Source organism: Methylobacterium sp. WL7, assembly GCF_008040085.1.
In the GTDB taxonomy this organism is placed as follows: Bacteria; Pseudomonadota; Alphaproteobacteria; order Rhizobiales; family Beijerinckiaceae; genus Methylobacterium; species Methylobacterium mesophilicum.
Genome location: NZ_VRVG01000005.1, coordinates 56,362 through 111,770, shown reverse-complemented (window position 1 = coordinate 111,770; position 55,409 = coordinate 56,362). Strand labels below are relative to the sequence as shown.

Annotated in this window: 58 protein-coding genes and 1 pseudogene (2 of these 59 only partly in view); 43 read left to right on the top strand and 16 right to left on the bottom strand. The window is 69.5% G+C overall.

Translation table 11 applies throughout. The features are described from left to right. The 23 genes from FV233_RS02845 to dprA all read left to right on the top strand — a co-directional run. Positions 1-271 carry part of the coding region annotated (locus tag FV233_RS02845; protein ID WP_187278041.1) for a hypothetical protein on the top strand (this coding region is incomplete at its 5' end). Its footprint begins 116 nt before the window's first position, so 271 of the 387 annotated nt are shown. A gap of 189 nt (positions 272-460) precedes the next feature. After that, positions 461-1,762 carry an SLC13 family permease gene (locus FV233_RS02840; RefSeq protein WP_147896548.1) on the top strand — a complete coding sequence of 434 codons (1,302 nt, stop codon included), beginning with the start codon at positions 461-463 and terminating at the stop codon, positions 1,760-1,762. A gap of 132 nt (positions 1,763-1,894) precedes the next feature. After that, positions 1,895-2,296 (top strand): succinate dehydrogenase, cytochrome b556 subunit, encoded by a 402-nt coding sequence (gene sdhC, locus FV233_RS02835; protein WP_147896547.1) that lies wholly within the window; start codon positions 1,895-1,897, stop codon positions 2,294-2,296. A 12-nt stretch (positions 2,297-2,308) separates the two neighbouring features. Beyond that, a complete protein-coding gene (gene sdhD, locus FV233_RS02830) occupies positions 2,309-2,728 on the top strand; it encodes a succinate dehydrogenase, hydrophobic membrane anchor protein (protein WP_147896546.1) in 420 nt (139 codons plus the stop codon). 32 nt (positions 2,729-2,760) lie between these two features. Next, complete coding sequence (sdhA, locus tag FV233_RS02825; protein ID WP_147855796.1) at positions 2,761-4,578, top strand: succinate dehydrogenase flavoprotein subunit; 1,818 nt, start codon at positions 2,761-2,763, stop codon at positions 4,576-4,578. Positions 4,579-4,629: 51 nt separating this feature from the next. Beyond that, positions 4,630-4,875, top strand: a complete 246-nt coding sequence (locus FV233_RS02820) for a DUF433 domain-containing protein (RefSeq protein WP_147855795.1) — start codon at positions 4,630-4,632, stop codon at positions 4,873-4,875. Beyond that, positions 4,872-5,246: a DUF5615 family PIN-like protein gene (locus FV233_RS02815; protein WP_147855794.1), complete on the top strand. Its 375-nt coding sequence runs from the start codon at positions 4,872-4,874 to the stop codon at positions 5,244-5,246. The genes FV233_RS02820 and FV233_RS02815 overlap by 4 nt, the downstream gene beginning before the upstream one ends. An 11-nt stretch (positions 5,247-5,257) precedes the next feature. Further along, the gene (locus FV233_RS02810; protein ID WP_147855793.1) at positions 5,258-6,082 is read left to right on the top strand and encodes a succinate dehydrogenase iron-sulfur subunit; all 825 of its coding nucleotides are present in this window, start codon (positions 5,258-5,260) and stop codon (positions 6,080-6,082) included. Between the two features lie 166 nt (positions 6,083-6,248). Continuing rightward, positions 6,249-6,830 (top strand): AprI/Inh family metalloprotease inhibitor, encoded by a 582-nt coding sequence (locus FV233_RS02805; protein ID WP_147896545.1) that lies wholly within the window; start codon positions 6,249-6,251, stop codon positions 6,828-6,830. 153 nt (positions 6,831-6,983) lie between these two features. Then, entirely contained in the window at positions 6,984-8,849 is a 1,866-nt protein-coding gene (locus FV233_RS02800) for an ABC transporter ATP-binding protein (protein WP_147896544.1), read from the top strand. 203 nt (positions 8,850-9,052) lie between these two features. Then, entirely contained in the window at positions 9,053-9,631 is a 579-nt protein-coding gene (gene petA / locus FV233_RS02795; protein WP_147896543.1) for a ubiquinol-cytochrome c reductase iron-sulfur subunit, read from the top strand. A gap of 13 nt (positions 9,632-9,644) precedes the next feature. Continuing rightward, positions 9,645-10,931, top strand: a complete 1,287-nt coding sequence (locus tag FV233_RS02790) for a cytochrome b N-terminal domain-containing protein (protein ID WP_147855555.1) — start codon at positions 9,645-9,647, stop codon at positions 10,929-10,931. An 18-nt stretch (positions 10,932-10,949) separates the two neighbouring features. Then, on the top strand, positions 10,950-11,861 hold the full coding sequence (locus FV233_RS02785) for a cytochrome c1 (RefSeq protein WP_147855554.1): 912 nt from the start codon (positions 10,950-10,952) through the stop codon (positions 11,859-11,861). A 274-nt stretch (positions 11,862-12,135) separates the two neighbouring features. Next, positions 12,136-13,011: an S-methyl-5'-thioadenosine phosphorylase gene (locus FV233_RS02780; RefSeq protein ID WP_147855553.1), complete on the top strand. Its 876-nt coding sequence runs from the start codon at positions 12,136-12,138 to the stop codon at positions 13,009-13,011. An 85-nt stretch (positions 13,012-13,096) separates the two neighbouring features. Then, entirely contained in the window at positions 13,097-13,684 is a 588-nt protein-coding gene (gene hisB, locus FV233_RS02775; RefSeq protein ID WP_147896542.1) for an imidazoleglycerol-phosphate dehydratase HisB, read from the top strand. A gap of 75 nt (positions 13,685-13,759) precedes the next feature. Further along, entirely contained in the window at positions 13,760-14,245 is a 486-nt protein-coding gene (locus FV233_RS02770) for a DUF2628 domain-containing protein (RefSeq protein ID WP_147896541.1), read from the top strand. Between the two features lie 19 nt (positions 14,246-14,264). Beyond that, complete coding sequence (hisH, locus tag FV233_RS02765) at positions 14,265-14,924, top strand: imidazole glycerol phosphate synthase subunit HisH (RefSeq protein ID WP_147896540.1); 660 nt, start codon at positions 14,265-14,267, stop codon at positions 14,922-14,924. Between the two features lie 37 nt (positions 14,925-14,961). Beyond that, positions 14,962-15,705 (top strand): 1-(5-phosphoribosyl)-5-[(5-phosphoribosylamino)methylideneamino]imidazole-4-carboxamide isomerase, encoded by a 744-nt coding sequence (gene hisA / locus FV233_RS02760; RefSeq protein ID WP_147896539.1) that lies wholly within the window; start codon positions 14,962-14,964, stop codon positions 15,703-15,705. A gap of 49 nt (positions 15,706-15,754) precedes the next feature. Then, entirely contained in the window at positions 15,755-16,240 is a 486-nt protein-coding gene (locus FV233_RS02755; RefSeq protein ID WP_147857169.1) for a DUF29 domain-containing protein, read from the top strand. A 12-nt stretch (positions 16,241-16,252) separates the two neighbouring features. Then, positions 16,253-17,056: an imidazole glycerol phosphate synthase subunit HisF gene (gene hisF / locus FV233_RS02750; RefSeq protein WP_147896538.1), complete on the top strand. Its 804-nt coding sequence runs from the start codon at positions 16,253-16,255 to the stop codon at positions 17,054-17,056. Further along, entirely contained in the window at positions 17,053-18,357 is a 1,305-nt protein-coding gene (locus FV233_RS02745; protein WP_147896537.1) for a dihydroorotase, read from the top strand. Before hisF ends, FV233_RS02745 begins: the two co-directional genes overlap by 4 nt. After that, a complete protein-coding gene (plsY, locus tag FV233_RS02740) occupies positions 18,354-18,959 on the top strand; it encodes a glycerol-3-phosphate 1-O-acyltransferase PlsY (protein ID WP_147896536.1) in 606 nt (201 codons plus the stop codon). Before FV233_RS02745 ends, plsY begins: the two co-directional genes overlap by 4 nt. 37 nt (positions 18,960-18,996) lie before the next feature. Continuing rightward, on the top strand, positions 18,997-20,199 hold the full coding sequence (gene dprA, locus FV233_RS02735) for a DNA-processing protein DprA (RefSeq protein ID WP_147896535.1): 1,203 nt from the start codon (positions 18,997-18,999) through the stop codon (positions 20,197-20,199). On the opposite strand, the gene ruvX is transcribed toward dprA, so the two are convergent. Together ruvX and FV233_RS02725 are read right to left on the bottom strand one after the other, a co-directional pair. Then, positions 20,189-20,683 carry a Holliday junction resolvase RuvX gene (ruvX, locus tag FV233_RS02730; RefSeq protein WP_147896534.1) on the bottom strand — a complete coding sequence of 165 codons (495 nt, stop codon included), beginning with the start codon at positions 20,681-20,683 and terminating at the stop codon, positions 20,189-20,191. The two genes, dprA and ruvX, sit on opposite strands and share 11 nt — an antisense overlap. 9 nt (positions 20,684-20,692) lie before the next feature. Continuing rightward, a complete protein-coding gene (locus tag FV233_RS02725; RefSeq protein ID WP_147896533.1) occupies positions 20,693-21,259 on the bottom strand; it encodes an SMI1/KNR4 family protein in 567 nt (188 codons plus the stop codon). Positions 21,260-21,376: 117 nt separating this feature from the next. Here FV233_RS02725 and FV233_RS02720 point away from each other — a divergent pair, with 117 nt between their 5' ends. The 5 genes from FV233_RS02720 to gatB all read left to right on the top strand — a co-directional run bounded on the left by FV233_RS02720 (position 21,377) and on the right by gatB (position 25,538). Continuing rightward, positions 21,377-21,571, top strand: coding sequence for a hypothetical protein (locus FV233_RS02720; RefSeq protein WP_147896532.1), 195 nt, complete (start codon positions 21,377-21,379; stop codon positions 21,569-21,571). Between the two features lie 128 nt (positions 21,572-21,699). Beyond that, complete coding sequence (gene gatC / locus FV233_RS02715) at positions 21,700-21,987, top strand: Asp-tRNA(Asn)/Glu-tRNA(Gln) amidotransferase subunit GatC (RefSeq protein WP_147856906.1); 288 nt, start codon at positions 21,700-21,702, stop codon at positions 21,985-21,987. Positions 21,988-22,060: 73 nt separating this feature from the next. After that, complete coding sequence (gatA, locus tag FV233_RS02710; protein ID WP_246689888.1) at positions 22,061-23,539, top strand: Asp-tRNA(Asn)/Glu-tRNA(Gln) amidotransferase subunit GatA; 1,479 nt, start codon at positions 22,061-22,063, stop codon at positions 23,537-23,539. Beyond that, complete coding sequence (locus tag FV233_RS02705) at positions 23,536-23,835, top strand: hypothetical protein (RefSeq protein ID WP_147855119.1); 300 nt, start codon at positions 23,536-23,538, stop codon at positions 23,833-23,835. Before gatA ends, FV233_RS02705 begins: the two co-directional genes overlap by 4 nt. A gap of 230 nt (positions 23,836-24,065) precedes the next feature. Next, entirely contained in the window at positions 24,066-25,538 is a 1,473-nt protein-coding gene (gene gatB, locus FV233_RS02700) for an Asp-tRNA(Asn)/Glu-tRNA(Gln) amidotransferase subunit GatB (protein WP_147855125.1), read from the top strand. A 650-nt stretch (positions 25,539-26,188) separates the two neighbouring features. On the opposite strand, the gene FV233_RS02695 is transcribed toward gatB, so the two are convergent. Next, entirely contained in the window at positions 26,189-26,674 is a 486-nt protein-coding gene (locus FV233_RS02695; RefSeq protein WP_147855120.1) for a DUF3280 domain-containing protein, read from the bottom strand. A gap of 139 nt (positions 26,675-26,813) precedes the next feature. Here FV233_RS02695 and FV233_RS02690 point away from each other — a divergent pair, with 139 nt between their 5' ends. Beyond that, entirely contained in the window at positions 26,814-27,446 is a 633-nt protein-coding gene (locus FV233_RS02690; RefSeq protein WP_147896530.1) for a LysE family translocator, read from the top strand. 58 nt (positions 27,447-27,504) lie between these two features. On the opposite strand, the gene FV233_RS02685 is transcribed toward FV233_RS02690, so the two are convergent. The 4 genes from FV233_RS02685 to FV233_RS02670 all read right to left on the bottom strand — a co-directional run bounded on the left by FV233_RS02685 (position 27,505) and on the right by FV233_RS02670 (position 31,303). Beyond that, the gene (locus FV233_RS02685; RefSeq protein WP_147855122.1) at positions 27,505-28,554 is read right to left on the bottom strand and encodes an HlyD family secretion protein; all 1,050 of its coding nucleotides are present in this window, start codon (positions 28,552-28,554) and stop codon (positions 27,505-27,507) included. Then, positions 28,554-28,748, bottom strand: a complete 195-nt coding sequence (locus tag FV233_RS02680; protein ID WP_147855123.1) for a DUF1656 domain-containing protein — start codon at positions 28,746-28,748, stop codon at positions 28,554-28,556. Before FV233_RS02680 ends, FV233_RS02685 begins: the two co-directional genes overlap by 1 nt. 24 nt (positions 28,749-28,772) lie before the next feature. Beyond that, complete coding sequence (locus tag FV233_RS02675; RefSeq protein ID WP_147896529.1) at positions 28,773-30,812, bottom strand: FUSC family protein; 2,040 nt, start codon at positions 30,810-30,812, stop codon at positions 28,773-28,775. Positions 30,813-31,015: 203 nt separating this feature from the next. Continuing rightward, positions 31,016-31,303, bottom strand: a complete 288-nt coding sequence (locus tag FV233_RS02670) for a hypothetical protein (protein ID WP_147896528.1) — start codon at positions 31,301-31,303, stop codon at positions 31,016-31,018. 235 nt (positions 31,304-31,538) lie between these two features. Between FV233_RS02670 and FV233_RS02665 the strand changes: the two genes are divergently transcribed. Then, positions 31,539-32,174 (top strand): glutathione S-transferase N-terminal domain-containing protein, encoded by a 636-nt coding sequence (locus FV233_RS02665; RefSeq protein ID WP_147856470.1) that lies wholly within the window; start codon positions 31,539-31,541, stop codon positions 32,172-32,174. A 3-nt stretch (positions 32,175-32,177) separates the two neighbouring features. Here FV233_RS02665 and FV233_RS02660 read toward each other — a convergent pair whose 3' ends face one another. Next, the gene (locus tag FV233_RS02660) at positions 32,178-32,642 is read right to left on the bottom strand and encodes a DUF2147 domain-containing protein (protein WP_147896527.1); all 465 of its coding nucleotides are present in this window, start codon (positions 32,640-32,642) and stop codon (positions 32,178-32,180) included. 330 nt (positions 32,643-32,972) lie between these two features. Between FV233_RS02660 and FV233_RS02655 the strand changes: the two are divergent. The 4 genes and pseudogenes from FV233_RS02655 to FV233_RS02640 all read left to right on the top strand — a co-directional run. Continuing rightward, positions 32,973-33,260: pseudogene (locus tag FV233_RS02655) on the top strand (type II toxin-antitoxin system RelE/ParE family toxin); the annotation flags it as partial. Between the two features lie 26 nt (positions 33,261-33,286). After that, positions 33,287-33,649: a helix-turn-helix transcriptional regulator gene (locus FV233_RS02650; RefSeq protein WP_187278040.1), complete on the top strand. Its 363-nt coding sequence runs from the start codon at positions 33,287-33,289 to the stop codon at positions 33,647-33,649. Between the two features lie 139 nt (positions 33,650-33,788). Further along, entirely contained in the window at positions 33,789-34,211 is a 423-nt protein-coding gene (ndk, locus tag FV233_RS02645; protein ID WP_147856474.1) for a nucleoside-diphosphate kinase, read from the top strand. 170 nt (positions 34,212-34,381) lie between these two features. Further along, the gene (locus FV233_RS02640; RefSeq protein ID WP_147856475.1) at positions 34,382-34,747 is read left to right on the top strand and encodes a hypothetical protein; all 366 of its coding nucleotides are present in this window, start codon (positions 34,382-34,384) and stop codon (positions 34,745-34,747) included. A 58-nt stretch (positions 34,748-34,805) separates the two neighbouring features. On the opposite strand, the gene purN is transcribed toward FV233_RS02640, so the two are convergent. Together purN and purM are read right to left on the bottom strand one after the other, a co-directional pair. After that, positions 34,806-35,456, bottom strand: coding sequence for a phosphoribosylglycinamide formyltransferase (gene purN, locus FV233_RS02635; protein WP_147856476.1), 651 nt, complete (start codon positions 35,454-35,456; stop codon positions 34,806-34,808). Then, on the bottom strand, positions 35,456-36,523 hold the full coding sequence (gene purM, locus FV233_RS02630) for a phosphoribosylformylglycinamidine cyclo-ligase (protein ID WP_147896524.1): 1,068 nt from the start codon (positions 36,521-36,523) through the stop codon (positions 35,456-35,458). Before purM ends, purN begins: the two co-directional genes overlap by 1 nt. A gap of 143 nt (positions 36,524-36,666) precedes the next feature. On the opposite strand from purM, the gene FV233_RS02625 reads away from it, so the two are divergent. The 5 genes from FV233_RS02625 to FV233_RS02605 all read left to right on the top strand — a co-directional run bounded on the left by FV233_RS02625 (position 36,667) and on the right by FV233_RS02605 (position 45,511). Beyond that, positions 36,667-37,797 carry an AI-2E family transporter gene (locus tag FV233_RS02625; protein WP_147856978.1) on the top strand — a complete coding sequence of 377 codons (1,131 nt, stop codon included), beginning with the start codon at positions 36,667-36,669 and terminating at the stop codon, positions 37,795-37,797. Positions 37,798-37,817: 20 nt separating this feature from the next. Next, positions 37,818-38,528 (top strand): DnaA/Hda family protein, encoded by a 711-nt coding sequence (locus FV233_RS02620; RefSeq protein WP_147896523.1) that lies wholly within the window; start codon positions 37,818-37,820, stop codon positions 38,526-38,528. Between the two features lie 91 nt (positions 38,529-38,619). Continuing rightward, positions 38,620-41,175 carry an RNA degradosome polyphosphate kinase gene (locus FV233_RS02615; protein ID WP_147896522.1) on the top strand — a complete coding sequence of 852 codons (2,556 nt, stop codon included), beginning with the start codon at positions 38,620-38,622 and terminating at the stop codon, positions 41,173-41,175. Positions 41,176-41,445: 270 nt separating this feature from the next. Next, complete coding sequence (ppx, locus tag FV233_RS02610) at positions 41,446-42,996, top strand: exopolyphosphatase (protein ID WP_147854833.1); 1,551 nt, start codon at positions 41,446-41,448, stop codon at positions 42,994-42,996. Between the two features lie 418 nt (positions 42,997-43,414). After that, positions 43,415-45,511, top strand: a complete 2,097-nt coding sequence (locus FV233_RS02605; RefSeq protein ID WP_147896521.1) for a HAMP domain-containing methyl-accepting chemotaxis protein — start codon at positions 43,415-43,417, stop codon at positions 45,509-45,511. A 55-nt stretch (positions 45,512-45,566) separates the two neighbouring features. On the opposite strand, the gene FV233_RS02600 is transcribed toward FV233_RS02605, so the two are convergent. Then, the gene (locus tag FV233_RS02600; RefSeq protein WP_147896520.1) at positions 45,567-47,894 is read right to left on the bottom strand and encodes an NADP-dependent malic enzyme; all 2,328 of its coding nucleotides are present in this window, start codon (positions 47,892-47,894) and stop codon (positions 45,567-45,569) included. 78 nt (positions 47,895-47,972) lie between these two features. On the opposite strand from FV233_RS02600, the gene FV233_RS02595 reads away from it, so the two are divergent. Both FV233_RS02595 and FV233_RS02590 read left to right on the top strand, forming a co-directional pair. Continuing rightward, on the top strand, positions 47,973-48,650 hold the full coding sequence (locus tag FV233_RS02595; protein ID WP_147896552.1) for a CatB-related O-acetyltransferase: 678 nt from the start codon (positions 47,973-47,975) through the stop codon (positions 48,648-48,650). Then, on the top strand, positions 48,647-48,904 hold the full coding sequence (locus tag FV233_RS02590) for a DUF3297 family protein (RefSeq protein ID WP_147853288.1): 258 nt from the start codon (positions 48,647-48,649) through the stop codon (positions 48,902-48,904). Before FV233_RS02595 ends, FV233_RS02590 begins: the two co-directional genes overlap by 4 nt. On the opposite strand, the gene FV233_RS02585 is transcribed toward FV233_RS02590, so the two are convergent. Genes FV233_RS02585 through aspS form a run of 4 tightly spaced genes read right to left on the bottom strand, consistent with a single transcriptional unit; the run spans position 48,868 to position 53,006 of the window. Next, positions 48,868-49,197 (bottom strand): hypothetical protein, encoded by a 330-nt coding sequence (locus tag FV233_RS02585; protein ID WP_147853289.1) that lies wholly within the window; start codon positions 49,195-49,197, stop codon positions 48,868-48,870. The genes FV233_RS02590 and FV233_RS02585 overlap by 37 nt on opposite strands. Next, the gene (locus FV233_RS02580) at positions 49,194-50,270 is read right to left on the bottom strand and encodes an acyltransferase (protein ID WP_147853290.1); all 1,077 of its coding nucleotides are present in this window, start codon (positions 50,268-50,270) and stop codon (positions 49,194-49,196) included. Before FV233_RS02580 ends, FV233_RS02585 begins: the two co-directional genes overlap by 4 nt. Next, positions 50,270-51,139, bottom strand: a complete 870-nt coding sequence (locus tag FV233_RS02575; RefSeq protein WP_147853291.1) for a glycosyltransferase family 2 protein — start codon at positions 51,137-51,139, stop codon at positions 50,270-50,272. Before FV233_RS02575 ends, FV233_RS02580 begins: the two co-directional genes overlap by 1 nt. Before the next feature lie 22 nt (positions 51,140-51,161). Further along, the gene (aspS, locus tag FV233_RS02570) at positions 51,162-53,006 is read right to left on the bottom strand and encodes an aspartate--tRNA ligase (RefSeq protein ID WP_147853292.1); all 1,845 of its coding nucleotides are present in this window, start codon (positions 53,004-53,006) and stop codon (positions 51,162-51,164) included. A gap of 133 nt (positions 53,007-53,139) precedes the next feature. Between aspS and FV233_RS02565 the strand changes: the two genes are divergently transcribed. Continuing rightward, complete coding sequence (locus FV233_RS02565) at positions 53,140-53,556, top strand: hypothetical protein (RefSeq protein ID WP_187277613.1); 417 nt, start codon at positions 53,140-53,142, stop codon at positions 53,554-53,556. Positions 53,557-53,618: 62 nt separating this feature from the next. Next, the gene (rnd, locus tag FV233_RS02560) at positions 53,619-54,806 is read left to right on the top strand and encodes a ribonuclease D (protein ID WP_147853293.1); all 1,188 of its coding nucleotides are present in this window, start codon (positions 53,619-53,621) and stop codon (positions 54,804-54,806) included. A 338-nt stretch (positions 54,807-55,144) separates the two neighbouring features. Here the strand turns inward: rnd and FV233_RS02555 are convergent, their stop codons facing one another. After that, positions 55,145-55,409, bottom strand: partial view of a DUF2490 domain-containing protein gene (locus tag FV233_RS02555; protein WP_147853294.1) — the 3' end only. Its footprint extends 422 nt past the window's final position; 265 of the gene's 687 nt are visible here — the last part of the coding sequence; its start codon lies off the right edge, out of view; the stop codon is at positions 55,145-55,147.

Sequence of the window (55,409 nt, the reverse complement as noted above, 5' to 3'; positions counted from 1 at the left end):
CAATGCCGGACGCGGCGGTCGGATCGGCCATCGCGGCGTCGTCGGCCGTGGCTTTGCCAACCGCGGCTATTATGGCCGGGGTTATGGAGGCGGCTACGGCCGCGGCCTGGGCTATGGCCTTGCCGGTGTCGGCCTCGGATTGGGGGTCGGCTACGGTCTCGGCGGTGTCGGATACGGCTTGGCCGGCGACGGCTACGGCGACAGCTGCACCGGCGCCTTCGGCTACGGTTACGATCCGGCCTATTGCGGCACCTACGGCTACGGCTACTGAACGCCGTCCGCAGGCCCCGTCGCTGTCATGAAGGCCCGGCCGGAAACGGTCGGGCTTTTTTTACGCGCGAGGACGGTTTCTGGACCCGGCAGCCTTCGCGGTTCGCGAAGGCTGCGTCGCGGACTGCCGAATTGCGAACGGTTCCAGACCGGCCCATGCAGGCTCGTGCACGCAGCGCGGGAGGGGCGGATGAGCGGAGGAGCGGTCGTTCCGGCGACAGCCGCCCTGCTGGTGCTGTGCATGGGCCTCTGGGCCACGGCGCTGCTGCCGGAGATCGTCACCGCGCTCGCCTTCTTCGGGCTGGCGATGCTGCTGCACCTCGGAAGCGCCGCGACCGTGTTCTCGGGCTTCTCGGCGTCGGCGTTCTGGCTGGTCCTGTCCGGCATGGTCGTGGGCCAGGGCATGACCCGCACGGGCCTCGGCGCCCGCATGGCCGGCGCGCTGGCCGGACGCCTGTCCGGCTCCTACGCGCACTTCATCGCCGGCCTGGTGACCCTCAGCTTCCTGATCGCCTTCGTGATGCCGTCCAACCTAGGCCGGATCGCCCTGATGATCCCGGTGACGCTCGCGCTCTGCGACGGCTTCGGTCTGGCGCCGGGCCGGCCAGGGCGGACCGGCGCGGTCCTGGCGGTCGGCGTCGCGACGCCGATCCTGTCGGCGGCGATCCTGCCCGCCAACGTTCCGAATCTCGTCATGGCCGGCTCCGCCGAGCAGGTGCTCGGCCTGCACCTCTCCTACCTGTCCTACTTCGTCCTGCACGCGCCTGTCCTGGCCGTGGTGAAGGGCGCCATGCTGGTGGCGCTGATCGTGCGCCTGTTCCCCGACCGGCTCAGCCCCGACGCGCGGGCCCTCCCGGCGCTGCCGCCGGTCTCTGGGGCGGAGCGGCGCCTGGCGTTGATCCTCGCCTGCACCCTGGCGCTCTGGATGACCGACAGCCTGCACGGCCTCGCCCCGGCCTGGGTGGGGCTCGCGGCCGCGGTGATCTGCCTGCTGCCGCGGGTCGGGGTGCTGCCGCCCGAGTCGTTCCAGCAGGTGAACCTGCGGACCTGCTTCTACATCGCGGCCTTGCTGGGCCTTGTCGCCCTGGTGAACGAGACCGGCCTCGGGGCACGGCTCGGCCATGCGCTGCTGGCCGTGGCGCCGCTCACCCCGGACGCGCCGACACAGAACTTCGCGGTGCTGAGCGGCATCAGTACGGTCCTGACGCTGCTCGTCACCGCCAACGGGGCGCCGGCCCTCTACACGGCGCTGGCGGGGGAGATGTCCCAGGCCAGCGGCCTGTCGGCGCTCGCCGTCGTGTCGGTGCAGGTGATCGGCTATTCGACGCTGTTCTTCCCTTACCAGGCGCCCCCGATCGTGTTCGCCAGCGAACTCGGCGGCGTGCGCCTGCGGGACGCCACGCGACTCACCCTGGCCTTCGGCCTGGCCTCGCTCGTGATCGCATCACCCCTCGATTACGCCTGGTGGCGCCTGCTGGGCCAACTCAAGTGACAGATCCGCCGCGCTATCAACACGCCCCCCGCATTGCGCCGCAGCATGACACATTGCGGCTTGGGCCCGGAGGCACTAGCGCTACCACCAGATTAGAGACGGTCCAGTTCGCAGCTGCGAGGCTTCAACCCAATGGCACCCACCGCCCGCCCGACAGTGGCACAGCCGCTTTCACCGCATCTCCAGATCTATCGCTGGACCTGGACGATGGCGATGTCGGTGTTTCACCGTATTACCGGCACCGCGCTCTACGGCGGGACTGCGCTGGTCGCGATCTGGCTGGTGTCGCTTGCATCCGGGCCGGCCGCCTATTCCTACGTCGCGTGGTTCTTCGGCTCGTTGATCGGCCGGCTGGTCTTGTTCGCCTACACCTGGGTGCTGATGCACCACATGCTCGGCGGCCTGCGCCACCTGGTCTGGGACACCGGCGTCGGCTTCGACCGGGAGAAGCGCCTGAGCATGGCCCGCCTGACGCTGGTCGGGTCCATCGCGCTCACCATCGTCATCTGGGCGGTCGCCCTTCTGGTCCGTTGAGGGGAGGCCGGCATGGCTAAGGAAGAGATCCGCCAGGACACCCGCGTCTCCATCCGCACCCCGCGCGCCCGCGTCCGCGGCCTCGGGATCGCCCATCACGGCGCCGGCCACTGGTGGCAACAGCGGGTGACCGCGGCGGCGAACGCCGTCCTGATGCTGGCCTTCGTGGTGATCGTCGCCAGCATGGCCGGTAGGGGCTACGTCGAAGCGACGCAGCTGATCGCCAAACCCCTGGTCTCGATCATTCTCATCCTGGCGCTCCTGTCGGTGACGATCCACATGCGGATCGGCATGCAGGTGGTGATCGAGGACTACGTTCACGGACAGGGCACGAAGATCGCCGCCGTGTTCGCCAACAATATCTACGCGGTCCTGGTGGCCGTGGCCTGCCTCTACGCGGTCCTGCGCATCGGCTTCGGACAGCCGGCCTGAACCCCGCCATCACGCATTTCGAGGAGCCGATCATGGCCGCCAACGGCACCAACGGCAGCGGGCCTGCCTACACCATCCACGATCACGCCTTCGACGTGGTGATCGTCGGGGCCGGCGGCGCGGGCCTGCGCGCCACCGTCGGCTGCTCGGAGGCCGGCCTGCGCACCGCCTGCATCACCAAGGTGTTCCCGACCCGCTCGCACACCGTGGCGGCGCAGGGCGGCATCTCGGCCTCGCTCGGCAACATGGGGCCGGACGATTGGCGCTGGCACATGTACGACACCGTGAAGGGGTCGGACTGGCTCGGCGACCAGGACGCGATCGAGTACCTCGTGCGCAACGCGCCGGCCGCCGTCTACGAGCTGGAGCATTGGGGCGTGCCCTTCTCTCGCACGGACGAAGGCAAGATCTACCAACGCCCGTTCGGCGGCATGACCACCGATTACGGCAAGGGCACCGCCCAGCGGACCTGCGCGGCGGCCGACCGCACCGGCCACGCCATGCTGCACACGCTCTACGGGCAGGCGGTGAAGAACCAGACCGACTTCTTCATCGAGTATTTCGCCCTCGACCTGATCATGGACGAGGACGGCCGCTGCCGGGGCGTCATCGCCCTCGACCAGGCCACCGGCGAGATCCACCGGTTCCGCGCCCAGACCACGATCCTGGCCACCGGCGGCTACGGCCGCGCCTACTTCTCGGCGACCTCGGCCCATACCTGCACGGGCGACGGCAACGCCATGGTGCTGCGGGCCGGCCTGCCGCTCCAGGACATGGAGTTCGTGCAGTTCCACCCCACCGGCATCTACGGCGCCGGCTGCCTGATCACCGAGGGCTCGCGCGGCGAGGGCGGCTACCTGACCAATTCCGAGGGCGAGCGCTTCATGGAGCGCTACGCCCCCTCGGCCAAGGACCTCGCCTCGCGCGACGTCGTCTCGCGCTCCATGACCATGGAGATCCGCGACGGCCGCGGCGTCGGCAAGAACAAGGACCACATCTACCTGCACCTCGACCACCTCGACCCGAAGATCCTGCACGAGCGCCTGCCTGGCATCTCCGAATCCGCCAAGATCTTCGCGGGCGTCGACGTGACCAAGGAACCGATCCCGGTCATCCCGACCGTGCACTACAACATGGGCGGCATCCCCACGAACTATCACGGCGAGGTGCTGACCCTGCGGGACGGCAACCCCGACACGGTGGTGCCGGGCCTCATGGCGATCGGCGAGGCGGCCTGCGTCTCGGTCCACGGCGCCAACCGCCTCGGCTCCAACTCGCTGATCGACCTCGTGGTGTTCGGCCGCGCCGCCGGCAAGCGTTGCGCGGAGATCGTCGAGCCGAACGGCCGGGCCCAGGAACTACCGAAGGGCGCCACCGACAAGGCGCTCGACCGCCTCGACCGCTTCCGCCACGCCAACGGCTCGACGCCGACCGCGGAGCTGCGCGCCGAGATGCAGAAGACTATGCAGAACAACTGCGCGGTGTTCCGCACCGGCGAAGTGCTGGAAGAGGGCAAGGGCCTGATCCACAAGGTCTGGAGCGCCGCCTCCGACGTGAAGATCACCGACCGGTCGCTGGTCTGGAACACCGACTTGCTCGAGACCCTGGAGTTCGACAACCTGATCGGCCAGGCGGTGGTGACCATGGAATCGGCCGCCAACCGCAAGGAATCTCGCGGCGCCCACGCCCGCGAGGACTTCCCGGACCGCGACGACAAGGAGTGGATGAAGCACACCCTCTCCTGGCTCGACGAGGGCCGCCACCAGGTCAACATCGATTACCGGCCGGTGCACACCTATACGATGTCGAACGAGATCCAGTACATCGAGCCGAAGGCGCGGGTGTACTGATAGAGCTAAGCCGGCAGGTCCTGGCCTGCCGGTCATCTGGAGGATGACTTGATGACCCGGACCTTCAAGGGTCTCCCGCGTATCACGGTCAATCCCGCGGTGATGGGCGGCAAGCCCTGCATCCGGGGGATGCGTGTGACGGTGGGCATGATCCTCGGCAACCTCGGCGCTGGCGTCAGCATCGAGGAGTTGCTGCAGGGCTATCCCTATCTCGAACACGAGGATGTGCTGGAAGCCATGCGGTACGGCGCTTGGCTCGCGCAAGCGCGCGACGTCGAGCTCGAGCCTGCGGCATGAGGTTCGTGATCGACATGAATCTTTCGACCGATTGGGTGGACTACCTCGGAAAGCTCGGACACGACGCCGTTCATTGGGCGAGCGTCGGACCGGAAGATTCCCCGGACGAGGACATCGTGGACTGGGCGCGATCGGAAGACCGCACAATCCTCACCAATGATCTCGACTTCGGAACCTTGCTGGTGAGCACGGGCGCCACGAAGCCGAGCGTCGTGCAACTCCGGACGGACATCACCCTGTCCGCCCATGTCGGCCCCCTCGTCGAGCAGGCGATCAATCGCATGGGCGACGGTCTCGCGTCCGGCGCGCTCGTCACGGTCGAACCCGGCCGCCTCCGCTTTCGCTCGCTGATCATAGCCTCTCAGGATTAAGGCTCGCCGCAATGGCTCAGTTCAACCTTCCCAAAAACTCCCAGATCACGCCGGGACGCTCCTGGGCGCCGCCGGCGGGGTCCAAGAACCTGCAGACCTTCAAGATCTACCGCTGGAACCCGGATGACGGGGCCAACCCGCGGATCGACACCTATCAGGTCGACCGCGACGATTGCGGGCCGATGGTGCTCGACGCGCTGCTGTGGATCAAGAACAAGGTCGACTCGACCCTGGTGTTCCGCCGGTCCTGCCGCGAGGGCATCTGCGGCTCCTGCGCCATGAACATCGAGGGTCAGAACGCGCTCGCCTGCACGATGGGCATCGCGGAGTGCAAGAGCCCCGACAACGCCCTGCCGATGATGTCCCGGAAGGACAAGGACGGGGCGATCCGGATCTACCCGCTGCCGCACATGCCGGTGCTGAAGGATTTGGTCCCCGACCTGACCAACTTCTACGCCCAGCACGCCGCGATCGAGCCCTGGCTCCAGACCGAGACGCCCGCCCCCGAGAAGGAGTGGCGCCAGACCCCCGAGGACCGGTCGAAGCTCGACGGCCTGTACGAATGCATCCTGTGCGCCTGCTGCAGCACGTCGTGCCCGAGCTACTGGTGGAACGGCGACAAGTTCCTCGGCCCGGCGGCCCTGCTCCAGGCCTATCGCTGGCTGATCGATTCGCGCGACGAGAACACCGGCGACCGGCTCGATGCCCTGCACGACCCGTTCCGGCTCTACCGCTGCCACACGATCATGAACTGCGCCAACACCTGCCCGAAGAACCTGAACCCGGCCAAGGCCATCGCCGAGATCAAGAAGATGATGGTCGAGCGGGTGGTCTGACCGCCGGAGCTGAGGCGCCCCGGCCACACCGGGGCGAAAAGGTCCGCCGTCCGCAGCGGACTCGGGTGCGGCCGGGGCGGTCGCCTTGCCGTCAGCGCATTTGCCATCGAGTCAGGGGCCAAGGCGCCGCCGTGCGCTTTTCCCAAGCCTGATCCGAAGTGGTCCGATGCTGCGCCCGAGCCTGCCGACCTTCGCCGCCCTGTGCCTGAGCGCCACCCTCGGCGCCTGCGCCTCCACCCGCCTGGAAAGCCCGCGGGCCCGGGCTCCGTCGCAGGCGCCCCTCGATTCCGTCCAGGCGGTCCCGTCGGGCACGGTGACGGCGGCGCCACTCGCACCCCCGCCGGGCGCGAGCGCAAGCCCCGACGCGCCGCCGCCGCCCGGCGCCCAGGCCAACGCGGCGCCCAACACTCCCACGGTCATCGCCGAGCCGGTCGCACCGCCGCCGCCCCCGCCGCCCGTCGTCACCAGCGGCCGCGCCTCGGTGGTCGGCAGCTGGGATGCGCGGGACGCGACCGGCGGGAGCTGCAAGGTGACCCTGTCCAGCGCCCCGGCGCTGGACCTCTACAAGGCCTCGGCCTCCGGCTGCCCCAACAAGGACCTCGCCCGGGTCTCGGCCTGGGATTTCCGCGATGGCGAGGTCTACCTGTACCAGCCGGGCGGCACCGTCGCGGCGCGGCTGCGCCAGGGCGGCGGCGCGCTCGAAGGCGCGCTGACCAAGTCGGGTGCGACGCTCGCCCTGGCGCGCTGAGCCTCACCCGCGCGAACGGGACCGGCCGAGCCCGGCCGGTCCTGGCGAGGGGCACCGTTGCGAGAAGCCCGGCCGCCGCGACGACCGCGCGCGCTTGGCGCTCGCCGGCCGGCGCTTACATGATGGGCTCCCCCAGCATTACGCCCGGAAGACATGTTCCTGAATTGGCTTGAGCGCCGGGTCGATCCGTTCGCGCCCTTCGACGAGACGCGGACCCCGCCGCAGACGGTTCTGGGATTTGCCGGCTTCTACCTGCGTCCGATCCGGGCCGCCCTGGTGGCGCTGTTCATCATCGCGGTGGTGGCCGGGACCGTCGAGGCCTCGCTCTACCTGGTCATGCGCTGGTTCATCGACCTGTTGGCCACGGCCGACCGGGCCAGCGTCCTGTCGGACCATGCGGTCGGCCTTGGGCTGGTGTTCCTGCTGATCGCCCTGGTGCGGCCGATCTCGATCTGGCTGCACGAGGTGCTGTCCAACCAGCTGATCGTGCCGCAATCGACCAGCCAGATCCGCTGGCGGGCGCATCTCTACACCCTCGGGCATTCGCTCTCGTACTTCCAGGGCGACTTCTCCGGCCGCCTCGCCAACCGCGTCGTGCAGGTGGGCCCGGCGGTGCGTGAGCTCGCCGTCGTGTTCATCGACACGCTGCTCTACGTGGCGATCTACGCGGTCACCGCGGTCGGGCTGTTCGGGTCGATCTCGCCCTGGCTCGCTTTGCCGGTTCTGGTCTGGATCGGCGCCTATGCCGCGCTCACGACGTGGTTCGTGCCCCGTGCCCGGACCCGTTCGCACAAGACCGCTGACACCCGCTCGGTCCTGATCGGGCGCATCGTCGACAGCTACACCAACATCCTCACCGTCAAGCTGTTCGCCCGCGACCGTGAGGAGCGCGCGACGGTGCGCGACGCGGTGGAGGTCCACACCGACGCCTACCTCTACCAGTTCCGGCTGGTGACCCTGACGACGAGCCTACTCGGGATGCTCAACAGCGCGCTGCTGGTCGCCACCGGGGCGGCCTGCCTGATTCTCTGGCGCGACGGTAGCATGACCACCGGCGAAGCGTCGGCCGGCCTCGCCTTGATCCTGCGGCTCATCGCCATGTCCGGCTGGGTGATGCAGACGGTCCGCGGCGTGTTCGAGAATGTCGGGGTCATTCAGGAGAGCATGCAGACCATGGCGCGCCCGCACGCGCTGGTCGATGCCCCGGAGGCCCGCGAGTTGGTGGTGGCGGGCGGCGAGATCCGCTTCGAAAATGTCGGCTTCCATTACGGGCGCGGCGACGCCACCGTGATCGAGGATTTCACGCTGACGATCCGCCCCGGCGAGAAGGTCGGTCTCGTCGGCGTCAGCGGCGCGGGCAAATCCACCCTCGCGAGCCTGCTGCTGCGCCTCTACGAGGTCGAGAGCGGCCGGATCCTGGTGGACGGCCAGGACATCGCGACGGTGACACAGCAATCGCTGCGCGAGGCCATCGCGATGGTCAGCCAGGATACGTCGCTGCTGCACCGGTCGATCCGCGAGAACATCGGCTACGGGCGTCCCGGGGCCACACAGGAAGAGATCGATCGCGCCGCCCGGCTGGCCCATGCCGACCAGTTCATCGCCGATCTCGTCGATCACAAGGGCCGCCGGGGCTACGACGCTCAGGTCGGCGAGCGCGGCGTCAAGCTGTCGGGCGGCCAGCGCCAGCGCATCGCCATCGCCCGGGTCATGCTCAAGGACGCGCCGATCCTGATCCTGGACGAGGCGACGTCCGCCCTCGACAGCGAGGTCGAGGCGGCGATCCAGGAATCACTGGACACGCTGATGGCCGGCAAGACCGTGGTGGCGATCGCCCACCGGTTGTCGACGATCGCGGCGCTCGACCGCCTGGTGGTGATCGACCGGGGCCGAATCGTCGAGGAGGGCACGCATGCCGAGCTCGTCGCCCGCGGCGGCGTCTATGCCGGCCTCTGGGCCCGCCAGTCCGGGGGATTCCTCGACGGCGGAACGACCCGTCTCGACAGCGCCGTGGCGTAGCAGCGCAGGCCGGGCGCTGCCCTGCAACATATGACAACGATCGTGACCTAAGCACGCCCCCGGGCCTCCCGGCATAGCTTGACTTGGGGGTGGCAGACGGTCTCATTGCTCAGATTAGAACGATAATGCTTTGATCTCGGTACGGCCGGGACATCAGGGCAGGGCACCTGCGGCCCTCACGCCGACGCACGGAGTTCCAAATCTTGGCGACCACCTCCGCCACTACTTCCGCATCCCGGGAGGGCAGCCCTCAGGACGGCAGCCGCCGCGACTTCCTGTTCCTCGCCACCGGGGCCGGCCTCGCGGTCGGTGTGGGTGCCGCGGCGTGGCCTCTGGTCTCGTCCATGGCGCCCGACGCAGACACGATCGCGGCCGGGGCGCCGATCGACGTCGATCTGACGCCGATCCAGGACGGCCAGATCGTCAACGTCTTCTGGCGCGGCAAGCTGATCTTCGTCCGTAAGCTCACCGCCAAGGAGGTGACCGACATGGAGGCGGTCCCGCTCTCGGCGATGATCGATCCGGCGGCCTTCCCGACCCGGGTCAAGAAGGGCCACGACCAGTGGCTGATCGTCTACGGCAACTGCACGCATCTCGGCTGCGTGCCGATCGGCCACCAGGGCAGCTTCGAGGGTTGGGCCTGCCCCTGCCACGGCTCGCAGTTCGACGCCGTCGGGCGCGTCCGCCACGGGCCGGCCCCCATCAACCTGCCGATCCCGCCCTACGCCTTCGAGACGGATACGAAGATCCGGATCGGCGAGGGTGGCAAGGAAGCGGCGTGAGAAGGACGCGGACATGAGCGGAACTGCCAGCACGTACGTCCCGAAGAGTCGCGTCGCCAAATGGTTCGAGGCCCGGCTGCCGATCGCCGGGCTCGTGCACTCGTCCTTCATCGCCTATCCCGTCCCGCGCAACCTCAACTACTTCTGGACCTTCGGGGCGATCCTAGCCGCCTTCCTGGGAATCCAGATCGTCACCGGCGTCTGGCTGGCGATGCACTACGAGCCCTCGGCGACGGGCGCGTTCAATTCCGTCGAAAAGATCATGCGCGACGTGAATTACGGCTGGCTGCTGCGCTACGCGCACGCCAACGGCGCGTCGATGTTCTTCGTGGCGGTCTACGTCCACATGTTCAGGGCGCTGTATTACGGCTCGTACAAGGCCCCGCGCGAGGTGCTCTACATCCTGGGCGTGATCATCTACCTGCTGATGATGGCGACCGCGTTCCTCGGTTACACGCTGCCGTGGGGCCAGATGAGCTTCTGGGGCGCCACCGTCATCACCAACATCCTGGCGGCGATCCCGGTGGTGGGCGACACCATCCAGACCCTGCTGTGGGGCGGCTACTCGGTCGGCAACCCGACCGTGAACCGGTTCTTCTCGCTGCACTACCTGCTGCCCTGGATGATCGCCGGCGTCGTCGTGCTGCACGTCTGGGCGCTGCACGTCACCGGCCAGAACAACCCGGCCGGCATCCCGATCAAGTCGGGCAAGGACGCGGTGCCGTTCACCCCCTACGCCACCGTCAAGGACGGGTTCGCCACCTGCGTGTTCATGATCCTGTTCGCGTGGTTCCTGTTCTACCAGCCGAACTACCTGGGCCACGCCGACAACTACATCCCGGCCAACCCGGCAGTGACTCCCGCGCACATCGTGCCCGAATGGTACTTCCTGCCGTTCTACGCGATCCTGCGGGCCGTCCCGAGCAAGCTCGGCGGCGTGATCCTGATGTTCTCTGCGGTGATCATCCTGGCCTTCGCGCCGTGGCTGGATTGGTCGCGGGTGCGCTCCTGCAACTACCGGCCGATCTACCGGCAGTTCTTCTGGGCGTTCATCGGCGCGACCTTCCTCCTGGGCTGGCTCGGATCCCAGCCGCCGGAGGGGGGCTACGTGATCGCGTCGCAGATCTGCACGGCCTACTACTTCGCCCACTTCCTGATCGTGATGCCGCTCTGCGGCCTGTTCGAGACGCCCAAGGCGCTCCCGGCCTCGATCCTGGAGAGCGTGACCGGGCCGGGCAAACAGGTGAGCGGATCGGGGATGCCGGCGGGCGCCGCCGCCGCTCCGACCACCAAAGGCTGACGGGGTGACGACGGAACCATGATGATGACCCGCGTCCTCTCGACGACCGCTGCCGCCGCCCTCGCGGCGCTGCTGATCGGCGCCGTGCCGGCCTCCGCCCAGGAAGGGCATGGCGGTCCGGTGCCGGGCCGCGTCAACTGGAGCTTCGCCGGCACGTTCGGCCGCTTCGACACAGCTCAGCTTCAGCGCGGCTTCCAGGTTTACAAGGAAGTCTGCTCCGCCTGCCACTCGATGAAGCTGGTGTCCTTCCGCAACCTCGCCCAGGAAGGCGGTCCGGACTTCTCGGCCGCGCAGGTCAAGGCGCTGGCCGCGACCTACCAGGTCAAGGACGGCCCGAACGATGCCGGCGACATGTTCGACCGGCCGGGCCGGCCGGCGGACACGTTCCCGCCGCCCTTCCCGAACGACCAGGCCGCGGCGGCCGCCAACGGCGGCAAGGCACCGCCGGACTTCTCGGTGATCGCCAAGGCGCGGACCTTCTCCCGCGGCTCGCTGTACTTCCTGACCGATTGGCTGCCGCTGATCGGCTATTCCGAGCAGGGGCCCGACTACATCCACGCGCTCCTCAACGGCTACGAGGAGGCGCCGAAGGACTTCACGGTCCCCGATGGCGGCCACTACAACAAGTACTATCCCGGCCACATCATCGCGATGCCGCCGCCGATCACCGACGGGCAGGTCACCTACGCCAAGAACGACGCCGGCCAGCCCGTGGTCCCCGAGACGGTGGACCAGTACGGCAAGGACGTCTCGGCCTTCCTGATGTGGGCGGCCGAGCCGCACATGATGGACCGCAAGGCGCTTGGCTTCCGGGTGATCCTGTTCCTGATCATCATGTCGGGGCTGCTCTACTACGTGAAGAAGAAGGTCTGGGCCGATGTCGGCGGCGAGGTCCACGGCCTCCAGCCGGAGCTGCACAAGACCTTCTGAGGCGCCGCCTCACCGATCCTGCCGGGTGGGCCTCCTTCGGGGGGCCCATCTTTTTTGCGTTGGGACTGCGTGCTACCGGTCGGCGAACGCGGCTGTCGGCCTCTCGGCGACACCGATCCCATCCGCCCCCCTCCTGAGGTGCTGCGCAGCAGCCTCGAAGAAGGGTTCGAGGGATCGCTCCGCGTTGTGGCGACCTCCTTCGAGGCCTCCGCTTCGCTCCGGCACCTCAGGATGCGGTGGTGGATGGGATGCAGCTCACAAAAGGGAAACCGGCATGACGGCAGCGGTGCTCGGGGTGATGGGCGGGTCCGGGGTCTACGACCTGCCGGGCCTGGAAGACGTGCGCGAGGAGCAGGTCACGTCGCCCTGGGGCGAGCCCTCGGACGCCCTGCGCATCGGCCGGATCGGCGACACCAAGATCGTGTTCCTGGCCCGTCACGGACGCGGCCACCGGTTCTCGCCGTCGGGCATCAACTACCGCGCCAACATCGACGCGATGAAGCGGGCGGGCGTGACGGATCTGGTCTCGCTCTCGGCCTGCGGCTCGTTCCGCGAGGAACTGCCCCCGGGCCTGTTCGTGCTGGTGGATCAGTTCGTCGACCGCACCCATGGGCGCGCGTCGTCGTTCTTCGGCGACGGCTGCGTGGCCCACGTCTCGCTCGCGCATCCGGTCGGCCCGAACCTGCAGGCGCGCATCGCGGCGGCGGCCAGGGCCGAGGACATTCCCGTCCATCGCGGCGGGACCTATGTCTGCATGGAAGGCCCGCAATTTTCGTCGCTCGCCGAATCCCGGGCCTACAAGGCGCAGGGGTTCGACGTGATCGGCATGACCAACATGCCCGAGGCGAAGCTCGCTCGCGAGGCCGAGATCACCTACGCCACCATCGCCATGGTGACCGACTACGATTGCTGGCACCCCGGCCACGACGCGGTGGACGTCGCCGCGGTGATCGCGGTGGCAAGGGCCAACGCCGACAAGGCCGCCCGGCTGGTGGCACGGCTCGCCCGCGATTTCCCGGCCGAGCGCGAACCCTGCCCGGCGGGTTCGCACCGGGCGCTGGACGGCGCGATCATGACCGCGCCGACCGCCCGCGACCCTGCGGTGCTGGCCAAGCTCGACGCCGTGGCGGGCCGGGTCCTGCACGGATAGGGCGGCCGTGCCCTTTCCATTCCAAAGAAACTCACACTAGAAGGCGCTCGTGGCCCCGGCCGCCCCGCCACGAAGTCCGAAACACATGCGCAGCGCCTCCATCAGCCGGAAGACCGCCGAGACCGACATCGCGGTCAGCGTCGGCCTCGACGGGACCGGGCAGTCGAAGATCGCCACCGGCATCGGCTTCCTCGATCACATGCTGGACCTGTTCGCCCGGCACGGCCTGTTCGACCTGGAGGTGAAGGTCGATGGCGACCTGCATATCGACCAGCACCATTCCGCGGAAGATTGCGGCATCGCGTTGGGCCAGGCCTTCGCCAAGGCGCTCGGCGACAAGCGCGGGGTGACGCGCTACGCCGACATCCACCTGCCCATGGACGAGGCGCTGACGCGGGTCTGCGTCGACATCTCGGGCCGGCCCTTCCTGGTGTTCCGCACCACGTTCAAGGTGGAGAAGATCGGGCAGTTCGACACCGAACTGGTGCGCGAGTGGTTCCAGGCCTTCGCCATGAATGCCGGGCTGACGCTGCACGTCGAGACCCTGTACGGCGACAACGCCCACCACGTCGCCGAGAGCTGCTTCAAGGGCCTGGCCCGCGCCTTGCGGAAGGCGGTCGCGATCGATCCCCGCGAGGAGGGACGCGTTCCCTCCACGAAGGGCTCCCTGTAGACCGTCGTTTCGTCCTTACGTTTGCGTCGTCCCGAAAACACCTTTCGGGACGGTGCCGGAGCCGGGAGACCCGCCATGCGGATGCGCAGCTACACGCTCCACCTGCCGATCGACGCGCGGCCGGGCGAATCCGTCGGCCTCGACCGGGCGGTGCTCGTGCCCGACGGCTTTGCCTGGCCGGCCTTCGCGTTCGGCGTTCTGTGGTTCCTGTTCCACCGCCTATGGATCGCGGCGCTGATCGTCCTCGTTGGATTCGTCGCGCTGGCCGGCATCGGCCACATGCTGGGGTTGCCGCCGGGGATCGCCACGCTCGTCACGCTGCTGGCTTCCTGGCTGGTCGGCCTCGAAGCCTCGAGCCTGCGCCGCTGGACCCTGGCGCGCCGGGGTTGGCCGGCCCGGGATGCCGTCATCGCCGCCACCGCCGAGGAGGCCGAGGCCCGCGCCCTCAACCGCTGGCTCGATTCCAGCGCGGCGGCGCCGCGGGCGCCGTTCCCGGCCGGGCCGACCCGACGCACCGAGCCGGTGATCGGCCTGTTCCCCGCGCAGGAAATCGCCCGGTGAGTGTCACGTCGAGACCCGCATGAGTACCGAGACGGTCGCGATCATCGATTACGGGTCGGGCAACCTCCATTCGGCCGCCAAGGCGTTCGAGCGTGCCGCCCGCGAGAGCGGGCGCGACGCGCGCATCCGCCTGACCTCCGACCCGGCCGTGGTGGCCGCCGCCGACCGCGTCGTGCTGCCGGGCGTCGGCGCCTACGCGGATTGCAGGCGCGGGCTCGACGCCGTCCCCGGCATGGTCGAAGCGATGACCGAGGTGGCGCAGGTCGCCGCCCGGCCGTTCCTGGGGATCTGCGTCGGCATGCAGCTGCTCGCGACCCGCGGCCTCGAATACGAGACCACGCCGGGCCTCGGCTGGATCCCGGGCGACGTCGCGCCGATCCGCCCGTCCGATCCCGCGCTCAAGATCCCCCATATGGGCTGGAACACCCTGCGGATCGCCCGCGACCACGCGCTGCTCGCCGGTATTCCCACCGGGGAAGACGGCCTGCACGCGTACTTCGTCCACAGCTTCGCGCTCGCCGCCGCGCACCCGGAGGACGTGGTCGCGCAGGCCGAGTACGGTGGGCCGGTCACCGCCATGGTCGCCCGCGGCAACGTCGCCGGCACGCAATTCCACCCCGAGAAGAGCCAGCGCCTCGGCCTGGCTCTCATCGCGAACTTTTTGAACTGGCGCCCTTGAGCGGGCTCCGGCTTCGGCCAGAAGGAAACGACCACCCGTGATCCTGTACCCGGCGATCGACCTGAAGGAAGGGCGCTGCGTCCGCCTCATCCAGGGGGACATGGCGCAGGCCAAGATCTTCGGCGACGATCCGGCCGCCCAGGCCGCGACCTTCGAGGACCAGGGCTTCCCCTGGCTGCACGTGGTCGATCTCGACGGCGCCTTCGCGGGCGCGCCGCGCAACGCCGCCGCGGTGGACGCGATCCTCGCCCGGGTCGGCATCCCGGTGCAGCTCGGCGGCGGCATCCGCGAGATGAAGACGCTGGAAGGCTGGCTGGCGAAGGGCGTGGCCCGGGTGATCATCGGCACCGCCGCCGTGCGCGACCCCGGATTCGTGCGGGAGGCGGCACGCCTCCATCCGGGCAAGATCGCGGTGGGCATCGACGCCAAGGACGGCCGCGTCGCCGTCGAGGGCTGGGCGCAGACCTCCAGCATGACCGCCGAGGAACTCGGCCGCCGGTTCGAGGATGCCGGCGTCGCGGCCATCATCTACACCGACATCGCCCGCGACGGGATCCTCAAGGGCCTCAACGTCGAGATGACCCTGGCGCTGGCCCAGGCCGTGCGGATCCCGGTGATCGCCTCCGGAGGCCTCGCCTCGATCGACGACGTGCACCGCCTGCTCCAGCCCGATTGCGCCCTCATCGCCGGCGCCATCACGGGCCGGGCCCTCTACGACGGCCGCATCGACCCGCAGGCGGCGCTCGCGGCGATCGCGCAGGCGCGCGGCCCGGTGGCGTGATAGGATTGCTTGAAGACGACTTGTTTGCAGGATTCCTTGGGAGGCACCGATGCGTGCTGCAAAGGTGGCGGTCCGCGCCGCCACGACCGGGACTACCTACGCGGGTGATTTCTATACCTGGACCCAGGAGCAGGGTAAACGTCTGCGCGCGCGCGATTTCAGCGGTCTGGACCTCGAAAACCTGGCCGAGGAGATTGAGAGTTTGGGCCGCAGTGAATTCAATAGCCTCGTAAGCGCGTGGCGTTTAATTCTGCTGCATATGCTGAAATGGGATCATCAGCCGGATCGCAGGACACGCAGCTGGATGATCTCCATCCGAACACATCGCAATAGGGCGGCCGATCTGTTGACGGATAATCCCGGGCTCAAGAGCCGTCTCGCGCAAGCGTTGGAACGTGCCTATCGGGATGCCAGAGACGAAGCTTCGGTCGAGACCGGCTTGCCGTTGCGCGTCTTCCCGAAAGAGTGCCCCTATGGCCGCGACGAGCTGACAACACGACTCTTCTCGATCGATTCTGAAGACACGCTCGGCTGAGAAGGTGATCCTGTGCTCAAAACCCGCATCATCCCCTGCCTCGACGTGAAGGACGGGCGCGTCGTGAAGGGCGTCCGCTTCGAGGGCCTGCGCGACGCCGGCGATCCGGTGGAGGCCGCCAAGGTCTACGACGCGGCCGGGGCCGACGAGCTGTGCTTCCTCGACATCACCGCCAGCCGCGAGGCCCGCGGGACGCTGCTCGACATCGTCAGCCGGACAGCCGAGGCCTGCTTCATGCCGCTCACCGTCGGCGGCGGCGTCCGCGCGGTCGAGGACGTGCGCGGGCTGCTGCTCGCCGGTGCCGACAAAGTCGCGATCAACACCGCCGCCGTGAAGGATCCGGACCTCGTCGCCCGCGCGGCGGAAAAATTCGGCGCGCAGTGCATCGTGGTGGCGATCGACGCCAAGCGGGTCTCCGCCCCCGGCGAAGCCGCCCGCTGGGAGATCTTCACCCATGGCGGCCGCGATCCGACCGGGATCGACGCGGTGGCGTTCGCCCGCCTGGTAGCCGCAAAGGGCGCGGGCGAGCTGCTGGTCACCTCCATGGACAAGGACGGGACGCGCTCCGGCTACGACCTCGCGCTGACGCGGGCGATCAGCGACGCCGTGAGCGTCCCGGTGATCGCCTCGGGCGGAGTCGGCGGGCTGGACGACCTCGTGGCCGGCGTGGCCCAGGGCGGCGCCAGCGCCGTGTTGGCCGCCTCGATCTTCCATTTCGGGCAGGCGAGCGTCGCCGAGGCCAAGGCCCATATGGCGGCGGCCGGCCTCGCCATGCGTCTCGACGGCCCCGCATCCTCAGCGAGAGCGCCCCTGTGAGCAGCATTCTTCTGGCCGACGCGACCCTCCTCGACCCGGCGACGGGCCGCGAGACGCGCGGCGCCGTGCTGGTGCGCGACGGCCGGATCGCCGACATCGCGGAGGGTGCCGCCCCCGGAGCCCCGGCGGAGGCCAAGCGGATCGATTGCCGCGGGCGGGTCCTCACCCCGGGCCTGATCGACATGCGCGCCTTCGTGGGCGAGCCGGGGGCCGAGCACCGGGAGACCCTGGCCTCGGCCAGCGCCGCGGCGGCGGCGGGCGGCGTCACCACCCTGGTCTGCATGCCCGACACCAACCCGGTGATCGACGGCCCGGCGATCGTGGACTTCGTGCTTCGCCGCGCCCGCGACACCGCGTGCGTCAACGTCCTGCCCGCGGCCGCCATCACCAAGGGCTTGGCCGGCAAGGAGATGACCGAGTTCGGCCTGCTCCAGGAAGCGGGCGCGGTGGCGTTCACCGATGGCCTGCACGCGGTGGGCAACGCCCAGGTGATGCGCCGCGCCCTGACCTACGCCCGGGATTTCGACGCCCTGCTGATGCAGCATGTCGAGGAGGCCGACCTCGTCGCCGAGGGCGTGATGAACGAGGGCGAGCTCGCCTCCCGCCTCGGGTTGATGGGCATCCCCCGGGAGGCCGAGACCGTGATGCTGGAGCGCGACATCCGCCTCGTCCGGCTGACCGGTGCCCGCTACCACGCGGCCATGATCTCGACCGCCGATTCGGTCGAGATCGTGCGCCGGGCCAAGCAGGACGGGCTGCCGGTGACCTGCGGAGTCTCGGTCAACAACCTCGTGCTGAACGAGAACGACATCGGCCATTACCGCACCTTCTGCCGGCTCTCGCCGCCGCTGCGGGACGAGGCCGACCGGCACGCCATGGTGCAGGCCCTGAACGAGGGCGTGATCGACGTGGTCGTCTCCGACCACAACCCGCAGGATGTCGAGACCAAGCGCCTGCCCTTCGCGGAGGCGGCCGACGGGGCGCTCGGGATCGAGACCCTGCTCGGCGCGTCCCTGCGGCTGGTCCACACCGGCGACCTCGCGCTCGCCAAGCTCGTGGCGGCGCTCACCGTGAACCCGGCCCGGATCCTCGGCCGCGAGGCGGGCCGGCTGGCGGTCGGCGCGCCGGCCGACCTGGTGCTGATCGACCCCGATCTGCCCTACGTGCTCGACAAGCGGCGGCTCAAGTCGCGGTCCAAGAACTCGCCCTTCGACGAGGCGCGCCTCCAGGGCGCCGCGGTGCTGACGCTGGTGGGTGGCCGGACGGTGCACGCCCTCGACGATCTCGCGGCCGCGGCATGACGCTCCCGGACCTCGCGACGCCCGCCGTCCTCGGCGGCCTTGCCCTGGGTTACGCCCTGGGCTCGATTCCGTTCGGGCTCATCCTGACGCGGTTTGCCGGGCTCGGCGACGTCCGGGCGATCGGCTCGGGCAATATCGGCGCGACCAACGTGCTGCGCACCGGCCGGAAGGGCCTCGCCGCCGCGACGCTGCTGGGCGATGCCCTGAAGGGGACCGCCGCGGTGCTGATCGCCCGTCAGCTCGGCGAGGGTCCGGCGCTGGCGGCCGGCCTCGGAGCCTTCCTCGGCCACCTCTTCCCGGTCTGGCTCGGCTTCAAGGGCGGCAAGGGGGTGGCGACCTTCATCGGCGTGCTGCTGGCCTTCAGCCCGCCGGCTCTGGCGGCCTTCGCGGCGATCTGGCTCGGCCTGGCCTTCGCGCTGAAATACTCGTCGCTGGCGGCGCTGGCCGCCTCCGCGGCGACGCCGCTCGTGCTGTGGGCGCTCGGTGCGCCGACGCAAGCTGTGCTGTTCCTGATGCTCGGCCTGCTGCTATGGTGGAAGCACGCACCCAACATCCGGCGACTCGCGGCCGGCACCGAGGGGCGCATCGGCCAGAAGGGCTGAGCCGTCACGCGCGACGGCGTGATCCCGGGGGTGCGCCATGCAGCTCAGCGATGCCCAGCGCCTCGATTGGCTGCGGCTGATCCGGACCGAGGGCGTCGGCCCCCGCAGCTTCCGCACCCTGATCAACCGGTTCGGCGGGGCGGCCGCGGCCCTCGAAGCCTTGCCGGCCCTGACCGGGCGCCAGGGCAGACGCGTCGAGCCGCCGAGCCGGAGGCAGGCCGAGGACGAGGTCGCCGCCCTGGCGCGCCTCGGGGGCCGGCTGCTCGCCACCGGCGAGCCGGACTTCCCGCGCCTGCTCCAAGCCACCGACGCGGCCCCGCCGCTCATCGCCCTGCGCGGCGACTCCAGGATCCTGGCGCGGCCCGCCATCGCCATCGTTGGGTCGCGCAACGCATCGACCGCGGGGCTCGCCTTCACGGAGCGGCTGGCCCGGGGCCTCGGCGAATCCGGCCTCGCCGTGGTCTCGGGGCTCGCCCGGGGGATCGACGCCCGCGCCCACAAGGCCAGCCTGCAGACCGGCACCGTCGCCGTGATGGCCGGCGGGCAGGACCGGATCTACCCCGCCAGCCACGCGGCCCTGGTCGACGCGATCCTGGGGGAGGGCGGAGCGGTGGTGGCCGAGATGCCGATCGGCTGGGAGGCGCGGGGCCGCGACTTCCCCCGGCGCAACCGCATCATCTCGGGCCTCGCCTACGGCACGATCGTGGTCGAGGCGGCGCGCCGCTCCGGCTCGCTGATCACGGCACGCTACGCCCTGGAGCAGAACCGGGAGGTCTTCGCCGTCCCGGGCTCGCCGCTCGACCCGCGGGCGGAGGGCACCAACGACCTGATCCGCCAGGGCGCGACCCTGGTGGCCGACATCGACCACGTCCTCGCCGTGATCGGCCCGATCATCGATCGCGGTCCCGATCCCGACGCGGCCCCCGCGCGGGAGCGGCCGGACTTCGCCGAGCAACCGGACTTTTGGGACGAGATCGATCTCGACGGGCGGGCGGACCTGCTCGACGGCAGCGCCAGGATGGCCGCGGGCCCCGACGCGCCGGCGGTCGAGCCGGAGGAGCCCGCGGACGACCGCCAGAGAATCATCGCCCTGCTGGGGCCGAGCCCGGTCGGCACCGACGAATTGGCGCGCAGCGCCGGGGTCGGCGCCCGGGTGGTGCAGACGGTGCTGCTGGAGCTGGAGCTCGACGGCCGGATCGAGCGGCACGGCAGCGGGGCCGTCTCGCTCCTCAGTCGCTGAGGGCGTCCGCGTCGGAATCGGCGAGGTTGCGCATCACGTCGAGGCAGCCCTGCAGGATGTAGGCGGCGGCGAGCTTGTCCACGAGCTGGCCGCGCCTGGCCCGGGACGCATCCGCCTCGATCAGCGCCCGGGTCACCACGGCGGTGGACAGGCGCTCGTCGAAGAAGACGTGCGGGATGTCGATGATCGGCTTGAGGTTGCGGATGAACGCGCGGGTCGATTGCACCCGCGGCCCCTCGCTGCCGTCCATGTTCAGGGGCAGCCCGATCACCAGCCCGCCGACGGCGTGCTGCCGGCACAAGGCGGCGAGGCGCTGCGCGTCCGGGGTGAACTTCACCCGGCGGATCGTCTCGAGGGGGCTCGCGATCTGGCGGCCGAGATCCGACAGGGCGAGCCCGATCGTCTTGGTGCCGAGATCGACCCCGATCAGGCGCGCGTCACCGCGCGATGCGGCCGCGAAGGTGCGGATCTCGTCGAAGTTCATGGCGTGGCCCTACGCCAGCCCGGCGCCCCGCGCCAGCGTGGCTTCCGAGATCCCCTCGAACCGGGCGGGGAGCGGCGCCGCCCCGGGGCCCAGGACCAGGGCGGCGGCGGGTCCGGTCACACGGGTAAAGAAGTCGACCAGGCTCTCGCCGCCGAACCGCACCGTTTCGAGGTCGGGCGCCAGCAGCCAGATGTCGTATTCCTCGCCGGTGCCGGAGACGTCCCAGAACAGGAAGCTGCCGTCCTCGCCGGCGCCGAAGAAGCACGCGCGCTCGATCACCGCCGGGTCGCCGTCTTCGACATCGAAGCGGTGCGGCTCCCCGCCGTCCTCCAGCATCGCCACGGCGTTGCCGACGCTGACGGCGATCACCCCGGCCTGGGTGGCCAGATCGCTGGCCTCGTACGGCGACGGCACGGCGATCCGGACCTGCCCGCCCGCCAGGCCGATGCCGCAGGTCTCGCAGAAGCTGCGGTAGGAGGCGGGCAGAGGGAATCCCAGCTCCGCCGCGGCGCGGTCGAGGTCGGCACCCCGCGCCGTGAACCCCGCCGACAGGCTCGTGAACACCGACTCCCACATCACAGCCACTCCACCGTCCACAGCGTTAACGCTCTCCGTAGATCGACCCGGATGCGCCCGGAGCCGTTCGCGAATAGGTAGGTTAAGACTTCGTTAATCCACAAACCGGGTATCGCCATGACGACGATCGGCCAGCCCTGCTCACCGGCTCCGCTCCGCCGCAAACGATCCGTGACCCGCAAGCAATGCTGGATGCTGGTCCTGGCCTTCGAAGTCCTGGTCTTCGGAGCCTCGCAATCGGTCTTCCGGCCCGTTCGCCCGGCCGGCATCACCATCGAGATGTCGGTCACGCCGAACCACGTGGTGACCTGATCCGGCGTCCCGCCCGCCATCGTGAGGGGTGGACCGGCTTTAACGCCCGCGTTGCGGCGCGTCGAACCGCAGTGCTATAGCGCGGCCGGCGCCGGGGATGCCTCCCGGGCAGGGACGAACGGGACGGCATGTCGGTCGACGAGAAGACGGTTCGGCGTATCGCGCATCTGGCGCGGATCGCGGTCACCGACGACGAGGTCGGTCCGCTGCAGGGTGAGCTGAACGCCATCCTGGCCTTCGTCGAGCAGCTCGGCGCCATCGACGTGAGCGGCGTCGAGCCGATGACCTCGGTGACCCCGATGGCGATGAAGAAGCGCGAGGACGTGGTCACCGACGGCGGCCGCGCCGCGGACGTGGTCGCCAACGCCCCCGAGACCGAAGACAATTACTTCCTGGTTCCGAAGGTCGTCGAGTAGGCTGCATCCAGCCTTCGGCGAAGCAAACATTCTGGCGGGCATGCGCGCCGTGGCGCGCGAGGACGGGAACAGCGTGGATCCGAACGAACTCACCCTGGCCGAGGCGCGCGACGCCCTCAAGGCGAAGCGGATCTCGGCCCGCGAGCTGACCCAGGCGCATCTCGACGCCATGGCCAAGGCCCGCGTGCTGAACGCCTACATTCGCGAGACCCCCGACCAAGCCCTCAAGATGGCGGATGAAGCGGACGAAAAGATCGCGGCCGGCGCGGCGCGGCCGCTCGAGGGCATCCCGCTCGGGATCAAGGATCTGTTCTGCACCGAGGGCGTCACCACGACGGCGGGCTCCAAGATCCTCGAAACCTTCGTGCCGCACTACGAATCGGCCGTCTCGGCCAACCTGTGGCGCGACGGCGCCGTGATGCTGGGCAAGCTGAACCTCGACGAGTTCGCCATGGGCTCGTCCAACGAGACCAGCGCCTACGGCAACGTGGTCTCGCCCTGGCGCCGGAAGGGGTCCGACGCGCAGCTCGTGCCGGGCGGCTCCTCCGGCGGTTCGGCCGCGGCCGTCGCGGCGCGGCTGTGCCTGGGCGCCACCGCCACCGATACCGGCGGCTCGATCCGCCAGCCCGCCGCCTTCACCGGCACGGTCGGCATCAAGCCGACCTACGGCCGCTGCTCGCGCTGGGGCACCGTGGCCTTCGCCTCCTCCCTCGACCAGGCCGGCCCGATCGCCCGCACGGTGCGGGACTGCGCGATCCTGCTCGGCTCGATGGCCGGTCCGGATGCGCGCGACACCACCTGCGTCGACCTCCCGGTGCCGGACTTCGAGGCCGCGGTCGGCCGCGGCGTGAAGGGCCTGACCATCGGCATCCCGAAGGAGTACCGGGTCGACGGCATGCCGCCCGAGATCCAGAAGCTCTGGGACGACGGCGCCGCCTGGCTGAAGGATGCCGGCGCGACGATCAAAGAGATCTCGCTGCCGCACACTGCCTCGGCGCTGCCGGCCTATTACATCGTCGCCCCGGCCGAGGCGTCCTCGAACCTCGCGCGCTACGACGGCGTCCGCTACGGCCTTCGCGTGCCCGGCAAGGATATCGCCGGGATGTACGAGAACACCCGCGCCGCCGGCTTCGGCCGCGAGGTCAAGCGCCGGATCATGATCGGCACCTACGTGCTGTCGGCCGGCTACTACGACGCCTATTACGTCCGCGCCCAGAAGATCCGCACCCTGATCAAGCGCGACTTCGAGGCGGCCTACGCGGCGGGCGTCGACGCGATCCTGACCCCGGCCACGCCGTCCTCGGCCTTCGGGATCGGCGAGAAGGCCTCGGCCGACCCGGTGGAGATGTACCTCAACGACGTGTTCACCGTGACGGTGAACATGGCCGGCCTGCCGGGCATCGCCGTGCCGGCCGGGATCGACGGCCAGGGCCTGCCGCTCGGCCTCCAGCTGATCGGCCGCCCCTTCGACGAGGAGACGCTGTTCGCGGTCGCCCAGGTGATCGAGGAGGCCGCCGGCCGGACCGTCCTGCCAGAGCCCTGGTGGGCATGACCGTCCCCTTCTATCCCTGGACGGTCTGGATCTGGGCCGCGTTCGATCCGGCGCTGATCGTGGTGGCGGTCTATCTCGGCTGGACCGCCAGCCAGTTCGGCAAGGTGTTCATCGCGGCGATCGCGGCGCTCGGCTTCTCGGTCCTGTTTTCGTGGGCGGTGAGCGCGGCCGGCATCCCGTGGCCGGCGCCGATCACGCACGACGGGCCGACCTTCTTCCCGGTGCGGACGATCGCCGCCCTGCTCTGGGCGATGCTCGCCTACGGCGTCCGGCGGACGATCGCCCGGCGCGCTTGATTCTTGGCGCGCGCGGCCCGTAGATGTTCTTCAAGTGTAGGAGCGCGGCACCGGTCGCGATCCCACCCGCGACCTCATCCTGAGGTGACCGCGTCAGCGGGCCTCGAAGGAGCCATCCAGGCTCCGCGCGATCCCTGGAGCCCTCCTTCGAGGCTGCTGCGCAGCACCCTCAGGATGAGGTTGCGGATCGGATCGTGCGGAGACCGCATCACATCCCGGCCCGGACCACCATGAACGCACCTGTCGATCCCAAGAAACTGATCAAGGGCGGCCTGCACGACTGGGAGGTGATCGTCGGCATGGAGATCCATGCCCAGGTCTCCAGCCGGGCGAAGCTGTTCTCCGGCGCTTCGACCGAATTCGGGGCCGAGCCGAACGACCACGTCTCGCTGGTCGACGCCGCGATGCCCGGCATGCTGCCGGTGATCAACGCCGAATGCATCGCGCAAGCCGTGCGGACGGGTCTCGGCCTGAAGGCGCAGATCAACCTGCGCTCGGTGTTCGACCGGAAGAACTACTTCTACCCGGATCTGCCGCAGGGCTACCAGATCTCGCAGTACAAGGACCCGATCGTCGGCGAGGGCGAGGTGCTGGTCGACATGGCCGACGGCACGTCGATCACGGTCGGCATCGAGCGGCTGCACCTGGAGCAGGATGCCGGCAAGTCGCTGCACGATCAGGACCCGCTGCGCAGCTTCGTCGACCTCAACCGCTCGGGCGTGGCGCTGATGGAGATCGTCTCCCGGCCGGACCTGCGCTCGTCTGAGGAAGCCAAGGCCTACGTGACCAAGCTGCGCACGATCCTGCGCTATCTCGGCACCTGCGACGGCGACATGGAGAAGGGTTCGCTCCGCGCCGACGTGAACGTCTCGGTGCGCCGCCCGGGCGAGCCGCTGGGCACGCGCTGCGAGATCAAGAACGTCAACTCGATCCGCTTCATCGGCCAGGCGATCGAGATCGAGGCCCGGCGCCAGATCGCGATCCTGGAAGACGGCGGCAAGATCGACCAGGAGACCCGCCTGTTCGATCCGGGCAAGGGCGAGACCCGCTCGATGCGCTCCAAGGAAGAAGCGCATGATTACCGCTACTTCCCCGATCCCGACCTGCTGCCGCTCGAGTTCGACCAGGCCTATGTCGACGCGCTGGCATCCGGCCTGCCGGAGCTGCCGGACGCCAAGAAGGCGCGGTTCGTGAACGATTACGGCCTGTCGCCCTACGATGCCGGCGTGCTCGTGGCCGAGCGGGCCTCGGCCGACTACTACGAGGCGGTCGCCAAGGGCCGCGACGGCAAGGCCGCGGCCAACTGGGTGATCAACGAGCTGTTCGGCCGCCTCAACAAGGAGGGGCTCTCGATCGACGCGACGCCGGTCTCGGCCGACCAGCTCGGGGCGATCGTGGACCTGATCGGCGAGGGCGTCATCTCCGGCAAGATCGCCAAGGACCTGTTCGAGATCGTCTGGACCGAGGGCGGCGACCCGCGCGCCGTGGTCGAGAGCCGCGGCATGAAGCAGGTCACCGACACCGGCGCCATCGAGGCGGCGATCGACCAGATCATCGCGGCCAACCCCGACAAGGTCGCCCAGGCGAAGGAGAAGCCGACCCTGCTCGGCTGGTTCGTCGGCCAGACCATGAAGGCGACCGGCGGCAAGGCGAACCCGGCGGCGGTCAACGCGCTGCTGAAGGACAAGCTCGGCATCGCCTGAGGTCAATCCGGCGAAGCGCGCCCCACCCGGTCTTGCGACGCGCGCCTTGCCGGACGATGTCTCCCGGCCTCGTGTGTTGGCTTGAGAGGTCCAGGCCGGTCGGCCTCATCTCGGGCGCGGACATTGGGGCTGGCAGTCGTCCCACCACGACGTAAGCCCGCCGCGGCGACACCGGGCGGTAGATGACCGTTCTGGATCTAATGGAAACCGCGGCGGAAGCGGCGCAAAGTGGGGCCTTTCGCGCATTCGAAGACGGACCATCGCTTGGCCGCTTCTGCGCCCCTGAGGCCGCTTCCGTCCGGTTGTTCGTCTGATGCCGCTGGATTCCGGGCCGAACCTGTCCCGAAGCCGTCTAGGCGGCGTCACGCTGCGGTGGAGTCATCCCTGTCTCCTCCTGCTTCCGGCAACCGACCCGGTACAGCACATTCCCGATGTGCCGGCCGTCGATCCGGCTCGTGTTCGGTATTGCTGAACACATCCGAAGATTGCGCCGGCTTAGAATGCGCGTCAACACGCAATGTCCGGCCGCGCTTAATATTTTCAGGGTTCGCGCGCACCCGCTGCAACGCGGCATCGCCGGTTCAAAGACTTACGGGACACCGCACGGCGCCGCAAAAGTTTCCGTCGTGCCCGTCTGGATCGACCGCGTTCTACTTGCCGGCACCCATGTTGTTCTCGACCAGAAATCGGATGCCGCGTTCGAAGGATTCGTCCGTGTCGCCGCGCAGGTCGACGCTGTAGGCCTTCTCCGGGGCGTTTCCGGAGAGCGGCTTGACGTAGACATTCAGGTTCAAGATCAGGTTCGAAACCTTCTGGACCTCACCGGTGATCGCCACGTCGGCGCCGAGCTTGCGGGCGAAGGCGTCTGCGCAGCCGTTGCAGCGGCGCAGGTCGGCGCTTTTGGCGACCTCGTCCTTCACCGGGTCGGTCGGCACGACCACGAACAGGCCCTTCGTCTGCAGAAGGTCGCGCAATTGGTCGCTGGTGCGTTCGAGCCGCGCCCGGTCCGCTGCGTCGCCCGGCACGGGGGAGAGGTTGGAGAACTGAAAGTCGAACACCGCAGCCTTCTCGGGGGCCGCTAAGGCAGGACCCGCCGCACACCAAACGGCGACTGCGGTGAACACGGTCCGGAACATGGTCGCCTCCTCGGCGGCGCGCTTCTCGCGTCTGTGCAGAACCAACGGGCAGGACCGAGGTTCGCTCATACGATCGGGCGGCACGATGCGGTATCTTCCTCTCGCACCGAGTCGCCGGATGGTGGGAAAGCCAGGACAGATGCCCGACGCACACAACTTGCTCGCATTCGCAGCCGTTGCCGTCGGGATGGTCCTGACCCCGGGACCGAACATGGCCTACGTGATCTCGCGTTCGATCTGCCAGGGTAGGGCCGCCGGGTTCGTATCCCTCGGCGGCGTCGCACTCGGCTTCGTCGTCTACATGCTGTGTGCCGCGTTCGGCATCACGGCCCTGCTCCTGGCCGTACCCTATGCCTACGATGCCGTTCGCATGGCGGGCGCGCTATATCTGCTGTGGCTCGCCGTGCAAGCCGTACGCCCGGGGGGTCGTTCGGCGTTCCAGGTCAAAGACTTGCCGCCCAGCAGCCCGGTCAGGCTGTTCGCGATGGGATTGTTGACCAACCTGCTGAATCCCAAGATCGCGATCGTGTATCTCTCGCTGTTGCCGCAATTCATAGATCCCGCAAACGGCAGCGTCCTGAGCCAGGCTCTCGTCCTCGGCACGACGCAGATCGTCATCAGCCTTATGATCAACGCGATCTTCATCGTGTCCGCGAGTGCGATCGCGAGGTTCTTCACGCATCGGCCTTCGTTCGCCACCCTGCAGCGCTGGGTGATGGGAACGGTGTTCGCGGCGCTCGCCGTCAGGATGGCGACCGAGTCACAGCGCTGACACGGCGACGGCGGCGCACGACCGAATAGGGCGGCAACGACCTGTCGGAACGAAGCTCCTAACGCGCCCCGGTCTGGACGTCTGTCTGCGAGCCCGTGAAGGCGGAGACCCGGTTGCGCAGATCCATGAACCACGTCGGCATCGGGGCGCGGCCGTCGCCCACCACCACGGTGGCGGTCATGCCGGCGACCAGCGGCACGTCGGCGGGCTTGCGGTCGATGCGGACGCGAACCGGGACCCTCTGGGCGAGGCGCACCCAGGTGTAGACCGGGTTCACGTCCGGCAGGCCCTGGGTGCTCGCTGCGGCATTCGCCGTCGAGATGCCGAGGGTGATGCTCTCGACCGTCCCGGTGAGATGCGGGTCGTAGCCCATCAGCTTCACGTCGGCCGCGTCGCCGACATGGATGTTGGCCATCTTGGTCTCCTCGAAATAGCCGTCGATCCAGAATGAATCCGTATCGACGATGCTGATGTTCGAGGTGCCGGTGCGGGCGTAGTCGCCGACCCGCATCAGCAGGTTGGTGACGCGCCCGTTCACCGTGGACTTCACCTGGGTCCGTTCGAGGTTAACCTTGGCCTGCCGCAGCTGCGCCTGCGCGCTCTCGAGCGCCGCCTCGGCGATCTTGGCGGTCCCGGCGAATTGCTGCTTCTCCTCGATGGAGGTCGACACCGTGGTGAGCGCCTGGCGCCGGGCCGATTGCGCGTTCTTCACCTGAAGGTCGGCCTCCCTGTTCTTCACCTCGGCATCGGCCGAGGTGACGCCGACCTCGAAATCGATCGGATCGATCACGTAGAGCAGGTCGCCCTTCCGGACGAGCTGGTTGTCCTGCACGCGCAGCGCCACGATCTGCCCGGAGACCTGCGGGGCGATGTTGGCGACCTGCACGCGGACCCGGCCGTCCCGGGTCCACGGCGCCGCCACGTAGAACTCCCACACGAACCAGGCGGCCGCGAAGGCGACGAGCAGGATCACGCCCGTGGCGGCGAGCCGGAGGAGCTTCCCGGCGCGGCCCCGCCGCGCGGTGAGGGGCGGCGGATCGGACGGGCCCGGCGCCTCCTCGCGGTGGGCGGCTCTGGGATCGTCCTCGTCGGCGGTGGTGGCAGGCATCAGATGAACGCGATCAGGAGGGCGAGGACGCAGACGTAGATGCCGGCCTCGGCGAGCGGCGCGTTGGCGACGTAGCGGCTGAACCGGATCCGGGCAAAGACCCAGCGCAGGCCGAGGAGGATCACGAAGGCGGCGAGCGCGTAGGCGACGAAGGAGGAGATCAGCACCCCACCGATATGGATATCCTCATACATGCCGGTTTCGCGCCAATTCCTGCGTCAGAACACTGCGATATCGAGGCGCCGGAGGACGCGTCGATGGCGCGCGATGGTGCGGGCCGCGGTCACCAGGTCGCTGGCGGCCCGGGCGGTCGTCAGCCGCAGGATCCGGTCCTCCTGCGAGGCCGCCCGGATCAGATCCCGTGCCGCACACTCCAGCGCCCTGTCGTCACCGGTGGCGAGGCCGGCCCGGGCCCGCTGGATCGCGGCCCGCAGCGGCTCGACCGCCCAGAGCCGCCGCAGCTCCGCATGGGCCCGCGCGGCCGAGGCTTCGAGCCGGGCCAGCGCGAAGGCATGCGCCAGGCTCGCCCGACGCACCGCCCCGCTGCCGGAACTGTACCCGGCGAATTGGAACAACCTGTCGGCGTTGAGGCTCGTGCGGGTGGTCGCGTCCCCGCCTTCTCCGACCAGGGCGTCGGCCAGCGCCCGCTGGGCCGAATCCAGCGCGTAGACCCGCTGCCGCTCCGGCGTGACCGGCAGCAGCAGGCGTACCACGATCGACAGGATGATGGCGGCGACCACGACCAGGAACGCGTTCAGCAGGAAGCTCTGGGCGTCGTAGGTCTGGGGGTTGGACGGGCCGAGCAGGACCGGGAAGAACACGATCACGATGAAGCCGATGCCGAAGGTCTTCGGGTTCAGCGACAGGAAGCAGCCGAAGAAGATCACCGGCGCCATCACGATGGCGAGCATCGGGAAGCCCTGGACGCCGTCGAGGAACACGAACCGGGCGATGCCCGCAAACGTCGCGGCCAGCGTCATCCCGATCACCACGCCGTTGGCGAACTTCCTGGGATCCGGCGTCGAAGAGGAGAGGGATGCGGTGGCCGCGACCTGGACCAGCGCGAAGGACGCCTGTGGCAGCCCGAGCGCCACGAAGGCGGCGGCCGTGATGGCGAAGCCGATAGCCACCCGCAGGGCCCCGCGCAGGGCCACCGGGAAGTCCCGGTGCGTCGGCAGCCTGGCGTCGCGCAGGGGCCGATGCCCATCGGCCACCGCCTGAATCCCGTCCTGCGCGAAGGTGGCCGCGCAGGCCACGTCGAGCGCGCGCTGCAGGACGACGACCTCGTCGACGGGCCGGTTGCCGTCGCGGATCGCGGCGTCCACCAGCTCCCGCAGGCGCGCGTCGTCCCGCTCCAGGGTCTCCGGGTCGGGGTCCTCGGCGACGCGACGGCAGATTTCGAGCGCCTCCTCGACCGCGGGACTGCGCGTGCGCAGGCAGGCGGCGGCCGCGGCAACCGCCCGGATCGCCGCCGCCAGGACGTAGAGCGCCGCGATGCAGCTGCGCGCCCCTGCGGCCCGCCAGGGTCCGTCGTCGAGTTCGCCCGCGATGGCGCTGGCATCGGCCCGCATCGGCGCGATGGTGCGGATCAGCGCGGCGGTCCGCGATGCGCCGAGATCGCCCTTCGCCAGGGTCTCGCGGGCATAGGCGCGGGTGTCGTCCCAGGCCTTGCGCAATTGCGGCAGCAGCGTCTGCCACGTGCTGGGCGAGGCGAGGGCGTCGTTGATGAAGGTGATGACGAGGATGCCCAGCACGATGACGGCCACGCGGGACACCGCGGCATCGAAGGTGCCCTGTGGCGCGTCGATCTGGCCGAGGGCGACGATCGCAACCGTGTAGCCCGACAGCATCGCCCCGTAGGCCCGGGTATCCTGGAGATACTGCGCGGTGAACACGCACAGCCCGAGCCAGACCGTGAACGAGACCAGCAGCAGGACACGGTCCTGGCCGAACAGCGCCATGAACATGATCGACACGGCGGCACCGATCAGCGTGCCCGCGAGGCGGTAGACGGCCTTGGAGATCGCCTGACCGCGCTTCGGCTGCGCGAGGATCGCCACGCAGGTGGCCGCCGACGAGGCGCTGTCGAGCTGGAGCCAGAACGCGGCGGCCAGCGCCAGCATCATGGCGATCCAGATCCGCAGCGCGAACGCCCAGGCCGCGGGCTTGGGCACCCAGGCATCGAGGAAGCCGATCAGCCGGTCGATGGTGGTCGCCCGCTGCGGGGGCGAGCCGGACTGGACCGAGACCTCAGCCATGCCGCACCGGGTCCGGCGGGCTTGCGCAGGGGCGCTGCCAGAACCGGGAGGAACGCCGGCACGACGGCATCGACCAGCCTCGCCAATGGGGCGCCGGGGCTGCCGCAGACGGCCGGAGCGCCTGCCGATCCATCATGTCAGCACCGAACCCCGCCCACGCTCTGACCAGCAACGAACGAGAAGCGCGGCGGTTCGCGCTGCTGTCAAGCTTTGTCGCCGCCTTTCAACCGCTTGTTGCAGCTGCTCCAGTATTGGGGCCATTTCGGCCCCTGGGCGGTCTTCTGTGCGTCGGTGAGGGCGCGCCACTGGGCGCCGCACGTCTTCTGCCGCTCGCGGGCGGCGCTCTGCCCGGCGCTCGGCGCCTTCGCGGCCGGCTCCTTGGCGGCGGGGGCCTCGCTCGCGGCCGGAGCCGGCGCATCCTTCGCCAGAAGCGGCTGGGCCAAAAGCAGCGGCGCGCTCAGCACCGCCATCCGCACAACACGATCGAACATCGAGACTCCCCCCGGGATCGCAACGATTCCGGGGCGCAATCTCGCCGGACGGCCACGCTTCGGACAAGGGCGCATCGGCTTTCGCCAACAGGTCAGGTGCGCGCTCTCGGAAACGTGAGCCCGGCGCGACCGACGCCCTTGAGCGCGGCCTGGAAATCGTCTTCACTGCCGCCATTGTCCGAGATCGGCGGGGGAACGCCGCGCCGCCGTGCGATCGGTCGAGGAGCAGATCAAGATGGCAGCGGTGTCCGGGCGGCCGATCGACGTCCATACCTGGAGCACGCCGAACGGCTGGAAGATTCCGGTGATGCTCGAAGAGTGCGGGCTGCCGTACCGGGTGGTCCCGGTCAACATCGGCAAGAACGAGCAATTCGCGCCCGACTTCCTGGCGATCTCACCGAACAACAAGATCCCGGCCATCGTCGACCCGGACGGGCCGGGCGGGCAGCCGATCACGGTGTTCGAATCGGGGGCGATCCTGCAGTATCTCGGCCGCAAGACCGGCCAGTTCTACCCGACGGACGAGCGCGCCCGGGTGGCCGTGGACGAGTGGCTGTTCTGGCAGGTGGCCGGGTTCGGCCCGATGCTCGGGCAGACGCACCACTTCAAGATCTACGCGTCCGAGAAGGTGCCGTACGCCATCGAACGCTTCACCGCCGAAGCCAACCGCCTCTACGGGGTGCTGGAGCGGCGGCTCGAGGGCCGCGACTACCTGGCAGGCGACTATTCCATCGCCGACATCGCGACGGTGACCTGGGCCAAGCTCAACTTCAAGCAGGGCGTCGAGATCGCCGCCCTGCCGAACGTGGCGCGCTGGCTCGAGACCGTTCTGGCGAGGCCGGCCGTCCAGCGCGGCCTCGCGGCGATCTGAGCCTCAGTTCTTGTTGGCGGCCTGCTGGTTCACGTCCGGCACGCGCGTCCAGGTCTGCGAGCCGCACAGCACCTTGAGCATGCAGCCCGAGACGCTCAGCTCGGCCTCGCTCTCGCGCTCCAGGCTGACGGTGTAAACCTTGCCCTCTTCGATGTTGTAGAGTTCGCCGGTGAACTTCTCCTCGTCGGGCTTCAGGCCGTCGATGAGCTGCAGGCCGATCACGGGGCGGCTGCGCTTCTTCGGATCGGGGTTTTTCAGGTCGGTCTTCGCGGCGCCGTTCTCAGCGGTCGGCGCCTTCAGCCAGACCACCTTGCCGCAGACGAGCTTCTGGCTCGGGCCGCACCGGTCGATGCGGATCTTGGCGCGGCCATCCCCGGTGAGCCAGGTGCCGGACGGATCCTTCCCGGTATCGGCGGCGGCGGCCGAAAGGCCGGCAAGCAGGAGTGTGGCAGAGAGGGCGAGGCGCATGGTTCGTCTCCGAATTTTGGGCACCGAGGGCGCCTGAGAGGCTGACGAAATCGGCTTGAGGCCAGTGAGCCGGCGCAATCAGGCGATTTTTCGGCGGTGTTGCGGCAGAGCCACGGCCACGCTTGTTTCAGAGGGTTCCAGCGATCGTTACGGTGGATAACTCGCTCGGTTCCCCCTTGCCGATATAACCTACAGGTTATAATTTGATCCGTGGCTTGGACAGTCGAATTTGACGGCGCGTTTCGCGCGGGGTTCGCAGCCCTTGATGCCGACGTGCGAAAGGCCATTGCCGCCTATGCCTTGGCCCTCGCCAGCTAGGGGCCGCAGCTCAACCGGCCTATGGCGGACACCCTGAAACGGTCCACGCACGCCAACATGAATGAGCTGCGTCCGACCGTGAACAAGGTCGAGTGGCGTGTCGCCTACGCGTTCGACGCAGCCCGGCAAGCCATCGTTCTCGCCGCAGCGGCCAAGGGCGGTCGGTCCTCGGCGCTCGTCAACAGGCAGATGATCGCGAAGGCCGATGCACGCTTCACGGCACATCAGGCGGCCATCGCCGCGCAGCAGACCTCGCATGCAGACACGCCACGCGCTGGCATGAGGAAGCCCAAGCGATGACGGATGTTGCAAAGCCCGGCACCCGCATGCCGCTCGCCGACATCTTGGCCGAGTTCTCCGCGGAAGAGCAGGCGGACATCCGCGCCCACGCGGACGATCTCATTCAAGAGAGCCGGACCCTCGCGCAGTTTCGGCGCGCGGTGGGGATGACGCAGGCCGAACTCGCGCAGGCGCTGGACACATCGCAGGCCTATGTGGCGAGGCTTGAGCGGAACCCCTCCGCCGCCATGCAGGTCTCCACGATCGCCCGCATCGCGTCCGCGCTCGGAGGCGAGGCCAGAATCGTGGTCAGCCTGCCCGGCAAGCCGGACGCGACCTTCGACATCCCGGCATCCGGCGCGCGAAAGAAGTCCGTTCGTCCGAAGAAGACGCCCGGCGCGACCGCGTGAGTTCGACCGGGCGCGCAGCTTGAGGACCGGTAGGGCGCCCGCTATAAGCCTGCGGCGGAAGCGAAATTTTCGCGCCTGAGATGCGCCCGTCAGCCCGGCGCGCACCCTCCGCCTTTTTCACAGACAGACCGGACACACCATGGCCACCGAGCGCACCTTCTCGATCCTCAAGCCCGACGCCACCCGGCGCAACCTGACCGGCGCCGTGAACGCGGTGATCGAGGAGGCGGGCCTGCGCATCGTCGGCCAGCGCCGCATCCGCCTGACCCAGGAGCAGGCCGAAAAGTTCTATGAGGTCCACAAGGAGCGGCCCTTCTTCGGCGAGCTCGTCAGCTTCATGACCTCCGGCCCGGTGGTCGTGCAGGTGCTCGAAGGCGAGAACGCCGTCGCCAAGTACCGCGAAGTGATGGGCGCCACGAACCCGGCCCAGGCCGCCGAGGGTACGATCCGGAAGCGGTTCGCCGAGTCCGTTGGCGAGAACACCGTGCACGGCTCGGACAGCGCGGAGAACGCCAAGCTCGAGATCGCGCAGTTCTTCAAGGATTCCGATATCGCCGCCTGATCCGGAGACCGGGGTGGCGGGTCGGGCACACCGTTCCGCCATCCCGTCGCATTCCCCCCGGCAGCGGGGTGAATGCCGCCCGGTGTGTCCGGTCCGCCATTGACGGGGCGGCGCCCGGCGGCGTCCAACGGCCGAGGTTAATTGACCCTCAGCCCTGGACCGCCAAGACCATGACGATGCGCCGCCTGCCCCTGCTGATCGCGTCCGGCCTGATCGCGATCGGCGCGACCGCCGCCCTCGCGGGCGGATCCCCGGCCCCGTTCCAGCAGTACGAGCCGGATCCGGCGCTGAAGACGGCCACGAAGGCCAGCCTCGAAGGCCGCGTGCGCCACGCCTGCACGGTCGTCCAGGCCCGGCTGACCAGCGCCCCCGAGGCGTCCCTCGAGCGTCCCTGCGGCTGCTACGCCCGTCAGACCCTGCGCAGCCTCGACGAATCCGAGGTCGAGGCCTACCGCACCACGGGCTACTTCAACGATTCCGCCCGCGCCAAGGCCCTCTCGGCCCTCGACAGCTGCAAGCTGCAGCGGCCGATCTGACCCTCCCGGGGCGCTGCCCCGGACCCCGCCGAAGGGACTTGTCCCTTCGGAATCCCCGTTACAGGCTGAACAGGACGCCGTCCGGTGCCGCGTCGGCGATGACGACGCGATCGCCCTCCAGCCGGGCGTGTCCGCCGGCCACCAGCGCCAGCACCGCGGGATAGAGCCGCCGCTCCTGGACGATCACCCGGTCGGCGAGGCTGTCCGGGTCGTCGCCCTGGCGTACGGGGATCGCGGCCTGCGCCACGATCGGCCCGGCATCGAGTTCGGGCACCACGAAATGCACCGTGCAGCCGTGCAGTCGCACGCCGGCGTCGAGCGCCTGCTTGTGCGTGTGCGTGCCCTTGAACAGCGGCAGCAGCGAGGGGTGGATGTTGAGCATCCGCCCGGCCCAGCCGGCCACGAAGTCCGGCGTGAAGATCCGCATGAAGCCCGCGAGGCAGACGAGGTCGACGTCGGCCGCCCGGAGTTCGGCGTCGAGGGCGGCATCGAAGCTGGCCCGATCCCGGAAACCGGTGTGGTCGATCGCCCGGGCGGGGATCCCGGCCGCCGCCGCCCGCGCGAGGCCGGCGGCGTCAGGGCGGTTCGACAGGACCAGCACGATCTCGGCCGGATAGGCCGGATCCTTCGCGGCCTCGATCAGCGCGACCATGTTCGAGCCGCGGCCCGAGATCAGGACCGCGACGCGGGTCTTGCCGGTGGCGGCCATCAGAGCGCGAGGCGTCCGCTGAAGGTCACGGGCTCGGGGCCGCGCGCGGTGATCCGGCCGAGGCGCACCGGCGCCTCGCCGGCCCGGGTCAGGGCCTCGTCGACGTCGTCGACCGCGTCGGCGGCGGCGATCACCACCATGCCGATGCCGCAGTTGAAGGTCCGCAGCATCTCCGCCTCGGCGACGCCGCCCTCGCGGGCGAGCCAGCCGAACACCGCAGGCGGGGTGATGGCGTCGAGGTCGATGGCGATGCCGACATCGTCCGGCAGCACCCGGGGCAGGTTGTCGGGGAAGCCGCCGCCGGTGATGTGGGCCAGCGCCCGGATGCCGTCGGTCGCCTCCAGGGCGGCGAGCAGGGGCTTCACGTAGATCCGGGTGGGCTCCAGCAGGGCGTCGCCGAGGCTCCTCGACGGATCGAACGGGGCCGGCGCATCCCAGCCGAGGCCGGTCTTGGCGACGATCCGGCGGACCAGCGAAAACCCGTTGGAATGGACCCCGGAGGAGGGCAGGCCGAGCACCACGTCGCCGGGCCGGATGCCGGGCTTCGGCAGCAGCGTGCCGCGCTCGGCGGCGCCGACCGAGAAGCCGGCGAGGTCGTAGTCCGAGCCGTCGTAGAGGCCCGGCATCTCGGCGGTCTCGCCGCCGATCAGCGCGCAGCCGGCCTGCCGGCAGCCCTCGGCGATGCCGCGCACGATGTCGGCGCCGACGCCGGGCACCAGCTTGCCCGTCGCGTAGTAGTCCAGGAAGAACAGCGGCTCGGCGCCCTGGACCACGAGGTCGTTGACGCACATCGCCACCAGGTCGATGCCGATCGTGTCGTGGCGCCCGGTCTCGATTGCGATCTTGACCTTGGTGCCGACGCCGTCGTTGGCCGCCACCAGGATCGGGTCGCGGAACCCCGCGGCCTTCAGATCGAACAGGCCGCCGAAGCCGCCGATCTCGGCATCCGCCCCCGGCCGCCGCGTCGAGCGCACCAGCGGCTTGATCGTCTCCACCATGGCGTTGCCGGCGTCGATATCGACGCCCGCCTCCGCGTAGGTCAGTCCCTGTCCATCCTTGGCGGTCATGCCAGCGTCGTCCCGGTCATCATCGGGTCCGCTCTAGCGGCTTCCAGCGCGCCGCGCGAGTCGGCTGGCGCGCCTTGATCGAGGCGGGCCCGATCTCCACTCTGCGACGGGGCGTGCTATGCGGCCCGTGGGGGGACGACAACATGCGCGCACGGGCTGTCATCGGGCTGGGGGCCCTCGTCGCCCTCGGCCTCCTGGTCTACCTGCTGCGCGAGGTGATGCTGCCGTTCGTGGCCGGCATCGCGCTGGCGTACCTGCTCGATCCGCTGGCCGACCGCCTCGAGCGCCTGGGCCTCGGCCGCCTCGCCGCGAGCCTGCTGATCCTGGCGCTGTTCGTCGTGGCGCTGATCGTGTCGCTGCTGATCCTGATCCCGCTGACGGCCAACCAGGTCGCGGGCCTGGTGAACGCGCTGCCCGCGATGGTCTCGCGGCTCCAGGGGATCATCGCCGAGCGCGCCGGGCCGCTGCTGGAGCGCGTCGGCGGCGACAACGTGCTGACCGAGCTGCAATCCTCCGTGGGCACGCTGGCGAGCCAGGGCGGCGCGTGGCTTCTCGCGTTCCTCAAGTCGATCTGGTCCGGCAGCCAGGCGCTGATCTCGATCGCGTCGCTGCTGGTGGTGACCCCGGTCGTGGCCTTCTACATCCTGGTCGACTGGGATCGGATGATGGCGGCCCTGGACAACTGGGTGCCGCCCCGGCACCGGGCGACGGTGCGCGACCTCGCCCGTCAGATCGACGGCGCGATCACCGGTTTCGTGCGCGGTCAGACCCTGGTCTGCCTGATCCTCGGCAGCTTCTACGCCGTCGGCCTCTGGCTGGTCGGGCTCAATTTCGGGGTCCTGATCGGGCTGATCGCCGGCCTCCTGACGTTCATCCCGTATGTCGGGACGCTTACCGGCTTCATGCTCTCGGTCGGCGTCGCGCTGGTGCAGTTCTGGCCGTCCTCGGACTGGCTGCACCTCGGGCTGACGGTGGGGGTGTTCCTGATCGGCCAGTTCCTCGAAGGCAACGTGATCGCGCCCAAGCTGGTCGGCGAGTCCACTGGCCTGCACCCGGTCTGGCTGATGTTCGCGCTGCTCGCCTTCGGAACCCTGTTCGGCTTCGTCGGCCTGCTGCTCGCGGTGCCGGTGGCGGCCTCGCTCGGCGTGCTCGTGCGCTTCGCCCTGAAGCGCTACCTCCAGAGCCGCCTCTATCATGCCGAGCAACCGGTGCTGATCGACCTGAACGACGAGGCCGGCCGGACCTTGACCGCCACCTCGACGCGGTCATCCTGAGCGATCGATCTGGGCACCCCATGCGCGAAAACGCACCACCCCGGCAACTGGCCTTCGACCTGCCGCTCGATCCCCGCTACGGCCGCGAGGACTTTCTGGTCGGGCCGGCCAACGAGGCGGCCTACGCCCTGGTCGAGGCCTGGCCGGACTGGCCCGACAGCGTGCTGGTGCTGACCGGCCCCTCGGGCAGCGGCAAGAGCCACCTCGCGGCGATCTGGGCCGAGCGCGCCCATGCCTGGACGGCCGCCGCCTCCGAGATCGGGGCGGACGCGGTCCAGCACCTCGTCTCGAACGGCGCGCTGGTCATCGAGGATATCGACCGCGCGGAGGGGCGGGACGAGGCGGCCCTGTTCCATCTGCTCAACCGCGCCCGCGAGCGGGCCTGCCCGGTCCTGCTGACGAGCGCCTCCGGCATCGACGCCCTGGGCCTCGCGACGCCGGACTTGCGCTCCCGGCTGCGCCTGGCGCCCAGCATCGCCATCGAGGCACCGGACGACGCGCTGCTGCGCGCCGTCCTGGTCAAGCTGTTCGTCGACCGGCAATTGGTGGTGGATCTCAGCGTGATCGAGGCGCTGGCGCTGCGGATCGACCGCTCCCTGGGACGGGCGCGGGATATCGTCGCCGAACTCGACCGAGACGCGCTCGGACGCGGACGGCGGATCAGCCGCCCCCTGGCGCTGGCCGTGCTACGCCGCATGGGCTTCGACGACGAGGTCGATCCGGAGGCGTAGAAGCGGAAACCCGTGGCCGTCACGAAAGCGTCGTGAAAGCTACGGGTGTAGAATGGTAGACGCGCCGGCATCGGCAAGGACAGGAATCGGAATGGAATCGACGCAGAAGCCCATGGACCGCGACGCCGCCGACGAGGCCGCGGAGCCCCGTCGGCCCGACGCGACCGATCCGGCCCCCCGCCGCGCCGCCGTCAGACGCGCGCCGGCCGACCGCACGGCTGCGTCGCGCGTACCACCCGAGGACACAGCCGATTCGAGCGCACCGGCCCCGGGTCCGCGCGCTCCCGGCTCTCGTACGGCCTCGCGAAGCGCGGCCGCCAAAAGCGCAACCGTGAAGAAGGCAGCGGTGCCGAGCGACGCCCGACCGAATGCGACGGCCGCCGCCGCAAGCGGTGCAGCCGCCGAGACGAAGCCTGTACCGATCGACACCGCCGACGAATGGCCTGCCGTCCCGGCGGCACCGGCGGAGCAGCCGGCCGGCGCGGCGCGGGAACCCGTGGTCGAGGCCGGACGCTCGCTGCGTCATTCCCCCGAGCGCTTCGTGAACCGCGAGTTGTCCTGGCTGCAGTTCAACCGCCGGGTGCTGGAGGAAGCCTCCAACCCGAACCATCCGCTGCTGGAGCGCCTGCGCTTCCTGTCGATCTCGGCGAACAATCTCGACGAGTTCTTCATGGTCCGCGTGGCCGGCCTGATCGACCAGGTCCGAGCCGGTCTGACGCTCCCGTCCCAGGACGGGCTGACGCCGTCCGAGCAGCTGAACCGGATCGGCATCGAGGTGGCGCGGCTCGCCGCCGACCAGCAGGCGCGCTGGCGCCAGCTGCGCGTGGAGCTGCAGGCCTCCGAGATCGAGATCGTCGAGCCCGCCGCCCTCACCGCGGACCAGGCCGCTTGGCTGGAAGAGTACTTCCTCAACCATGTCTCACCGGTCCTGACGCCGCTCGCGATCGATCCGGCCCACCCGTTCCCGTTCATTCCAAACCTCGGCACCACCATCGCGCTGGCGCTGGTGCGGCCGCGCGACGGCCGGCTGCTGCGCGCCCTGATCCGGGTTCCCGGCGTCATCGACCGGTTCGTCCGCCTGCCCACCAGCGAGAGCGAGACCGCCGCGCGCCTGATCTCGATCGAGCAGGTCATCGGAATGTTCACGGGGCGGCTGTTCCCGGGCTACCTGGTCAAGAGCAGCGGCGCGTTCCGGGTGGTGCGGGATTCGGATCTCGAGATCGAGGAGGAGGCCGAGGATCTCGTCCTGCATTTCGAGACCGCGCTGAAGCAGCGCCGCCGGGGCGTCGTGATCCGCCTCGAAGTCGAATCCGGCATGTCGGAGGATCTCCGCAGCTTCGTGGCCGACGAGCTTGAGATCTCCGCGGACGCGATCTTCCTGATCGAGGGCATGCTCGCCCTCAACGAGCTGTCGCAGGTCGTCGGGATCGATCGGCCGGACCTGAAGTTCAAGCCCTACAACCCGCGCTTCCCGGAGCGGATCCGGGAGAGCGGCGGCGACGTGTTCGCGGCGATCCGCCAGAAGGACTTCATCGTCCATCACCCCTACGAATCCTTCGATTCGGTTGTGCAGTTCCTGGCCCAGGCGGCCCGGGACCCGAACGTCGTGGCGATCAAGCAGACGCTCTATCGCACCTCGTCGAACTCCCCGATCGTCGCGGCGCTCGCGGAGGCCGCCGAACTCGGCAAGTCGGTCACCGCGCTCGTCGAGCTGAAGGCGCGGTTCGACGAGGAGGCCAACATCCGCTGGGCGCGCAACCTGGAGAAGGCGGGCGCGCAGGTGGTGTTCGGCTTCGTCGAGCTGAAGACCCACGCCAAGCTGTCGCTGGTGGTCCGGCGCGAGGGCGACAAGCTCGTCACCTACTGCCATGTCGGCACCGGGAACTATCACCCGATCACGGCGCGCGTTTACACGGACCTGTCGTTCTTCACGGCCGACCCGGCGATCGCCCGGGACGTCTCGCGGATCTTCAACTTCATCACCGGCTACGCCGAGCCCGCCGAACTGGAGCGGATGTCGGTCTCGCCCCTGACGATGAAGAACCGGCTCTTGGAGAACATCGAGGCCGAGGTCGCCCACGCCAAGGCCGGCCGGCCGGCGGCGATCTGGATCAAGTGCAACTCGCTGGTCGACGCGCAGATCATCGACGCGCTCTACGATGCGTCCTCGGCCGGTGTGCAGATCGATTGCGTGGTGCGCGGCATCTGCTGCCTGCGGCCGGGCATCCCGGGGCTGTCCGAGACGATCCGGGTCAAGTCGATCGTCGGGCGCTTCCTGGAGCACGGGCGGATCTACGCCTTCGGCAACGGCGTCGGGCTGCCGCACCCGAAGGCGACGATCTACATCTCGTCGGCCGACCTCATGAGCCGGAACCTCGACCGCCGGGTCGAGGCCATGCTGCCGATCACGAATCCCACCGTGCACCAGCAGGTCCTCGACCAGATCATGCTGGCCAACCTCCTGGACAACCGTCAAAGCTGGCGCCTGCTCGCCTCGGGGGGCTGCGAGCGGATCCAGCCCGCGGACGGCGAAGAACCGTTCAATGCGCACAAGTATTTCATGACGAATCCGAGTCTTTCCGGCCGGGGCAAGGCCTCGAAGAAGTCGAGCCCGCGCGCTCTGAGCCGTCGGGCTCAGCGCGCTTAAGTACACAGGCCGATGCGCAGGACGCTCGACAGGTTTCGAGACCGTGTTGTGCGGTTCTGCGTCCGGAAAATCCGTCCGGCAAAATGGCCGGGCGGACGAAACGTTGCCCTGCCGGCCCGATTGGGCTTAGAGCTTGCGCCGTCGCCAGGGATCCCGGTTCCGCCGCGAGCGCAGCGTATCATCGACGTGGAGCCGATCTTGGTCGCGGCTCCGGAATGCACGCGCGGCCCGCCGGTCCGGTCGGCCACGCTCCATCAAGGACTCGGACGTTTGGGCAGCCCTCGCGCCAACCTCACCCTCGCGCATTCCGCCGACCGGCCTTCGCGCGATCCGCGGCCGCCGGTGGCGATCATCGACATCGGCTCGAACTCGGTGCGGCTAGTGGCCTATGACGGCCTGAGCCGTGCGCCGACGCCCCTCTACAACGAGAAGGTCCTGTGCGGCCTGGGCCGCAACGTCCTGACCACCGGCCGGCTCAACGAGGACGCGGTCAACCGGGCGCTGACCGCCCTGGGACGATTCCGCGTGCTGTGCGAGACCATGCGGGTCGGCCGGGTGTTCGTGCTGGCGACGGCGGCGGCCCGGGACGCCGAGAACGGGCCGGACTTCCTGCGCGCCGCCGAGGCTGCCTGCGGCCAGGAGATCCAGCTTTTGTCGGGGCGCCGTGAGGCGGAGCTGTCCGCAATGGGCGTGATCTCGGGCTTTCACGCGCCGGACGGCGTCGTCGGCGACATGGGCGGCGGCTCCCTCGAACTGGTGGACGTGCGCGGCACCGTGGTCGGCCAGGGCGTGACCATGCCGCTCGGCGGCCTCGCCCTGCAGGACCTCTCCGGCGGGTCGATCAAGAAGGCCGCCAAGATCGTGCGCGAGCACATGCGCAAGGCCGAGCCGCAGCTCGAGACCCTGCGCGGCCGGACCTTCTACGCCGTCGGCGGCACCTGGCGCGCCCTGGCGCGGCTGCATCAGGCCGCGCGCGGCTACCCGGTCCACGTCATGCACGGCTACGCGGTGGAACCCACCGACGAGATGAGCTTCCTGCAGATCGTCGAGCAGACGGATGTCGGGCTGCTCCAGGACGTCGAGACGATCTCGGAGGCCCGCCGCCCGCTCCTGGCCTACGGCGCCGTGGTCCTCGAAGAGATCATCCGGGTCGGACGCCCGCGGGAGGTCGCGATCTCGGCCTCCGGGGTTCGGGAGGGCCTGCTGTTCGAGCAGCTCGACCGCGACACGCGTCTGGTCGATCCGCTTCTCGCCTCGGCGGCGGAGTTCAACGCCCTGCGCGCCCGCGCGCCGCGCCACGGCGAGGAGCTGATCGCCTGGACGGACCGGTTCGTGGCGACGCTGGACGGCCCCGAGACCGCGGACGAGCGCCGCCTGCGCCATGCGGGCTGCCTCCTCTCGGATGTCGGCTGGCGTGCGCATCCCGATTACCGCGACGAGCAGAGCATTGCGGCGATCCAGAACGCCGCCTTCGTGGGCGTGGACCATCCGGGACGGGCCTATCTCGCCCTCTCAGTCTCGCTCCGCCACAGCGGCCTGGCTCCGGAAAAGGCCAACCCGATCCTCAGGACCGTGGCGGGTCCGCGCCTGTTCGAGCGGGCCCGCCTCCTCGGCGCGATGCTCCGGGTGGCGTTTCCGATCTCGGCCGGCATGGACGGCGCGCTCACCCGGGCGCCGCTCCTGGTCGAGGACGGCCGCGTCACGCTGCGGATGCCGCGGGATTGGGCCGCGCTGGCCAGCGACCGCCTTCTGAACCGGGTGCGCGCGCTCGGCCGGGTGGTCGGGACGGACGGTCGCATCGAGATCGACGCCGCCACCTGACCCGTCGCGCCTAACTCGTGAGGCGCGACCTCTGGAGAGCGGGATCGGGCGGTGGCGCGCCGCAGCGGCCTGATACGCCAGCCCGCGTCCGGGGGCATGTCCGGATGGGCGGTCCTGTCATCGTGTCGCGGAGGGCGGCCAGAAGGCGCTGCTTGTGACAAACGTGCAGCATTGCCGCTGTGATAGTGAAGGGATGTGGCCCAGCAAAAAATTCTCTTCTGCGATTCAATGATGTTTCAGCAATCCTGGACTATGCGATGTCGGCTAAATGGAAACTATAGGTTATTTCATTTTAGTTTTTATATTACGATAACAATTAATATGGCAGATTAAGCATTTTAGTACGATACGGTGCATCGAGATTCGATTTTAGGTATCATGATCTCCAGAGGCCGGGCGCGGCCATTGGATTTTGATCATGCGTTGGCTTGGACGGTTCTCGATAAAGACGCTTTTGTGCTTGGTGATCGCCGCTCTGGCGGTGATGTTGCTGAGCTATACGACCAGCGCGCTCATCGATGCGCGCACGCAGGCCGAGCAAGCCGATCGGGCCGTCACCCTGGCCCATGCGAGCCGGCGCCTGCTCAAGACGATCCTGCCGCTGCGTCTCGAACGCGGCTCGACACTTGCCCTGGGTAGCCAGGAGCCGGCCGGGCCGAACACGCTGTCGGCGATCGCGACGAACCGGCAGGCGATGATCGAGAGTTTCGCCAGGGCCCAAGACCTCCTGCGCCAGCAGGACGTCCCGGCGGTGACCGCGACAGTTGCACGGCTGAACGCGGCGCACGAGGCTGTGAACACGCTGCGCCCCCGGATCGACGCCGCCCTGCGCCTCCCCAAGGATCAGCGCGACGCGACGCTGATGCCCGCGATGCTCACCGCCTATCAGGAGCTACTCGATGCGCTGACCGCCACCACGGACGCCGTGGACGGCGCCATCCCCCGTTCGGACGCCGATTTGCAGCGCTATCTGGGCCTCAAGCGCGCAGCTTGGGCGTCGCGGGTCGCGATCGGGAACGTCGCCCTGCGGGTTCAGACATCCCTGGCGGCCGGAACCTCCTGGACCCTGCCGGAGACCGTCGCCGCCGCGGAGGAACGCGCGCGGCTGCAGACCGCCTGGGCCGCCACCACCGAGGCAGCCTCTTCCGTCTCGGATAAGGTTCGGTCCGCGTTCCGGACCGCCGACGCCCAGAACTTCCAGGGCGCGAACGCGGCCATCGCGAAGGCTGTGTTCGATGCCCTCAGCCAGGGAACGCCGCCGAGCGTGACGTTCCAGGAGCTGCGGCAACGGAATACCGAGACGCAGGCCACCATCGTCGATCTCGCGTACGCGAGCCTCGACGATATGATCGGGCACGCCGAACTCATGGCCGATGCGGCTCGCGGCATCCTGATCCGCAACGTCGCCGCCCTCGCGGCGGTCGTCCTGCTGGTCGGCTTGGGCCTCGTCGTCATCTTCGTCGGCGTGCTGCGGCCGATCCGGACGATGTCGGCGACGATGCGGGAGCTGGCCGCAGGCGACGCCACCGTGGAGGTGCCGGTCGGGCTCTATCGCAACGAGTTCGGGCCGGTGGCGGCCGCCGTGCAGGTGTTCAAGGACAACCTGATCCGGACCCGTCAGCTCGAAACCGAGGCCGCTGAGGCCCGGATGGCGGCCGAGGAGCAACGCAAGGCTGGCATGCGCCAGATGGCCGAGGCCTTCGAGACGGCGGTCGGCGGCATCATCGGGCAGGTCTCGTCCTCGGCCGCCGAGCTGCAGGCGACCGCCCAGACCCTGACGGCCACGGCGACGCAGACGGCCAGCCAGTCCACCACGGTGGCCGCCGCGGCCGAGCAGGCGGCCAGCAACGTCAACACCGTAGCGGCCGCCTCGGAGCAACTGGGTTCCTCGGTCCAGGAGATCGGCCGACAGGTCGACGGGTCGGCCAAGCTGGCGCTGGGGGCGGTCACCGAAGCCGGGCAGACCGGCGCGCTGGTGCAGGAGTTGAGCAGCGCCGTGGCGCGGATCGGCGACGTGGTCGGATTAATCTCGAACATCGCCGGTCAGACCAATCTGCTGGCACTGAACGCCACGATCGAGGCGGCCCGGGCCGGGGAGGCCGGGCGCGGCTTCGCGGTGGTCGCCTCGGAGGTAAAGGCGCTCGCCGAGCAGACCGCGAAGGCGACCGAAGAGATCTCCGGCCAGATCGCGCGGGTGCAGGCCTCGACCGGCCAAGCCGTGACGGCGATCGGCACGATCACGGCGCGGATCCAGGATATCAACGCCGTGGTGACCTCGATCGCGGCGGCGGTGGAGCAGCAGGGGGCCGCGACCCAGGAGATCGTCCGCAACGTCGGGCAGGCGGCGGCGGGCGCCGGGGAAGTGACCAGCAACATCGCCGGGGTCGCGAGTGCCGCGGAGGAGACCGGGAAGGCGGCGAGCCAGGTGCTCGGCGCGGCCACCGACCTGTCGCGGCAATCCGAACACCTCACCGCCGAGGTGTCCCGCTTCCTCGACACCATCCGGGTGGCCTGAAGGCACGACCCCGAACGATCCCGGCAGCCGGAGCCGCCGGGATAAGCCGCTCCGTTTACTCCGAGATCATCCCGGCGCCGGCCTCGCCCCCGGGCAGGGGCGCCGCCTCGGATTGCGCCTCGACCACGGCGGCGGCGGTGACGTTGACGATGCCGCGGGCCGTGACCGACGGCGTCAGGATGTGGGCGGGCTTGGCCGGACCGATCAGCAGCGGCCCGACCGGCAGCGCGTCCGCCAGGACCTTGGCGAACTGGAACGCGATGTTGGCCGCATCCAGGTTCGGGAAGATCAGGACGTTGGCCGCGCCCTTGAGGCGCGAACCCGGCAGCACCCGGTCGCGCACCAGTTCGGAGAGCGCCGAATCCGCCTGCATCTCGCCGTCGACCATCAGGTCCGGGTCGCGGGCCTGCAGGAGCGCCAGCGCCTCCCGCATCTTCATCGCCGAGGGCGAATCCGACTGCCCGAAATCCGAGTGGCTCAGCAGGGCGATCTTGGGCGTCAGGCCGAAGCGGCTGACATGGCCGGCGCAGGCCTGGGCGACCTCGGCGATTTCTTCCGCCGTAGGGTTCTGGCGGACATGGGTGTCGGCCAGGAAGTACGCGCCCTCGCTGGTCACGATCAGGCTCATGGCGGCGCACTGGGCGATGCCCGGCGCCAGCCCGATCACGTCGCGGATGATCCTCAGCCGGGTCTCGAACCGGCCCTCCAGGCCGCAGATCAGGGCGTCGGCCTCGCCGCGGCGGACCGCGATCGCGCCGATCACGGTGTTGTTGGTGCGCACGAGGGTGCGGGCCGCGTCCGGGGTGATGCCGCGCCGGCCCGCGACGTCCAGGTAGGTCTGGACGTAGGCCCGGTAGCGGGGATCGTCCTCGGGATCGATCAGCTCGAAGTCGCGACCCTCCTGGATCGAGAGGCCGAAGCGCTTCAGGCGCGATTCGACCACGCGCGGGCGCCCGACCAGGATCGGGAACGCGACCTTGTCCTCCACGATCGCCTGGACGGCGCGCAGGACCCGCTCGTCCTCACCCTCAGCGTAGATCACCCGCTTGGGGTCGGCCTTCGCCTTCGAGAACAGCGGCTTCATGATGAGGCCGGACCGGTGGACGAACCGGTCGAGGCTGTCGACGTAGGCGTTGAAATCCGTGAGCGGCCGGCCGGCGACGCCGGAATCCATCGCGGCCTTGGCCACCGCCGGGGCGATGCGCACGATCAGGCGCGGGTCGAACGGGCTCGGGATCAGCGATTCCGGGCCGAACGGCCGTGCCTCGCCGCCATAGGCCCGGGCGACCACGTCGGAAGGAGTCTCGCGGGCGAGCGCCGCGATCGCCTTCACGGCCGCCTGCTTCATCTCCTCGTTGATGCTGGTGGCGCCGACGTCGAGCGCCCCACGGAAGATGTAGGGGAAGCACAGGACGTTGTTGACCTGGTTCGGGAAGTCCGAGCGGCCCGTGCAGATCATCGCGTCGGGACGCTTGGCCTGCGCGAGGTCCGGCATGATCTCCGGATAGGGGTTGGCGAGCGCCATGATCAGCGGCTTGTCCGCCATCTTCTCCAGCAGCTCGGGCTTCAGGACGCCGCCGGCCGAGAGGCCGATGAACACGTCCGCGCCGGGGATCACCTCGGCCAGCGTGCGGGCCTCGGTCTCCTGGGCGTAGACGTCCTTCCAGCGGTCCATCAGCTCCGGGCGGCCCTTGTAGACCACGCCCTTGATGTCGGTGACCGTGATGTTCTCCCGGGTCGCACCGAGCGAGACGAGCAGGTTGAGGCAGGCCAGCGCCGCCGCGCCGGCGCCGGAGGTGACGATGCGGACATCCGAGAGCGCCTTGCCGGCGAGTTCCAGGCCGTTGAGGACAGCCGCCGCCACGATGATCGCGGTGCCGTGCTGGTCGTCGTGGAAGACCGGGATGTTCATCCGGGCCCGGCACTGCTCCTCGACCTCGAAGCACTCCGGCGCCTTGATGTCCTCCAGGTTGATGCCGCCGAAGGTCGGCCCGAGCGCGCAGACGACATCGACGAGCTTGTTGACGTCCTTCTGGTCGACCTCGATGTCGAACACGTCGATCCCGGCGAACTTCTTGAACAGGACCGCCTTGCCCTCCATCACCGGCTTGGAGGCGAGCGGGCCGATATCGCCGAGGCCGAGGACGGCGGTGCCGTTGGTGAGCACCGCCACGAGGTTCTGGCGGATCGTCAGTTCGGCAGCCTGCTGCGGGTCGTCGTAGATCGCCATGCAGGCGGCTGCGACGCCGGGCGAGTAGGCGAGGGCGAGGTCGCGCTGGTTGCCGAGCGGCTTGGTCGCCTGGATCTCCAGCTTTCCGGGCTGCGGCAGGCGGTGGTAGACGAGCGCCCCGGCCTTGAGGTCCTCGGACATGTTATCGGCCATCGCTCACCTTCCAGCTCGCCCGCTTTCCCGGAGACGACGCGGTCGCGCACCGCGCCGGATCCCATCGTGACCGGTCTGTTGCACCGGCTGCGTAGGGGGCGCAACCCGCATAACGAGACGCGGATCCACCTCGCCGCGCTGGCGCGCGCGCACGGCTTCTCCATAGGCGCTTACTCGTACGGGCGTCCCAAAGTGCGCTTCCCGGAGAGCGGCCGTCGCCTGACGATCGGCCGCTATTGTTCCATCGCCGACAAGGTCGAGATCCTGCTCGGCGGCGACCACCGGCTCGACTGGGCCTCCACCTACCCGTTCGCGGCGATGCGCCGCCTGTTCCCGGATGCGCGCGCCCCGGCGGATTACCACGCGTCGCGCGGCGACGTGGTGATCGGGCACGATGTCTGGCTCGGGTCCGGCTGCATGATCCTGTCCGGCGTCACGGTCGGGCACGGCGCCGTGGTGGCGGCGCGGGCGGTGGTGACCCGGGACGTGCCGGCCTACGCGGTGGTCGCCGGCAACCCGGCCCGGGTGGTCCGCCGCCGCTTCGACGAGGCCACCGTGGCGGCGCTGGTGGAGACCGCCTGGTGGGACCGGCCGCACGCGACGGTGACGCGGCTGGTGCCGCTGTTGCAGAGCGGGCAGATCGCCGACCTGCTCGCGGCGTTGCGCGCCGAGCCGGATTCCCGTACCGGCGAGCCCTTCGCCCTGCCGGACGCGCGCGGGGCCGCACACGAAACCGACCCGAGATCCGGACGATGACCGACACGCCTCCCGACCGCCTGGCCGCGAACCCGAACAGCCCGTTCTACGACGAGGCCATGCTGGAGCGCGGCGTCGGCGTGCGATTCAAGGGCGTCGATAAGACCAACGTCGAGGAATATTGCGTCAGCGAGGGCTGGGTCCGCCTCTCGGCCGGCAAGACCCTCGATCGGGCCGGCAACCCGATGACCGTGAAGCTGAAGGGGACCGTCGAACCCTACTTTCGCGAGCCCGAGGCCGAGGTCGAGGCTTGAGCCTCTCGTAGAGTCAGTGCCGCGCTGAAGTTCTTCAATGCCCCCAGGACCAGCGTATGAACCTGATCCGGAGAGCGGGGCGCATCGATGATCAGGCTCGTCAGGATGTCATTGCGCCGGGCGCGCTGCTTGGCGGTTCGTGCATGGTTCGACAGACGCAGGTGCCAGGGGCTCTTAGATAGCGCGAGATAGAGGCTGTCACCGCGCTCGTTCCGGGCGACGATGGCGAAGCCCTCGGCCTCCAGAAGCCGCGCCGCAAGGGCCAGCGCGGCCGATGGGGGGAGGGTGCTCACGGCCCGGCAGGCTCGATCGTGCCGAGGCTGCGTCGGCCGAGCGCCCGCGCCTTGAGGGCCAGTGCCGGCCGTTCGATGCCGTACCAGGACAGCGCCGCCACCGGCAGCGTCACCGCGAGCGCGGGAGCGAGCAGGGCGAGGCCGGAGGGCTCGGGCCAGAGGGCATGCAGGCTCTGCTGTATCGGCCAGCCGTAGAGATAGATCCCGTAGGACAGGTCGGCCCTCGGATCGAACAGGCCGCGCGCCATCGGCCCGAGGGCGAGCCACACGGCGCCGTAGGCTTCCGCCAGGAACAGCAGGGTCGGGTAGGCCGGCGTTCGGGCGAGGAGCGTGGCCGCGACGGCCAGGCCGGCGAGGACGACACTCGAGACGCGCAGGCTGTCGCGACACAGATACAGTCCGGCGCCGGCCGAAAAGATGAGCGGCAGCCGCAGGGCCGTCTCCAGACCCTTCGGCAACTCGGGGCCACGCCAAGCTGTGGCGGCCGTCAGGGCGACGGCGAGCCCCGCGACGATCAAGAGCACCGGGATCCGCCGGCGGAGGAGGCCGCACAGGGCGGCGAGCAGCACGCCCAGGTAGCAGAGAGACTCGTATTTCAGGGTCCAGATCGTGCCGAGCGGCGCCCGATACGGGTTGGCCTCGAAGACGCCGGGCAGGGCGGCGTTGCTCTTGAAGGCGGTCAGCGTCCCGCGCACGAACGACCAGACGGCGGGATCGCGCAGGTACTCGCCCAGCGGCAGGCGCGTCATCGCGGCTCCGAGGAGCAGGGAAACGACCATGGTGGCGGCGACGAAGCCCGGGAGGATCCGCAGGGCGCGGGCAAGCGTGTAGTCCCGGAGCCCGCGCCGATCGCAGCTCATGGTGACGAGAAACCCCGAGACCGCGAAGAAGCCGTTCACCGCGTGCTCGCCCAGGGTGTAGCCGGTGAGCCGCGCCAGCGGCTCGTCGCCCGCGGCCCCGGTGGCGACGCTGAAGGCATGCGAGACGACCACCGCCAGCGCGAGAACCAAGCGCAGGCCGGTGAAGCCGTTGCGGCCGCGCGCCAGGGCGGTCGCGATCGTGAGGCCGGCCATCAGCGCAGCCCCTCGCGGGCCAAGGCGTCCCGGCCGCGCAGGAAGGCGAGGGCGCCGGACGCGGAGCCGCCGTACCGCTCCAACCCGGACCGGCGCAGGACGAGCGCCGAGAGGCCGGCCTTCGGCAGGTTGGTCATGAGGTGGGACACGCTCGGGTCGGGCAGGCCGTATTTGCGGCTGACATAGGCCCGCGACCAGGCCTGATGCCAGCGCGAACGGAAAACCCGTCCGGGCTCCGGCGCCGACGAGCGACCGCGGCCGTGCAGCGCCACAGCGCCGTGGACATGGACGAGGGCGCGGCCCGCATCCGCCACGCGCCGACAGAGGTCGTCGTCCTCGTAGAACAGGAAGATGTTCGGGTCGAAGCCCCCGAGGTCGAGGAACAGGGCCCGCGCGATCATCAGGCAGGCCCCGGACAGGAACGGGGCGCAGGCATCGCCCTCGGGCAGGGCCGGGCGTCCGCCCGGGTTGGGAAGGTACGGCGCCAGCAGTGAGCGCGCCTGGTAGAAGAACCGCCCGTCCGGCTCGACCAGGCGCGGCGCCAGCAGGCCCGCATCCGGCCAAGCGGCGGCCGCCGCCAGCAACGCATCGACGGCTCCAGGCTGCAGGACCACGTCCGGGTTGACGACGAGGACCCGCTCCGCCGTCTCCGCCGCGGCGACGCCGATATTGTTGGCGCGGCCGTAGCCCTCGTTGCGGGGGTTGCGGATCACCCGCGCGCCGGCGGCCTCCGAGACTGAAACGGAGGCGTCCCGGCTGGCGTTGTCGACCACGATCGCCGGCACGTGCTGCCGCGCCAGTGCCGCCAGACAGGCCGGCAGCACGTCGGCGCTGTCATGGGCGACGACGACCGCGACGAGGCTCGCCACGGCGCGACCGGTCCGCCTGCGCTTACGCCTTCTTCTCGGGCAGGTTCAGGCGGATGTGCAGCTCGCGCAGCTGCTTGGGCGTGGCCTCGGAGGGCGCGCCCATCATCAGGTCCTCGGCGCGCTGGTTCATCGGGAACAGCACGACCTCGCGGATGTTCGGCTCGTTGCACAGGAGCATGACGATGCGGTCGACTCCCGGGGCGATGCCACCGTGCGGCGGGGCGCCCATGCGCAAGGCGTTGAGCATGCCGCCGAACTTCTGCTCCAGCACCTCGTGGCCGTAGCCCGCGATGGCGAAGGCCTTCTGCATCACGTCGGGGCGATGATTGCGGATCGCGCCCGAGGACAGCTCGATGCCGTTGCAGACGATGTCGTACTGGAACGCCTTGATGCCCAAGATTCTTTTTGTGACTTCGCCGTCCTGGCCCTCTGTGGCCAGGGCATCGAGGTCGAGCGCCAAAAAGTCCTCGCGGTCGATGTTCGGCATCGAGAACGGGTTGTGGGAGAAGTCGATCCGCTTCTCCTCTTCGCTCCACTCGTACATCGGGAAGTCGGTGATCCAGCAGAACGCGTACTGGTCCTTGTCACAGAGGCCCAGTTCGTCGCCGATGCGGATGCGGGCCTTGCCGGCGAGCGCCGCCGCCTTGGCCTCGGTCCCGGCGGAGAAGAACACCGCGTCGCCCGCCTTGGCGCCGGTCTTCTGCGCGATCAGGGCCTGGACCTCGGCCGGGATGAACTTGGCGATCGGCCCCTTGCCGGTGAGCTGGCCGCCGTCGTCCTCGAACACGACGTAGCCGAGCCCGGGCGCGCCCTCTGAGCGGGCCCAGTCGTTGAGCTTGTCGAAGAACGAGCGCGGCTGCGACGCGGCTCCGGTCGCCGGGATCGCCCGGACCACGCCGCCGGCACTGATGACGCCCTTGAAGGCCTTGAACGCCACGTCGTCCCGGGCGAACTCGTCGGTGACGTCGGCGATGATGAGGGGATTGCGCAGGTCCGGCTTGTCGACGCCGTACTTCAGCATGGAATCCGCGAAGGTGATGCGCGGGAACGCCTTGGTGACGCGCTTGCCCTCGGCGAACTCTTCGAAGACGCCGCGCAGGACCGGCTCAACCGCCTGGAACACGTCCTCCTGGGTGACGAAGCTCATCTCGATATCGAGCTGGTAGAATTCGCCCGGCGAGCGGTCGGCCCGGGCGTCCTCGTCGCGGAAGCAGGGCGCGATCTGGAAATAGCGGTCGAAGCCCGCGATCATCGTCAGCTGCTTGAACTGCTGCGGCGCCTGCGGGAGCGCGTAGAACTTTCCGGGATGGACCCGGGACGGCACGAGGTAGTCGCGCGCGCCCTCGGGCGACGACGCGGTGAGGATCGGTGTCTGGAACTCGAAGAAGCCGCCGTCGCGCATCCGGCGGCGCAGCGCGTCGATGATCGCCCCGCGCTTCATGATGTTGGCGTGGAGCTTGTCCCGGCGCAGGTCGAGGAAGCGGTACCGCAGCCGCGTCTCCTCCGGGTATTCGAGATCGCCGAAGACCGGCAGCGGCAGCTCACCGGCCGGGCCCAGCACCTCCAGATCGTCGATGTAGACCTCGACCGCTCCGGTCGGCAGCTCAGCGTTCTCGGTGCCGGCGGGCCGGGTGCGCACGCGCCCGTCGATGCGCACGACCCATTCCGAGCGCGCGACCTCTGCGGCCTTGAAGGCGGGCGAGTCGGAATCGACCACGCATTGCGTGAGCCCGTAATGGTCCCGCAGGTCGATGAACAGCACGCCACCATGGTCGCGGATGCGGTGGCACCAGCCGGAGAGCCGGACGGTCTGTCCGACGTCGGACGGGCGGAGCGCCCCGCAGGTGTGGGAACGGTAACGGTGCATGACGGGCTTCTTCTCTGGGAAGGCCGGCACCATTCACGCGAGGCCCCCCAAGTCAAGCACGCGACGCCGGAAACCCGTGCCGAACCGGGCCGCCGACCTACCGGACGGGACCCGCGATCCCCATATGATGTCCATGAGCCAAAACGCTTTTTCCGTTTCTGTCGGCCGGCCCGCCGGGCCCGTCGAAAGCCCGTCCGGCGCTTGGCGCACACTGCCGCTCGCGGGGCATTTCGACCTGGTCTACGAGGACGCGACCGGTGCCTGGAGCAACCGCTCCCTGTCGGCGCGCGAACTGAAGCTCGGTCCGGGCCGGACGCTTCTGGGCGGCGTCGACGCCCGCCGGGGCGGCTATCGCGGCTTCCGGGTCGACCGGATCCGCCGGCTGACCGACGGCGCCACGGGCGAGCGCATCGAGACCGGCATCCTCGACCGCTTGCTCGGGCGCGCCGATGCCCAGCGCCGGGCCGACGCGATGCGGATCCGCCGGCAGGCTCAGGCGCGACGGCGAACGGCCTTGGCGGACCGACCGGGCGCAATAAGGACCGTGTGAAACATGGGGACCTTCACGCAGGCGTCTCCCCATGACGGCGCCGGTTGCGTATAGCCGGGTTCATGGACCTGATTACCACCACCGCCGCGCTGCACGACGTCTGCTCGCGTCTCGCCGAGCAACCCTTCGTGACCGTCGACACGGAGTTCATGCGCGAGACGACGTACTACCCGAAACTGTGCCTGATCCAGATCGCGGCACCGGATGGGACCGGCGTATTGGTCGATCCCCTGGCGGCGGGCATCGACCTGCAGCCGTTCATCGACCTGATGGCCGACGAGCGGACCGTGAAGGTGTTCCACTCGGCCCGCCAGGACCTCGAGATCATCTGGCTGATGGGCGGGATCCTGCCGCAGCCGTTCTTCGACACGCAGGTCGCCGCCATGGTCTGCGGCTACGGCGACTCCGTCTCGTACGAGCAGCTCGTCAACGACGTGGCCAAGGCCAAGATCGACAAGTCCTCGCGGTTCACCGACTGGTCGCGGCGCCCGCTCTCCGAAGCCCAGCTCAGCTACGCCCTCTCGGACGTCACCCATCTGGTGAAGGTCTACGAAGTCCTAGTCGCCGAGTTGCTGCGCACCGATCGCGGCGCCTGGCTCGATGAGGAGATGGCGGTTCTGACTTCGCCGGAAACCTACCGGGCCGACCCGGCCCAGGCCTGGCGGCGGCTTTCCGGACGGATGCGCAAGCCCCGTGAGATCGCCGTGCTGATGGAGGTGGCGGCCTGGCGCGAGAGCGAAGCGCAGACCCGGAACGTCCCCCGCGGGCGCGTCCTGAAGGACGAGGCGGTGATCGACATCGCCTCGGCGGCGCCGCGCGGTGCCGAGGCCCTGGGCCGGCTGCGGACGATCCCGGCGGGGTTCGAGCGTTCGCGCACCGGAGCCGACATCCTGGCGGCCGTGGAGCGCGGCCTCACCCGGGACACCGGTGACATCCGCATACCGGAGCGGATGCGCCGGAGCGGCGGCAACGGTGCCATCGTGGAATTGCTGAAGGTGCTGCTCAAGGCGGTGTGCGAATCCGAGGCCGTGGCGCCCAAGATCATCGCGACGGTGGACGATCTGGAGGCCATCGCAGACGACGACACCGCCGAGGTCGCCGCTCTGCAAGGCTGGCGCCGGACCCTGTTCGGCGACAAGGCCCTGGCCCTGAAGCAGGGCCGCTTGGCCCTCTCGGTCGAGCACGGCCGCATCGTGGTCCGGGAGCTGGAGCCGACGAACGCGGCGGATCAGGCGGGCGTCGACGGCTAGGGTTTCGGACGGGCGCTGCGACGGTGTTTGCTGCAACGGGTGCAGCCAGCAAGCGGCCACGCTTTCCCAGGCCGGTCCGAAAACGGCCCGGTCGTCCCGGGATCACGGCGGAAGGATCTCCCTTCGCGCCTCGTCCACCGCCTACAAGCCGTGTGTCGGGCTGTGGCCCAGGCTAAGGCTGGCGTGCGGCCAGACCTGCCCGGGGCGTCTGAATCGATCGATCCCAGCGACGATGCGTTTGGCCGGTGGCTGCATCCAAACCATCGGGCCCGGCCCGAACTTGTCCGATCAGGTCAATCTGACCGACGAGCCAAGAAATCCCCTGCGCCGCGGGCGATCTAGTTCCGCACGAACAGGTTCAGCGACAGGATATGGTCGACTGCCACGCCGCTGCCCGGCGCGCTGGCGGTTTGGTTGAGGTAGCCGATCTCGACCGTCGATCGTCCGCCGATCGGCACTTCCAGCCCCACGAAAGTGCGGATCCGATCGAAGCCGGCCCGCGCACCCCAATCCGTATCGTTCAAGGCCAAGAACGCCTCCGTCCAGCCAAGAGCTGCGACGCTTGTCGTCGCCTGCGTCAGCGGCACGGCGAAGCGCAGATTC

Excerpts from the sequence above, each read along its gene's own strand:
- FV233_RS02840 (WP_147896548.1), top strand. The coding sequence starts at position 461 with ATGAGCGGAGGAGCGGTCGTTCCGGCGACAGCCGCCCTGCTGGTGCTG.
- sdhC (WP_147896547.1), top strand. The coding sequence starts at position 1,895 with ATGGCACCCACCGCCCGCCCGACAGTGGCACAGCCGCTTTCACCGCAT.
- sdhD (WP_147896546.1), top strand. The coding sequence starts at position 2,309 with ATGGCTAAGGAAGAGATCCGCCAGGACACCCGCGTCTCCATCCGCACC.
- sdhA (WP_147855796.1), top strand. The coding sequence starts at position 2,761 with ATGGCCGCCAACGGCACCAACGGCAGCGGGCCTGCCTACACCATCCAC.
- FV233_RS02820 (WP_147855795.1), top strand. The coding sequence starts at position 4,630 with ATGACCCGGACCTTCAAGGGTCTCCCGCGTATCACGGTCAATCCCGCG.
- FV233_RS02815 (WP_147855794.1), top strand. The coding sequence starts at position 4,872 with ATGAGGTTCGTGATCGACATGAATCTTTCGACCGATTGGGTGGACTAC.
- FV233_RS02810 (WP_147855793.1), top strand. The coding sequence starts at position 5,258 with ATGGCTCAGTTCAACCTTCCCAAAAACTCCCAGATCACGCCGGGACGC.
- FV233_RS02805 (WP_147896545.1), top strand. The coding sequence starts at position 6,249 with ATGCTGCGCCCGAGCCTGCCGACCTTCGCCGCCCTGTGCCTGAGCGCC.
- FV233_RS02800 (WP_147896544.1), top strand. The coding sequence starts at position 6,984 with ATGTTCCTGAATTGGCTTGAGCGCCGGGTCGATCCGTTCGCGCCCTTC.
- FV233_RS02790 (WP_147855555.1), top strand. The coding sequence starts at position 9,645 with ATGAGCGGAACTGCCAGCACGTACGTCCCGAAGAGTCGCGTCGCCAAA.
- FV233_RS02785 (WP_147855554.1), top strand. The coding sequence starts at position 10,950 with ATGATGATGACCCGCGTCCTCTCGACGACCGCTGCCGCCGCCCTCGCG.
- FV233_RS02780 (WP_147855553.1), top strand. The coding sequence starts at position 12,136 with ATGACGGCAGCGGTGCTCGGGGTGATGGGCGGGTCCGGGGTCTACGAC.
- hisB (WP_147896542.1), top strand. The coding sequence starts at position 13,097 with ATGCGCAGCGCCTCCATCAGCCGGAAGACCGCCGAGACCGACATCGCG.
- FV233_RS02770 (WP_147896541.1), top strand. The coding sequence starts at position 13,760 with ATGCGGATGCGCAGCTACACGCTCCACCTGCCGATCGACGCGCGGCCG.
- hisH (WP_147896540.1), top strand. The coding sequence starts at position 14,265 with ATGAGTACCGAGACGGTCGCGATCATCGATTACGGGTCGGGCAACCTC.
- FV233_RS02755 (WP_147857169.1), top strand. The coding sequence starts at position 15,755 with ATGCGTGCTGCAAAGGTGGCGGTCCGCGCCGCCACGACCGGGACTACC.
- plsY (WP_147896536.1), top strand. The coding sequence starts at position 18,354 with ATGACGCTCCCGGACCTCGCGACGCCCGCCGTCCTCGGCGGCCTTGCC.
- dprA (WP_147896535.1), top strand. The coding sequence starts at position 18,997 with ATGCAGCTCAGCGATGCCCAGCGCCTCGATTGGCTGCGGCTGATCCGG.
- ruvX (WP_147896534.1), bottom strand. The coding sequence starts at position 20,683 with ATGAACTTCGACGAGATCCGCACCTTCGCGGCCGCATCGCGCGGTGAC.
- FV233_RS02725 (WP_147896533.1), bottom strand. The coding sequence starts at position 21,259 with ATGTGGGAGTCGGTGTTCACGAGCCTGTCGGCGGGGTTCACGGCGCGG.
- FV233_RS02720 (WP_147896532.1), top strand. The coding sequence starts at position 21,377 with ATGACGACGATCGGCCAGCCCTGCTCACCGGCTCCGCTCCGCCGCAAA.
- gatC (WP_147856906.1), top strand. The coding sequence starts at position 21,700 with ATGTCGGTCGACGAGAAGACGGTTCGGCGTATCGCGCATCTGGCGCGG.
- FV233_RS02705 (WP_147855119.1), top strand. The coding sequence starts at position 23,536 with ATGACCGTCCCCTTCTATCCCTGGACGGTCTGGATCTGGGCCGCGTTC.
- gatB (WP_147855125.1), top strand. The coding sequence starts at position 24,066 with ATGAACGCACCTGTCGATCCCAAGAAACTGATCAAGGGCGGCCTGCAC.
- FV233_RS02695 (WP_147855120.1), bottom strand. The coding sequence starts at position 26,674 with ATGTTCCGGACCGTGTTCACCGCAGTCGCCGTTTGGTGTGCGGCGGGT.
- FV233_RS02690 (WP_147896530.1), top strand. The coding sequence starts at position 26,814 with ATGCCCGACGCACACAACTTGCTCGCATTCGCAGCCGTTGCCGTCGGG.
- FV233_RS02685 (WP_147855122.1), bottom strand. The coding sequence starts at position 28,554 with ATGCCTGCCACCACCGCCGACGAGGACGATCCCAGAGCCGCCCACCGC.
- FV233_RS02680 (WP_147855123.1), bottom strand. The coding sequence starts at position 28,748 with ATGTATGAGGATATCCATATCGGTGGGGTGCTGATCTCCTCCTTCGTC.
- FV233_RS02675 (WP_147896529.1), bottom strand. The coding sequence starts at position 30,812 with ATGGCTGAGGTCTCGGTCCAGTCCGGCTCGCCCCCGCAGCGGGCGACC.
- FV233_RS02670 (WP_147896528.1), bottom strand. The coding sequence starts at position 31,303 with ATGTTCGATCGTGTTGTGCGGATGGCGGTGCTGAGCGCGCCGCTGCTT.
- FV233_RS02665 (WP_147856470.1), top strand. The coding sequence starts at position 31,539 with ATGGCAGCGGTGTCCGGGCGGCCGATCGACGTCCATACCTGGAGCACG.
- FV233_RS02660 (WP_147896527.1), bottom strand. The coding sequence starts at position 32,642 with ATGCGCCTCGCCCTCTCTGCCACACTCCTGCTTGCCGGCCTTTCGGCC.
- FV233_RS02650 (WP_187278040.1), top strand. The coding sequence starts at position 33,287 with ATGCCGCTCGCCGACATCTTGGCCGAGTTCTCCGCGGAAGAGCAGGCG.
- ndk (WP_147856474.1), top strand. The coding sequence starts at position 33,789 with ATGGCCACCGAGCGCACCTTCTCGATCCTCAAGCCCGACGCCACCCGG.
- FV233_RS02640 (WP_147856475.1), top strand. The coding sequence starts at position 34,382 with ATGACGATGCGCCGCCTGCCCCTGCTGATCGCGTCCGGCCTGATCGCG.
- purN (WP_147856476.1), bottom strand. The coding sequence starts at position 35,456 with ATGGCCGCCACCGGCAAGACCCGCGTCGCGGTCCTGATCTCGGGCCGC.
- purM (WP_147896524.1), bottom strand. The coding sequence starts at position 36,523 with ATGACCGCCAAGGATGGACAGGGACTGACCTACGCGGAGGCGGGCGTC.
- FV233_RS02625 (WP_147856978.1), top strand. The coding sequence starts at position 36,667 with ATGCGCGCACGGGCTGTCATCGGGCTGGGGGCCCTCGTCGCCCTCGGC.
- FV233_RS02620 (WP_147896523.1), top strand. The coding sequence starts at position 37,818 with ATGCGCGAAAACGCACCACCCCGGCAACTGGCCTTCGACCTGCCGCTC.
- FV233_RS02615 (WP_147896522.1), top strand. The coding sequence starts at position 38,620 with ATGGAATCGACGCAGAAGCCCATGGACCGCGACGCCGCCGACGAGGCC.
- FV233_RS02605 (WP_147896521.1), top strand. The coding sequence starts at position 43,415 with ATGCGTTGGCTTGGACGGTTCTCGATAAAGACGCTTTTGTGCTTGGTG.
- FV233_RS02600 (WP_147896520.1), bottom strand. The coding sequence starts at position 47,894 with ATGGCCGATAACATGTCCGAGGACCTCAAGGCCGGGGCGCTCGTCTAC.
- FV233_RS02590 (WP_147853288.1), top strand. The coding sequence starts at position 48,647 with ATGACCGACACGCCTCCCGACCGCCTGGCCGCGAACCCGAACAGCCCG.
- FV233_RS02580 (WP_147853290.1), bottom strand. The coding sequence starts at position 50,270 with ATGGCCGGCCTCACGATCGCGACCGCCCTGGCGCGCGGCCGCAACGGC.
- aspS (WP_147853292.1), bottom strand. The coding sequence starts at position 53,006 with ATGCACCGTTACCGTTCCCACACCTGCGGGGCGCTCCGCCCGTCCGAC.
- FV233_RS02565 (WP_187277613.1), top strand. The coding sequence starts at position 53,140 with ATGAGCCAAAACGCTTTTTCCGTTTCTGTCGGCCGGCCCGCCGGGCCC.
- rnd (WP_147853293.1), top strand. The coding sequence starts at position 53,619 with ATGGACCTGATTACCACCACCGCCGCGCTGCACGACGTCTGCTCGCGT.